Raw genomic sequence first — 55,432 nt, forward strand, 5'->3', positions numbered from 1 at the left:
ATGTCCCGACTCAATCCCCGGCAGCAAGAAGCCGTGAACTACGTCGGCGGCCCTCTATTGGTGCTCGCCGGTGCTGGCTCCGGCAAGACCAGCGTGATCACGCGCAAGATCGCGCACCTGATCCAGAACTGCGGCATCCGCGCCCAGTACATCGTCGCCATGACCTTTACCAACAAGGCCGCGCGCGAGATGAAAGAGCGGGTCGGCACCCTGTTGCGTGCCGGCGAAGGGCGTGGCCTGACCGTCTGCACCTTCCACAACCTGGGCCTGAACATCATCCGCAAGGAGCATGCGCGGCTGGGCTACAAACCCGGGTTCTCGATCTTCGACGAGACCGACGTCAAAGCCCTGATGACCGACATCATGCAGAAGGAATACGCAGGCGACGACGGCGTCGACGAGATCAAGAACATGATCGGCGCCTGGAAAAACGACCTGATCCTGCCCGCCCAGGCCTTGGAAAACGCGCGCAACCCGAAGGAGCAGACCGCCGCCATCGTCTACACCCACTATCAGCGCACGCTCAAGGCGTTCAACGCGGTGGACTTCGATGACCTGATCCTGCTGCCGGTAAAGCTCTTCGAAGAACACGGCGACATTCTCGAAAAGTGGCAGAACAAGGTGCGGTACCTGCTCGTCGACGAATACCAGGACACCAACGCCAGCCAGTACCTGTTGGTGAAGATGCTCATCGGCAAGCGCAACCAGTTCACCGTGGTCGGCGACGATGACCAGTCGATCTACGCTTGGCGTGGCGCACGTCCGGAAAACCTGATGCTGCTCAAGGACGACTATCCGTCCTTGAAAGTGGTGATGCTGGAGCAGAACTACCGCTCCACCAGCCGCATCCTGCGCTGCGCCAACGTGCTGATCTCGAACAACCCGCACGAATTCGAAAAACAGCTGTGGAGCGAGATGGGCCACGGCGACGAGATCCGCGTGATCCGCTGCCGCAACGAGGACGCCGAAGCCGAGCGCGTGGCCATGGAAATCCTCAGCCTGCACTTGCGCACCGACCGCCCGTACAGCGATTTTGCGATTCTTTATCGCGGCAACTATCAGGCCAAGCTGATCGAATTGAAGCTGCAACACCACCAAGTGCCGTATCGCCTGAGCGGCGGCAACAGCTTCTTCGGTCGCCAGGAAGTGAAGGACCTGATGGCCTACTTCCGCCTGATCGTCAACCCGGATGACGACAACGCCTTCCTGCGCGTGATCAACGTGCCGCGCCGCGAGATCGGCTCGACCACCCTGGAAAAGCTCGGCAACTACGCCACCGAGCGCAAGATCTCGATGTACGCCGCCACCGACGAAATCGGTCTCGGCGAGCATCTGGACAGCCGCTTCACTGATCGCCTGGCGCGCTTCAAGCGCTTCATGGACAAGGTCCGCGAGCAGTGCGCCGGCGAAGATCCGATCTCGGCGCTGCGCAGCATGGTCATGGACATCGACTACGAGAACTGGCTGCGTACCAACAGCTCCAGCGACAAGGCGGCGGACTACCGCATGGGCAACGTCTGGTTCCTGATCGAGGCGTTGAAAAACACCCTCGAGAAAGACGAAGACGGCGAAATGACCGTCGAAGACGCCATCGGCAAACTGGTGCTGCGTGACATGCTCGAGCGCCAGCAGGAAGAAGAGGACGGTGCCGAAGGTGTGCAGATGATGACGCTGCACGCCTCCAAAGGGCTGGAATTTCCCTACGTGTTCATCATGGGCATGGAAGAGGAAATCCTCCCGCACCGTTCCAGCATCGAAGCCGACACCATCGAAGAAGAACGCCGCCTGGCCTATGTGGGCATCACCCGCGCCCGTCAGACCCTGGCCTTCACCTTCGCAGCCAAGCGCAAGCAGTACGGTGAAATCATCGACTGCGCGCCGAGTCGCTTTCTGGATGAGCTGCCGCCGGACGATCTGGCCTGGGAAGGCAACGACGACACCCCGACTGAAGTCAAAGCCGTGCGTGGCAATAGCGCATTGGCCGACATACGCGCGATGTTAAAGCGCTAGAATCGACTACTTTTTAATCTACCTTCGGCGCCCATCGCGCCAACAGAGGAAGCTGTTGTGGAAGCACTGCACAAAAAAATCCGCGAAGAAGGCATCGTGCTTTCCGATCAGGTCCTGAAAGTCGACGCTTTCCTGAACCACCAGATCGACCCGGCCCTGATGAAGCTGATCGGTGACGAATTCGCCGCGCTCTTCAAGGACTCGGGGATCACCAAGATCGTCACCATCGAAGCTTCGGGCATCGCCCCGGCGATCATGACCGGTCTGAACCTCGGCGTGCCGGTGATCTTCGCCCGCAAGCAACAGTCGCTGACCCTGACTGAAAACCTGCTCTCGGCGACCGTCTACTCGTTCACCAAGAAGACCGAAAGCACCGTGGCCATCTCCCCGCGCCACCTGACCAGCAGCGACCGCGTGCTGATCATTGACGACTTCCTGGCCAACGGTAAGGCCTCGCAAGCGCTGATCTCGATCATCAAACAGGCCGGCGCCACCGTTGCCGGTCTGGGCATCGTCATCGAAAAGTCGTTCCAGGGCGGCCGCGCCGAACTGGACTCGCAGGGCTACCGCGTCGAGTCGCTGGCTCGCGTGCAATCGCTGAAGGATGGCGTCGTTACCTTCATCGAGTAACCAGCGGCACCGAGTTACCCCTGTGGGAGCGAGCCTGCTCGCGAATGCATTGTGTCAGTCACCCTGTTGAGTGAATGACACACCGCTTTCGCGAGCAGGCTCGCTCCCACAGTGGGTTCTGGGGGTGGGCAGTTACTGTGCGGTAGCTTTCAGGCCTGTGAGCAGCAGGCGTTGGAAAAGGTCCTCCTTCAAGCCTTCCGGATTCGTCAGCTGCATCCGTTCAAGATGTTCTGGGAAAGCTGAGGCCTCCGGCGCATCCAGCGCTGCCTTGCCCAGTTCCAAAATCTCGGTCAGCTTGAACTTGCTCTTCAGCCAGTTCAGCGCCCGCAGCAGATCCCGTTCGATGGCGGTGAAATCACAGCCCAGCGGATACTCCGGAAACAGGTTCGGATGCCGTGCGGCAATCGCCCGCAAGCGTTGCGGTGTGTTGTCGGCAAACCGTGGATCGAGACGGAAGTCCTTCGGCAGCTTACCGACTGTCTGCGCCTGCTCGATCAACCCCGGCTGGAACCGCGAGTCGCTGATATTGAGCAACGCTTCGATCACCGCCGCGTCGGATTTTCCGCGCAGGTCGGCGATGCCGTACTCGGTGACGACGATGTCGCGCAGGTGCCGCGGGATCGTGCAGTGGCCGTAGTCCCAGACGATATTGGAGCTGACCTCGCCGCCGGACTCGCGCCAGCTGCGCAGGATCAACATCGATCGCGCGCCCTCCAGCGCGTGGCCCTGAGCAACAAAGTTGTACTGCCCACCGACACCGCTGAGCACGCGTCCGTCTGCCAATTGATCAGCCACGCCGGCGCCGAGCAGAGTCATGGTGAACACGGTGTTGATGAAGCGCGCATCGATGCGCTGCAAGCGCTTGAGCTCTTCCTGGCCGTACAGTTCGTTGATGTAGCTGATGCGGGTCATGTTGAATTCAAGCAGCCTGCTTTGCGGCAACTCGCGCAGACGTTCATAAAAGCTGCGCGGGCCAAGGAAGAAGCCGCCGTGCACCGAGATACCGTCGGGCTGCGCGGCTTCGTCGAGGGTACCGGCGTTGGCCTGCTGCTGAGTCGGCACATCCGGATAGACCTTGCGCCGAATGATCCCGGCATCCGCCAATACCAACAGCCCGTTGACGAACATCTCGCTGCAACCGTAAAGGCCTTTGGCAAATGGCGCGGTGCCGCCCTCGCGCTGGATCAACTGCGCCCATTGGCTGAGGTTGATGTCACCGAGCAACGCCTGATAACCGGCGTTATCGGCCTGACGGGCAAGTAGCGCAGCAGTCAACGCATCCCCCATCGAGCCGATACCAATTTGCAATGTGCCGCCATCGCGCACCAGCGTACTGGCGTGCAAGCCAATGAAATGATCCTGAAAGCCCACCGGCATGTTCGGCGTGGAAAACAGCGTGCTGCTGTCCTTTTCGTCGATCAGCAAATCAAACGTGTCGATATCGACTTCCGCATCGCCGGGCATGTACGGCAGATCCGTATGCACCTGGCCGACCAGCACAATGGTCTCCCCCGCTTCGCGACGCTTGGCGATCATCGGCAACAGGTCGAGGGTGATGTCCGGGTTGCAGCTCAGGCTTAAGCGATCAGGGTGTTCGCTGCTGCTGGCGAGCAATTGCGCCACCAGATTGAGACCCGCTGCGTTGATGTCGCGAGCGGCATGGCTGTAATTGCTGCTGACGTAATCCTGCTGCGCCGGCGCGCTGTTGAGCAGACTGCCAGGCTGCATGAAAAACTGCTGGATACGAATGTTGGCGGGCAGGCTGTCGCGCTGCAGATCGGCGAGGAAATCGAACTCCGGATAATCACCAAACACCCGCTCTACAAAGGGCTCGATAAAGCGCTTCTGCAAGCCATCGCCCAGATTCGGCCGACCAAGGCACAGCGCGGTATAGATCGTCAGCTGCCGCTCGGGCAGGTCCTTGATGCGCCGGTACAGCGCGTTGACGAAGTGATTCGGCTTGCCCAACCCCAGCGGCAGGCCCATGTGGATGTGCGCAGGCAAACGCGCCAATACGTCGTCCACCGCCTGTTCGATCGAACACAACTGCACCATCTGAAGCCTCCCGCCCGTTCCGTTGATAGGGGTAGACCGAGATTGCCGGGGAATTACTTCAGAGGGAAGGTGATTGGTGCGAAAAAAAAGGGCCAAAGTTTCGACAGATGGCGAATCACCGACTGTTAAGTCGGCAAGACGAACTGCCTCACAAACGCACAACTCTTTTCCTACATCACCTGTAATTCAATCACGCGTAACTACCAGACACGTCTCAATTGTACTTATTGCCTACACAGGTAGCCTTGGAAGCAGGATTCAAACGCTTTGCAAATAAAACCTCTCTTCGGAAGCACTGACCTCTAATGAAAAGCAACCTGATACTCTGCTGCTTTGGTGTAGGCATTGCGATTCTTACAAGCACATCACCCTATTTAATAGGCAATTCAATCAACCTATACTTGGCAAGTGAAAGTTTATATTTATACGCGCTCGCGGGCGCTTCGTTCCTCCTCATCGCCTCGCCCCCATTAAAGCTGGCAGCCAACATCTATCTACAAAAAACCGCGTCCAAAACAAGATTTATTCTGAAGAAGGCAATCCTGAATCGCCTACTAGACAGAAGCTTCGAGCATACGCAAAAACCAGGCGAGCGGATCGATCTCATCGATGGAGACGTTGATGGCTCGATATACTTATATCACTCAATTTATCTGGATGTATCATTGAACTGCGGCATCATTATCGGTGCGCTCCTGATGACGGCCCACTATCATCCACTTCTGGCACTCGCACCACTTACCGGCCTCGTTTATGCTATTGCGGCATACCTTATAACTCGAAAAAATAGCAACTCACTGTTTGCTGAGTACGTTCAAGAAAACACCGTAACAATAGGCGCCATCTGTGAGCTTTTGCTTAATGCAAAGCCATACACCAACAGGATCAAGATCGATATAAAAAATATCGAGCGCCTCGCTTTTCGCTCAAGTCTCAAAGCCACAACATTCGAATCAATGTCAGGCACATGTTATCCGGTAGCGATAGTGGTTTTATTATTGGTATCGGCCCATCTGCTAAGCGTTGGCGAAACGAATATAGGCTCAATTTTTGCCTCAGCCATCTATCTTGAACGCGTTCTGAGCCCCACGATGTCACTGATATCTATCTACTACTCGAGCAGAGAGGCATCTTATAGACGTAGTCGAATTCGTAGCTACGAACTGCAGCACGAGGGGCATTGAACTATGTTTATATGCTTGCGAAATAACCTGACCGTTTTTCTGCTTTCGGTTATTTGCCTTACCGTAGCAAGTATATGTCAATTGTTAATACCATCAGTCATCGCAAAGAGCCTGTCGGCTCTTACTACTGGCTCCATCAACGCTGAATTTTATTTCACTCTTATCGCTGTTTTTCTAACCAAGCTATCAAGCCAAGCTCTGGGCAATTCCTTGGCAACGCTCATAGAAGCAAGATCCCGCTTTCTACTTATCAACTTCATTGTGCATGATAAACGCCCCTCTCCATTATGTTCTCGGGTGACATTGATAAAAGAAGACGCGGAAAAAATTGCTTCCGTCATTCATGACACAATCCACCTCATGGGCTCTTGCATTTTGACGGTTTCCGCAGCCTATATTCTGCTCCGGGAAAACATCTATTTCTTCCTGCCCATCGCTTTAATTATTGTGTTGACGTGTGTGCAATTAAGATTTGCCAAGCCTGTAATCCAGCGGTTATATGCAGCAGAAATGTCGAAGGAAGATTTGTACAAAGAGTCGCTTATCAGCGCCTTCAACGTTTCCAGCGATGGCAAGCAAAGTAAAATGCAACTCATCAGAAGCTATGGATATTTGAAGGACACGGTAAGAGCACGCTACAAGTATCTGAAAGCAAGCGCCATACAATCCTTCTGGCCGGAAATGGCTATATCGGCGGGGACGGTATCGGTTATTTTCTTCAGCGCCGCTGCCACGCCGGAATTATTTGGCGAGCGTCTTATTGCCTGTCTCGGTAATATCGGAATTTTTACCATGGCCAGCACTGGTTCGATAAGACTCGGCATAACGATGATTGGCGTGAAGGTATCCGTTGATAGGATCTTTAGAGGGCATCGATATGAATGATCTGTTTATCCAGCAAATACGCCTGAAGCCAGACGTGACGGTGGGTGACCGGCTGCAAAACCTCTTCCCCCTTGAACTGCGCAACTCGATAACGGTTTTTATTGGCGAAAATGGTGCTGGGAAATCCACATTACTTGAAGCTATTGCCATCAAGTCAGGCTGCAATCCAGAAGGCGGTGGGAAGAATTTCAATTTCTCGACTGAGAATACTCATTCAAAACTGTACGAAAGCCTGACGCTCTCAAAAGGCTACCGAAGGGAGAAGGACGTTTTTTTCTACAGGGCAGAAACCTTCTACAACTTGAATACTGCAATTCGCAAGCTTGATGCAGAGGCGAGCTTTGATCCCGAAATAAAGAGCTACTACGGCGGCGTGGATATGCATTGCCTGTCGCACGGTGAAGCCATGGAGGCGTTGTTTCAACATCGATTCAAAGCCCAAGGTCTGTATGTGCTCGACGAGCCGGAAGCATCGTTATCCCCGTTGAGGCAATTGGTTTTTATCAACCGGATAATGGAGCTGTCGCGCGGCGGCGCGCAGTTCATCATCGCTACTCACTCTCCCCTCATCATGTCGATCCCGGGATGTGATCTTAGGCAGATATCAGGAGGGCGCTGCGAGCAAATAGCGCCTGAAGATACCGATGCTTACGCCGTGTACAAAGCGGTGCTCAATTCCGCCGGCGCTTATATCACGAAGAACATGCAGTGATATTGCAGGCACAAAAAAACCGTCCGAAGACGGTTTTTTTCAAAGGCGCCGCTGATTACAGACCGGACATCTCTTTGATCGCGCCCTTGAGCTCTTCATCGGTGCAATCGGCGCAGGTGCCTTTTGGCGGCATGGCGTTGATGCCGGTGATGGCCTTGGCGAGGATGCCGTCCAGACCACCCTGATGATCGGCGCGCTCCTTCCAGGCTGCCTTGTCGCCGATCTTCGGCGCGCCAAGCAGGCCGGTACCGTGGCAAGCGTTGCAGTGCTTGGCGATCACGTCTTTAGGGGCTTTTGCTCCGCCACCGCCGCCAGCCGTTGCAACCACTTCCATGCCTTTGCATTCCTGCCCCTGAACACACACCTGGCCAACGGGCTCGATGCGTTTGGCGATGTCGTCATTTGTCGCAGCTTGAGCGCTGACAGCCCAGAGGGCCAGTACGGTTGCTGGTGCAGCCAGCATTTTCATAATTAGGTTCACGCGTTCACCCTCAATGGTGGCTATTCACGCCTGCGGCCACGGTTCGCAGGCGGGCGCAAGTATAGCGGGTAGGCCGCTGTACTGAAACAACCCCATGGTTAGAGGGGTCTTGTTGCCCATCGGTAAAACGGTTCGGGGGCCTTTGCCATATTGGCCTGGCGCCTTCTGCTTAAAAATTCGCCGGCGTGGCTGCGCTGATTAGTCGCGCCGGCACGTCGAACGGGTTACGGAAACGATGCGGCTTGGTACTTTCAAAATAGTAGCTGTCGCCCGCTTCGAGGATAAAAGTTTCCAGACCCACCACCAGTTCGAGGCGGCCTTCCACCAGAATTCCGGTTTCCTCGCCTTCGTGGGTGAGCATTTCTTCGCCGGTGTCGGCGCCCGGCGGGTAGATTTCATTGAGGAAGGCGATGGCGCGGCTCGGGTGGGCGCGGCCGACCAGTTTCATGGTCACGGCGCCGTCGGAAATGTCGATCAGCTCGTTGGCCTTGTAGACGATCTGGGTCGGAACTTCCTGCAGGATCTCTTCGGAAAAGAACTCGACCATGGACATGGGAATGCCGCCGAGCACCTTTCTCAGCGAGCTGATTGAAGGACTGACGCTGTTCTTTTCGATCATCGAAATGGTGCTGTTGGTGACGCCCGCGCGCTTGGCGAGTTCACGCTGGGAAAGCCCTTTGAGCTTGCGGATCGATTGCAGTCGTTCACCGACGTCCAAGGCGGGAGCCTCCTGATGTTGTAAGAATATTGAGCGTTATCATGGCGACAGCGTTCAGTATTTACAACACTTGGCCCCCGCAGCGGCGTCAACCCTCGGAATAGAGCCTTGGCACCCGTTTCAGGTTGCAGAAGATCTGATACGGGATGGTATCGGCCCACTTTGCCACGTCGCTGGCGAGGATGTTCTTACCCCACAACTCGACGGTCGAGCCAAGCCCCGCTTCCGCTACGTCGGTCAGATCGATGCAGAGCATGTCCATCGAAACGCGCCCCAGCAGGCGGCTGGTTTTGCCCGCCACCAGCACCGGAGTGCCGGTCGGCGCCTGGCGCGGGTAGCCGTCGGCGTAACCCATGGCGACCACGCCGATGCGCATTGGCTTGTCGGTGATGAACCTGGCGCCATAACCGATCGGTTCGCCGGCCGGCAATTCACGCACGCTGATGACTTTCGATTCGAGGGTCATTACCGGTTGCAGGCGTTCAGCGACGGCGTTGGCTTCTTCGAACGGGGTCGCGCCGTAGAGCATGATGCCCGGACGTACCCAGTCGCTTTGGATTTCTGGCCATCCAAGCACGGCGGGCGAGTTGCGCAAGCTGACTTCCGCCGCCAGACCCTGACGCGCCGCTTCGAACACCGCGACCTGCTCGGCACTGCTTTGCGCATGCAGTTCATCGGCGCGGGCGAAGTGGCTCATCAACACGATTTTTGCCACCTTGCCGCTGGCCAGCAGACGCTGATAGGCCGCTGGGTAGTCTTTCGGATGCAGGCCGACGCGGTGCATGCCGGAATCGAGCTTGAGCCATACCGTGATCGGTTTGCTCAGGACTGCCTGCTCGATCGCTTCGAGCTGCCACAGCGAATGCACCACACACCAGAAGTCATGCTCGACGATCAACGCCAGCTCGTCAGCTTCGAAGAAGCCTTCCAGCAGCAGTACCGGCGCGCGAATTCCGGCAGCGCGCAGCTCCAATGCTTCTTCGATGCAGGCCACGGCAAAACCATCCGCCTCGGCTTCCAGCGCCTGGGCGCAACGTACCGCGCCATGGCCGTAGGCGTCCGCCTTGATCACGGCGAGCGCCTTGGCGCCGGTGACTTCGCGGGCAATTCGGTAGTTGTGGCGCAGGGCTTGAAGGTCGATCAGGGCACGGGCAGGACGCATGGCGGCAGACTTCTGGGCGGTCATGGGAAGAAAAACCGGCGCTGACTGACGACGTGAACCGCCAACAGCACCGGGAGAGGGATCTTGGGAACGTTATGGCAGCGCGGCGACGATGGAGATCTCCACCAGAATGCTCGGCTTGGCCATCTTCGCTTCGACGGTGGCGCGGGCCGGCGCGGCGCCTTTTGGCAGCCACTGGTCCCACACCGCATTCATCCCGGCGAAGTGCGCTTCGATGTCGTTCAAATAGATCGTTGCCGACAACAGATGCTGTTTGTCCGTCCCGGCCAGATCGAGCAGACGTTCGATATTGGCGAGCACGTCGCGGGTCTGCTGTTCAATTCCGGCGTCGAAGTCGTCGCCGACCTGCCCGGCCAGATACACGGTGCCGTTGTGGCTGACGATCTGACTCATGCGCTCATTGGTGAGCTGGCGCTGGATTGACATGTTTTGCGGACTCCTGGGTCTGGTTGCCGTAACGGGAAATATCGAGGCCTTCAGCGCTGATCTGCGGCTTTTTCTTCGCCATCAGGTCGGCTAGCAAACGACCGGAACCACAGGCCATGGTCCAGCCGAGCGTACCGTGACCGGTGTTGAGGAACAGGTTCTTGAACGGCGTGGCGCCAACGATCGGCGTACCGTCCGGCGTGGTCGGACGCAGGCCGGTCCAGAAACTCGCTTCGGCCAGATTGCCGCCCTGAGGATAAAGGTCGTTGACGATCATCTCCAGGGTTTCGCGCCGACGCGGGTTCAGCGACAGGTCAAAACCGGCGATCTCGGCCATGCCACCAACGCGGATGCGGTTGTCGAAACGGGTGATCGCGACCTTGTAGGTCTCGTCGAGAATGGTCGACGTCGGCGCCATGGCAGGATCGGTGATCGGCACGGTCAGCGAATAGCCCTTGAGCGGATACACCGGAGCCTTGATGCCCAACGGCTTGAGCAACTGCGGCGAGTAGCTGCCGAGGGCCAGCACGTAGCGGTCAGCGGTTTCCAGCTTGCCGTCAATCCACACGCCGTTGATTCGATCACCGGCGTAGTCGAGTTTCTGGATGTCCTGGCCGAAACGGAATTCCACGCCGAGCTTGCGCGCCATTTCGGCGAGACGGGTGGTGAAGATCTGGCAGTCGCCGGTCTGGTCATTGGGCAGACGCAGCGCGCCAGCGAGAATGTCAGTCACGCCTGCCAGCGCCGGTTCGACGCGGGCGATGCCGGCGCGGTCAAGGACTTCAAACGGCACGCCGGATTCCTTCAGCACGGCGATGTCTTTGGCGGCGTTATCCAGTTGCGCCTGAGTACGGAACAACTGCGTGGTGCCGAGGCTGCGGCCTTCGTAGGCGATACCGGTTTCGGCGCGCAATTCATCGAGGCAGTCACGGCTGTACTCGGACAGACGCACCATGCGCTCCTTGTTCACCGCGTAACGGCTGGCGGTGCAGTTGCGCAGCATTTGCGCCATCCACAGGTATTGGTCGATATCGGCGGTGGCCTTGATCGCCAGCGGCGCGTGGCGCTGCAGCAGCCACTTGATGGCCTTGAGCGGCACGCCCGGCGCGGCCCACGGCGAGGCGTAACCCGGCGAGACCTGGCCGGCGTTGGCGAAACTGGTCTCCATGGCCGCAGCAGGCTGCCGGTCGACCACCACCACTTCAAACCCGGCACGGGCCAGATAGTAAGCACTGGCGGTACCGATGACGCCGCTACCCAAGACCATGACGCGCATTTTCAATCCCTCATCGCGGCTGTTCGCCGAACTGTTTGTTAGAGCAATGATGGGCGCAGTGTAAAAAAGAAATGCCAGTGCTTTTCACTATATAAGCGCCTATATTTGGCGACAATTCTCGGCAAAAACCCTTTTCACGGAGGCGCATCCCCTATGCGTACCAACACTCAGACCAAACGTGAGCTGGACAAGATCGACCGCAACATCTTGCGCATCCTGCAGGCGGACGGGCGGATTTCCTTCACCGAACTGGGGGAAAAGGTCGGCCTCTCGACCACGCCGTGCACCGAGCGCGTGCGGCGTCTGGAGCGCGAAGGGATCATCATGGGCTACAACGCCCGGCTCAATCCGCAGCATTTGAAGGGTAGCTTGCTGGTGTTCGTCGAGATCAGCCTCGACTACAAATCCGGTGACACATTCGAAGAGTTCCGGCGCGCGGTGCTGAAGCTGCCGCATGTGCTGGAGTGCCATTTGGTGTCAGGGGATTTCGACTATCTGGTGAAGGCGCGGATTTCCGAGATGGCCTCGTATCGCAAACTGCTCGGCGACATTCTGTTGAAGCTGCCGCATGTGCGTGAATCGAAGAGCTATATCGTCATGGAAGAGGTGAAAGAGAGCCTGTGCCTGCCGATTCCGGATTGATCACCGCACTGATCGTTCCCACGCTCTGCGTGGGAATGCAGCCCGGGACGCTCTGCGTCCCAAAGGCCGAACGCGGAGCGTCCGAAGAGGCATTCCCACGCAGAGCGTGGGAACGATCGCTTACACCAACACCTGCCGATTCGCCGCCATGTACTCGAATATCTGCTTCTCTACCCGCGGATGAATCAGCTCCACCGGCCGCCGCTCGTTCGGGCATGGCAGCGTCTTGGTCGTACCAAACAAGCGGCAGATCAGCGGTCGCTCTTCATACACCGTGCAGCCATTCGGCCCCAGGTGCACACAGTTGAGTTCTTCCAGCGCGGCATCCTGTTCGGCGCGGGTCTTGCGCGGCAGCCGGGCCATTTCCTCGGGCGAAGTGGTCACCGGCCCGCAGCAGTCGTGGCAGCCCGGCACGCATTCAAACGTGGGAATCTGCTGACGCAGGGTGCGAATTTTCTGACTGTTGCAGCTCATCGAAACGGTGACCAAAGTGGCGGGATAACGATTGTGCCGCAAAAGCCCGGATCCAGACACCGCCGGCCGACCGATGTTGCCCACGTTCGGGCGTGCGGCTTATGCTCCGTCAAATTTTCTCGACACTCAGCCGTTGGATGATGCCCATGACAGCCCGCGCCCAGACCACCGCGAGCCAACCCCACGTTGCCTCTTATTACGCCGCCAGCAGCCTGCCGCAGCCCGACCATCCCCTGCTGCAAGGCGAAGTGGTGGCGGATGTCTGCGTGGTCGGCGGTGGCTTTTCCGGGCTGAATACCGCGCTGGAACTCGCCGAACGCGGTTTCAGCGTGGTGTTGCTGGAAGCGCACAGGATCGGCTGGGGCGCCAGCGGTCGCAACGGCGGGCAGTTGATACGCGGTGTCGGTCACGGCCTTGATCAGTTCGCCAATGTCATCGGTGCCGAGGGCGTGCGCGAGATGAAACTCATGGGCCTGGAAGCGGTGGACATTGTCCGCCGGCGCGTCGAGCGTTTCGGCATTGCCTGCGACCTGACCTGGGGTTACTGCGACCTCGCCAACAAGCCTTCCGATCTCGACGATTTTGCCGAAGATGCCGAAGAGTTGCGCGGCCTCGGTTACCGCTACGAAACCCGTCTGTTGCAGGCCAGTGATATGCACACCGTGGTCGGTTCCAAGCGCTATGTCGGCGGCTTGATCGACATGGGCTCCGGGCATCTGCATCCGCTGAATCTGGCGCTGGGCGAAGCGGCAGCGGCGCAGCAACTGGGCGTGCAGTTGTTCGAGCGTTCGGCCGTGACGCGCATCGATTACGGCCCCGAAGTGAAGGTGCACACCGCGCAAGGCTCGGTGCGGGCGAAGACCCTGGTGCTGGGCTGCAATGCCTATCTCAATGACCTCAACCCGCAACTGAGCGGCAAGGTCCTGCCCGCCGGCAGTTACATCATCGCCACCGAACCGCTCAGCGAAGAGCAGGCGCACAACCTGCTGCCGCAGAACATGGCGGTCTGTGATCAGCGGGTAGCGCTGGATTACTACCGGCTCTCGGCGGATCGACGTTTGTTGTTTGGTGGCGCCTGCCATTATTCAGGGCGCGATCCGAAAGACATCGGCGCCTATATGCAACCGAAGATGCTTGAAGTGTTCCCGCAACTGGCCGGGGTGAAAATCGATTATCAGTGGGGCGGGATGATCGGCATCGGTGCCAACCGCTTGCCGCAGATTGGCCGGCTCGCCGACCAGCCGAACGTGTATTACGCCCAGGCGTATTCCGGACATGGCGTGAATGCCACCCACCTGGCCGGCAAGCTGCTGGCCGAGGCGATCAGCGGGCAGCATGGCGGCGGCTTTGATCTGTTCGCCAAGGTGCCGCACATCACCTTCCCCGGCGGCAAGCATTTGCGCTCGCCGTTGTTGGCGTTGGGGATGTTGTGGCATCGGCTGAAAGAGTTGGTCTGAGGTTTTTGCAGCGCCGCTGATGCCGCCTTCGCTGGCAAGCCAGCTCCCACAGAGATTATGGGTGTTCACAACATTCGTGTGCACTCGAAAACCTGTGGGAGCTGGCTTGCCAGCGATGAGGCCCGCAAGAACAATACAGATCTCAGATCCGCCAAAACGGCTTCAACCCCTCCTCCCTTGCCTGCTCTCGCGTCAGCCCGACATCCCTGAGTTGCTCCGCTGTCAGTCCGAGCAACGCCTTGCGCGTGTGCAGACGATGCCAGAACAGACCCCAGCGACTGAGGCCGGACGGCGCGTTACGCAGCAGATTGCGCGCGCTGTCCTTCTGCCCTGCCGCCAGTTCCTGACTGTGTAACGTCAGCCGCACATCGCTCAAGCCGTTCATTTTCGTTGCTCCTGTTTACTTGGGTAGCCAGAGATTCCATGATGCGCGGGCGAGCAAAACCATTACAGACTCAAAGAACCTGTATTAACTCCATACAGATTTGCCGATTCGTCGACTGAATGACTGATTTTTGTCGCATCTGTACTGGTTTCCACCAAGACGCACCGAGGCTTCCATGACTCTGTATGTAAATCTCGCCGAATTGCTCGGCACCCGCATCGAACAAGGCTTCTATCGTCCTGGCGATCGCTTGCCGTCGGTGCGCGCCTTGAGCGTCGAGCACGGAGTCAGCCTGAGCACGGTGCAGCAAGCCTATCGCGTGCTCGAAGACAGCGGCCTCGCCACGCCGAAACCCAAGTCTGGCTACTTTGTCCCAGTCGGCCGCGAGTTGCCGGAGCTGCCCGCAGTAGGCCGCCCCGCGCAACGGCCGGTAGAGATTTCGCAATGGGATCAGGTGCTGGAACTCATTCGCGCGGTACCGCGCAAGGACGTCGTGCAATTGGGCCGTGGCATGCCCGATGTCGGCTCGCCAACCATGAAGCCGCTGCTGCGCGGGCTGGCGCGTATCAGTCGCCGGCAGGACATGCCTGGTCTGTATTACGACAACATCCACGGCAACCTCGAACTGCGCGAACAGATCGCACGGCTGATGCTCGATTCCGGCTGCCAGTTGAGCGCCAGCGATCTGGTGATCACCACTGGCTGCCACGAAGCGCTGTCCGCCAGCATCCACGCGATCTGCGAGCCGGGCGACATCGTCGCGGTGGACTCGCCAAGTTTCCACGGCGCCATGCAGACCCTCAAAGGCCTGGGCATGAAAGCCCTGGAGATTCCCACCGACCCGCTCACCGGGATCAGCCTCGACGCCCTTGAACTGGCGCTGGAACAGTGGCCGATCAAGGCCATTCAGCTCACCCCAAACTGCAATAACCCGCTCGGCTACGTCATGCCCGAGTCGCGCAAACGCGCGTTGCTGACCCTGGCCCAGCGTTTCGACGTGGCGATCATCGAAGACGATGTGTACGGCGAACTGGCCTATACCTACCCGCGCCCGCGCACGATCAAGTCCTTCGATGAAGACGGCCGCGTGTTGCTCTGCAGCTCGTTCTCCAAGACCCTGGCGCCGGGGCTGCGCATCGGCTGGGTGGCACCAGGCCGATATCTCGAGCGGGTGTTGCACATGAAATACATCAGCACGGGATCCACCGCGCCGCAACCGCAAATCGCCATCGCCGAATTCATCAAGGCCGGCCATTTCGAGCCGCACTTGCGGCGTATGCGCATGCAGTACCAACGCAATCGTGACGCGATGATCGACTGGGTGACGCGCTATTTCCCGGCCGGCACCCGCGCCAGTCGCCCGCAGGGCAGCTTCATGCTCTGGGTGGAACTGCCGGAAGGTTTCGACACGCTGAAACTGAATCGCGCGCTACACGATCAGGGCGTACAGATTGCTGTCGGCAGCATCTTTTCCGCCTCGGGCAAGTACCGCAATTGTCTGCGGATGAACTACGCTGCCAAACCAACAGCGCAGATCGAAGAAGCGGTGCGCAAGGTCGGCGCTGCGGCAATCAAATTACTCGCCGAAACCGACTGACCTTTTTTGCGCGCCCGGCGTCCAAATTGCCGACCTCAGCCGCCAACCGGAACGACCCTACGTGAGCTTCAGACAGCCCTTACTCGCTTTACTGATACTCGCCTCGTTCCTCAGCGGCTGCGCCAGCCTCGATGTGCCGCGCGAACCAAGCCAGGCCTTGCCGGCGTCGGAATCCAGCTTCGGCCGTTCGATTCAGGCTCAGGCCGCGCCCTACAAAGGGCAATCGGGGTTTCGTCTGCTCTCCGACAGTGGCGAGGCGTTTACCGCCCGCGCCGAGCTGATTCGTCATGCCCAAGTCAGCCTCGATTTGCAGTACTACATCGTCCATGACGGCATCAGCACGCGAATGCTGGTGGAGGAAGTGCTCAAGGCGGCCGACCGTGGCGTGCGCGTGCGCATCCTGCTCGACGACACCACCAGCGACGGCCTCGACCAGATCATCGCGACGCTGGCGGCGCATCCGCAGATCCAGATTCGTTTGTTCAATCCGTTGCACCTGGGTCGCAGCAACGGCGTAACGCGCGCGGCCGGGCGACTGTTCAACCTGTCCGTGCAGCACCGGCGCATGCACAACAAACTGTGGCTGGCGGACAACAGCGCAGCCATCGTCGGCGGGCGCAATCTGGGCGATGAATATTTCGACGCCGAACCCAACCTGAATTTCACCGACATCGACATGCTCAGCATCGGCCCGGTGGCCGAACAGCTCGGACACAGTTTCGACCAGTACTGGAACAGCGCGCTGAGCAAGCCGATCGACGAATTTCTCTCCAGCCAACCGACCGCCGCCGACCTGCAAAACACGCGCACGCGCCTGGAAGAATCGCTGGAAGAAACCCGCAAGCAGAACCATGCGCTGTATCAACAGTTGATGAAGTTCACCACCGACCCGCGCATGGACATCTGGCGCAAGGAGCTGATCTGGGCCTGGAACCAGGCGTTGTGGGATGCGCCGAGCAAGGTCCTGTCCAAGGGCGAACCTGATCCGCATCTGCTGCTGACCACGCAACTGGCACCGGAGCTGACCGGCGTCAGCAAAGAGCTGATCATGATTTCCGCCTACTTTGTGCCCGGCCAGCCGGGGCTGGTCTACCTGACCGGGCGCGCCGATGCCGGAGTCTCCGTGAGCCTGCTGACCAATTCACTGGAGGCCACTGACGTGCCGGCGGTGCATGGCGGTTACGCGCCCTATCGCAAGGCGTTGCTTGAACACGGGGTGAAACTCTATGAACTGCGCCGCCAGCCTGGGGATAACTACGGCAGCGGGCCGCGGGTGTTCTACAGCAAGTCGTTTCGCGGCTCGGATTCCAGCCTGCACAGCAAGGCGATGATCTTTGATCGACGCAAATCGTTTATCGGCTCGTTCAATTTCGACCCGCGCTCGGTGCTGTGGAACACCGAAGTCGGCGTGCTCGTCGACAGCCCGGAACTGGCCGAGCACGTCCGCGCACTAGCGTTGCAAGGCATGGCGCCGACCTTGAGTTATCAGGCGAAACTCGAGGACGGCAAGGTTGTCTGGGTCACCGAAGACAACGGCCAGATGCATACCCTGACCAAGGAACCGGGGAGCTGGTGGCGGCGCTTCAACTCATGGTTCAGCACCAGCGTTGGCCTGGAGCGGATGTTGTAAGTCCGTCTGTTGATGATCCCTTGTGGGATGCGCTCAGGCTGCTTCTGCTGTTGTGCCAAAGGCGCCTTGGCGCAACAACAAAAGCACCAGGCCAAACGCCCCCGCCGCCATCAGCAGTGGCAACGCATGCCCATTGATCCACTGACTGCCCGCACCCGCCGCCAACGGCCCGACCAGACAACCGACACCCCACAACTGGGCAATATGCGCATTGGCGCGCACCAGCGCATCGTCACGGTAGCGCTCGCCAATCAGGATCAGTGACAAGGTAAACAAGCCGCCGGCACTGGCGCCGAACAGCACCCACAACGGCCAGATCAGCAGCGTGTCGAGCAACATTGGAATGGCCAGACTCGACAGCATCAACGCCACCGCGCACCCGGCGAACAGCGTGCGCCGCGACAGGTAATCGGCCAACGCGCCGATCGGTAATTGCAGCAGCGCATCGCCGACCACCACGGTGCTGACCATGGCCAGCGCGATTTCGGCGGTGAACCCCTGTTGCAGGCAGTACACCGGCAGCAGCGTCAGAATCATCGCCTCGAACGCGGCGAACAATGACACCGCCCAGGCAATCGCCGGCAACTCGCGGGCGAAGCCCCACAGATCACCAAAGGTCACGCTGTTGGCTTCACTGCTCGGCGCACCGCTGCGCCCCAGCAGCAGAAAGGGCGAGAGCGTGAGCAGGCCGACCCCGACCCAGAAACCGTAATCATGCTCGGTACCGAGCGCCCCCAGCAGCAACGGACCAGACAGTTGGCTCAGCGCATAGCTGCTGCCATACAGCGCCACCAAGCGCCCGCGCCACTGCTCGACCACCAATTGATTGATCCAGCTCTCGCCGAGGATGAACACGATGGTCAGGATCACCCCGATCAGCAGGCGCAGCAGCAACCAGATCGGATAACTCGGCAGCAGCGCCAGCAGGCCGATCGACAATGCCCCGGCCCACAGGCACAGACGCATCAGGTTCGCCGTGCCGAAATACGCGGCGAGATGGCTGGAAATCTTCGCCCCCAGCAGCACGCCGATTGCCGGCATGGCTGCCATCACACCGATGGCGAACGAGCCGTACCCCCAGCCCTCCAGGCGCAACGACACCAGCGGCATGCTGACCCCCAGGGCCAGGCCGACACTCAAGACAGACGCCAACACGGCGAAATACGTCGCCCACCGCATGTTCCACGCTCCTGTGGATATTTTTATATGCACCACAAAATCACTGTGGGAGCGAGCCCCCTGTGGCGAGGGGATTTATCCCCGTTGGGTCGCGCAGCGGCCCCAAAACCTGCAACCACGATGTACCAGGTACACCGCGTGCAATGGTTTAGCGACTGCTTCGCAGCCGAACGGGGATAAATCCCCTCTCCACAGAGGCTCGCTCCCACAGGGGATCTCTGTTTGGTCAGGAAGCCCGGAGTAGCGGGCTCCCGTCAGCGGCTTACAGCTTGATCCACGTCGCCTTCAGCTCGGTGTACTTGTCGAAGGCATGCAGCGATTTGTCGCGACCGTTGCCCGACTGTTTGAAGCCACCGAACGGCGCGGTCATGTCGCCGCCATCGTACTGGTTGACCCACACGCTACCGGCGCGCAAGGCCTTGGCGGTCAGGTGCGCCTTGGAGATGTCCTGGGTCCACACCGCTGCGGCCAGACCATATGGCGTGTCGTTGGCGATCTGGATGGCTTCTTCGGCACTGTCGAAAGCGATCACCGACAACACCGGGCCGAAAATCTCTTCCTGGGCAATCTTCATCGCATTGCTCACACCATCGAAAATGGTTGGCTCAACGTAAGTGCCGCCGGTCTCCTGGAGGATGCGCTTGCCGCCGGCGACCAGTTTGGCGCCATCGCTATGGCCGGATTCGATGTACGACAGCACGGTGTTCATCTGCTGGGTATCGACCAGCGCACCGACGTTGGTCGCCGGGTCCAGCGGATTGCCCGGCTTCCAGGCTTTCAGCGCCTCGATCACCATTGGCAGGAATTTGTCCTTGATCGAACGCTCGACCAGCAGACGCGAACCGGCGGTGCACACTTCGCCCTGGTTGAAGGCGATGGCGCTGGCGGCGGATTCAGCGGCGGCCTGCAGATCCGGCGCATCGGCGAAGACGATGTTCGGGCTCTTGCCGCCGGCTTCCAGCCAGACGCGTTTCATGTTCGATTCGCCGGCATAGACCATCAGTTGCTTGGCAATCTTGGTCGAACCGGTGAACACCAGCGTGTCGACGTCATTGTGCAGACCCAGCGCCTTGCCGACGGTGTGGCCATAGCCCGGCAGCACGTTGAGCACGCCTTTCGGAATCCCGGCTTCAATGGCCAGCGCAGCGATACGGATGGCGGTCAGCGGCGACTTTTCCGACGGCTTGAGGATCACCGAGTTACCGGTCGACAGCGCCGGGCCGAGTTTCCAGCAGGCCATCATCAGCGGGAAGTTCCACGGCACGATAGCGCCGACCACGCCCACCGGCTCGCGAGTCACCAGCCCCAGTTGATCATGTGGAGTCGCCGCGACTTCGTCGTAGATCTTGTCGATCGCTTCGCCGCTCCAGCTCAACGCCTGCGCCGCACCCGGTACGTCGATGTACAGCGAATCGCTGATCGGCTTGCCCATGTCGAGGGTTTCCAGCAGCGCCAGTTCTTCGGCGTGCTGTTTCAACAGGCTCGCGAAGCGGATCATGGTGGCTTTGCGCTTGGTCGGCGCCAGGCGCGACCAGACGCCGGAATTGAAAGTGGCGCGGGCGTTTTCCACGGCACGGTCGGCGTCGGCGGCGTCACAGCTGGCGATCTTGCCGAGCAGACGGCCATCGACCGGGCTGATGCATTCGAAGGTTTCGCCGGAGACGGCGTCGGTGTATTCGCCATTCAGGAAGGCGCGGCCTTCGATTTTCAGATCGCGGGCGCGTTGTTCCCAGTCGGCACGAGTCAGGGTGGTCATTCGGGTGTCCTCCTCTTATTGAATACGAGCACCGCAAGCGCTGCGGCGCTGTTCAAGAATTCTGCCCGGCCAGCCTGCACTTTCGGCCCGAGGCACCCGCCACCCTAAACCAGCGACCGGGTTTGTTTCAATATATTTGACATAAGCTGGCCATACGGCCTTGCGGTGTTCATTTTAATAAACATAGACTTTGGCCCATTCCAGCCAATGCGCCGTCACTAGCGGAGAAAACAACAATGAACATCCAGAACGTCGTCGACATCAGCCTCGCCAGCAGCGAAGCCGAGCGCTATCGCCCGGACCCGGCGAAGGTGCTCAAGGGTGACCCTGAGCAGGCGGTGTTTCATCAATACGACAGCCCTTGTGGGCAAATGGGCGTGGGCGTGTGGGAAGGCGCGGTGGGTCAGTGGACGGTGAATTACACCGAGCATGAGTACTGCGAGATTCTGCAGGGGGTTTCGGTATTGCGTGACAGCGATGGCAATGCCAAGACTTTGCGCGTTGGCGATCGCTTCGTGATTCCGGCGGGGTTTCGCGGGACCTGGGAAGTGCTGGAGGCTTGCCGCAAGGTTTATGTGATCTTTGAACAGAAGGCTTGAGATGTTTGCTGGCTGATCGGCCCTTATCGCTGGCAAGCCAGCTCCCACAGGTTCTGTGCATGACACAGGTTCTGTGAAGACCGGAAATCAATGTGGGAGCTGGCTTGCCAGCGATAAGGCCCAACCGGTCACCGCAGAATCCAAGGCAAACAAAAAAGGCCCGTATCTCACGATACGGGCCTTTTTCGCAGTCAGGAAAATCAATTACTTGATTTTGCCTTCCTTGTACATCACGTGCTTGCGAACAACCGGATCATATTTCTTGATCTCGATTTTGTCCGGGGTAGTACGCTTGTTCTTGTCGGTAGTGTAGAAGTGACCAGTACCGGCGCTCGAAATCAAACGAATCAATTCACGCATGATTAGCTCCCTTAAATCTTGCCATCGCGGCGAAGTTCGGCGAGCACGACAGTGATGCCACGCTTGTCGATGATACGCATGCCTTTGGCAGATACGCGCAGACGCACAAAACGTTTCTCTTCTTCAACCCAGAAGCGGTGATGCTGCAGGTTCGGCAGGAAACGACGACGGGTTTTGTTGTTTGCGTGGGAAATGTTATTCCCAGTCACCGGACCCTTACCGGTAACTTGACATACTCTCGACATGCCTCAGCCCTCTAAAACCACATGCCCAACCCGGCATGGGTTGGCCGCTTAATCTCTCAGTCATTTGGCGCCAGGCGCCGCGTTTCTTTAGAGGTCTTACCGGCTACACCTACAGTGAAGGAACCGGGCCCCTAGAAAAGAGCGCTGCTTTATACCAGAAAGACCGGGGTGCAACAACAATCGGTGTGCAATCAATCGGCAAAAGGGCGATTTTTTCCGCCGCAGACGCCTTGGACAAAGGCTGCGGCCAGTTTTGACCACTCGTCGCAGAAATCCCGCCCTACAGCCGATTCAGACTTTTCATCTGGCTGCCTACGCTCGAAACCGCGCAAGAGTGCGCCTGAAAATGCAAAAAGGGGATAGTCATTTGCAATTCAGAGCTCTAGGGTAGGACTTTTCCAGACTGCACTTGCAGATGGGCCTTCGATCTGTAAAGGAAACCGACCATGCGCCTCGCTGCCTTACCCCTGTTACTCGCTCCGCTGTTGCTGAGCCCCCTCGCCCAGGCCGCCGCGTTGAGCGTGTGTACCGAGGCCAGCCCCGAAGGGTTCGACGTGGTGCAGTACAACTCGCTGACCACCACCAATGCTTCGGCTGACGTACTGATGAACCGCTTGGTGGATTTCGACACCGCCAGTGGCAAGGTCATCCCGAGCCTCGCCGACAGCTGGGAAGTCAGCACCGACGGCCTCACCTATGTGTTCAAACTGCACCCGCAGGTGAAATTTCACACAACCGACTACTTCAAGCCGAGCCGCGAGCTGAGTGCCGAGGACGTCAAATTCAGCTTCGACCGCATGCTTGACCCGGCCAACCCGTGGCACAAAGTCGCCCAGAGCGGCTTCCCCCATGCGCAGTCGATGCAACTGCCGAGCCTGATCAAGAAGATCGACGCCCTCGACCCGCTGACCGTGCGCTTTACCCTCGACCATCCGGATTCGACCTTCCTCGCGACCCTGAGCATGGGCTTCGCCTCGATCTACTCCGCCGAATATGCCGACAAACTGATGAAGGCCGGCGCCACCGACAAACTCAACAGCCAGCCGATCGGCACCGGCCCGTTCGTGTTCAATCGCTTCCAGAAAGACGCGGCGATTCGCTACAAGGCCAATCCGGACTATTTCCGTGGCAAGCCTGCCGTCGACCCGTTGATTTTCGCCATCACGCCGGACGCCAACGTGCGCCTGCAAAAGCTGCGGCGCAATGAATGCCAGATTGTCCTGTCGCCAAAACCATTGGACGTACAGGCTGCGCTGAAGGAACCGTCGCTGAAAGTCGAAAAGACTGACGCGTTCATGACCGCTTTCGTGGGCATCAACAGCCAGCATCCGCCACTGGACAAACCGGAAGTGCGCCAGGCGATCAACCTCGCTTTCGACAAGGCCAACTACATCAAAGCCGTGTTCGAGGACACCGCCGAAGCGGCCAACGGCCCGTACCCGCCGAACACTTGGAGCTATGCCAAGAACCTGCCGGGCTATCCGCACGACGTGGCCAAGGCCAAGGCGCTGCTGGCCAAGGCCGGCTTGAAGGATGGCTTCCAGACCACAATCTGGACGCGTCCATCAGGCAGCCTGCTCAACCCGAACCCAAGTCTCGGCGCGCAGATGTTGCAGTCGGATCTGGCCGAGATCGGCATCCAGGCGGAGATCCGCGTGATCGAGTGGGGCGAACTGATTCGCCGCGCCAAGGCCGGCGAACACGACCTGCTGTTCATGGGCTGGGCCGGTGACAACGGCGACCCAGACAACTTCCTCACTCCGCAGTTTTCCTGCGCAGCAGTGAAGTCCGGGACCAACTTCGCGCGGTACTGCAACGCCGATCTGGACAAGCTGATCAGCGCCGGCAAGACCACCAGCGAGCAGGGCGTGCGCACCAAGCTGTATGAACAGGCACAGGCGCAGATCCAGCAGCAGGCGTTGTGGCTGCCATTGGCGCACCCGACGGCGTATGCGCTGACGCGCAAGGACATCAACGGCTATTCGGTGAGCCCGTTCGGTCGGCAAGACTATTCCAGGGTCAACCTCAAATAACCTGCCCTGCACAAAACCTGTGGATGGCATCAAACCTGTGGGAGCGAGCCTGCTCGCGAAGCCGGTCTGTCAGCAAACAATGATGCTGACTGATACAACGCCTTCGCGAGCAGGCTCGCTCCCACAAGGTCCGGAATTGGCACCGAGAACTACATCCAGCCACACTCCGCCATCGACAGCGGTTCGCCGTCTCCGACGATGAAGTGATCAAGCACTCGCACGTCAATCAGCTCCAGCGCTTTCTGCAGGCGCTTGGTCAGCAGCCGATCGGCCTGACTCGGATCGGTGTTGCCGGACGGGTGGTTGTGACAGAGGATCACCGCTGCGGCGTTATTGGCCAGCGCGCGCTTCACCACCTCCCTAGGGTGCACGCTGGTATTGTCGATAGAGCCGCGAAACAGCGCCTCGAAATTCAGCACCTGATGCTTTGAATCGAGAAACAGGCAGCCGAACACCTCGTGCGGCTCGTGCCGCAGCATCGCCTTGAGGTAATCGCGGACGACCTGTGGGTTCTCCAGTGCCGGCTTCTGTCGTGAGCGCTCGGCCAGATGGCGCTTGCTCATTTCCTGCGCGGCTTGCAGCTGGGCGAATTTGGCCGGGCCGAGGCCCATTTGTTTGCTGAATGCGTCCTGATCGGCCTCGAGCAGCAAACGCAGGCCACCGAATTGCGTCAGCAGATGTCTGGCAAGGTCGACTGCGCTTTTTCCGGGCAATCCGGTGCGCAGAAAAATCGCCAACAGCTCAGCGTCCGAAAGACTCCCTGCGCCGTGTTCCAACAGCCTTTCCCGCGGCCGTTCCGCCGCCGGCCAATCGCGAATACTCATAGCACCTCCTTGTCTGTGGGCGCCGCTGTTCCGTAGCGGTCGCTGTGATATCGTAGCCCATCTTTTTGGCGGTCGATTCAACCCTGGGGAGGGGCATCGCACCGCCGTCATCAACGAAATGAAAGGCAGACCTATGCAGCGGCTGTATCGGAAACGCATCGTTCTGGGCGTCGGCGGCGGCATTGCGGCCTACAAGAGCGCCGATCTGGTTCGCCGCCTGATCGACCAGGGTGCCGAAGTGCGCGTGGTCATGACCCATGGCGGCGCCGAATTCATCACCCCGCTGACCATGCAGGCCCTGTCGGGCCACCCGGTTCACCTCGACTTGCTCGACCCTGCCGCCGAAGCCGCCATGGGCCATATCGAGCTGGCGAAATGGGCCGATCTGGTGCTGATCGCCCCGGCCACCGCCGACCTGATCGCCCGCCTGGCCCAAGGCATTGCCAACGATCTGCTGACCACGCTGGTGTTGGCCACCGACGCTGTGGTTGCTGTCGCGCCAGCAATGAATCAGGCGATGTGGCGCGACCCGGCGACCCAGGCCAACCTGCAACTGTTGGAGAGCCGTGGCCTGAAGACTTTCGGCCCGGCCTCGGGCAGCCAGGCCTGCGGCGACGTCGGCATGGGCCGCATGATGGAAGCCACCGATCTGGCACTGCTCGCCGCCGATTGCTTCCAGCGCCAGGCATTGACCGGCAAGCATGTGGTGATCACCGCCGGTCCGACTCAGGAAAACATCGACCCGGTGCGCTACATCACCAACCACAGCTCGGGAAAAATGGGCTTTGCCCTCGCCGAAGCAGCCGTGGAAGCCGGCGCCCGAGTCACTTTGATCAGCGGCCCGGTGCACCTGCCGACGCCTGATCGCGTGACGCGGATCGATGTGGTCAGCGCCCGCGACATGCTCGCCGCCTGCGAATCGACCATGCCTTGCGACGTGTTCATCTCGTCGGCAGCGGTGGCGGACTACCGCCCGGAAGTAGTAGCTCCGCATAAACTCAAGAAAGATCCTACGAGCGGTGACGGCTTCGTCCTGCAAATGGTGCGCAACCCGGACATCCTTGCCACCATCGCGACCCGTCCCGACCGTCCGTTCAGTGTCGGCTTCGCTGCCGAAACCGAACACCTGCTCGACTACGCTGCACGCAAGCTGAAGGACAAGAATCTCGATCTGATCGTCGCCAACGACGTCGCCAACCCGAGCATCGGTTTCAACAGCGAAGAAAACGCCTGCAGCGTCATCGACCGTGAGCTGCACGCCACGGTTTTCGCCCAGACCAGCAAGAGCAAGATCGCTCGCCAACTGGTCACTTTTATCGCCGAACGTCTGAACCAGGTTTAATTTACATGCACGCTTTGCAAGCCAAGATCCTCGATCCACGCATCGGCACCGAATTCCCGCTGCCGCAATATGCCACTCCGGGCTCCGCCGGCCTCGACCTGCGCGCCATGCTGGAACAGGACATCGTGATCAAACCGGGTGAAACCGTGCTGATTCCCACCGGTCTGTCGGTCTATATCGGCGACCCGAATCTCGCCGCGCTGATCCTGCCGCGCTCGGGCATGGGCCACAAACATGGCATCGTGCTGGGCAATCTGGTCGGCCTGATCGACTCCGACTACCAGGGCCCGCTGATGGTCTCCTGCTGGAACCGCGGCCAGAGCGACTTCACCATGACCGTCGGCGAACGTCTGGCGCAATTGGTGCTGGTGCCGGTGGTGCAGGCGCATTTCGAAATGGTTGAAGAGTTTGTCGAGACCGAGCGCGGTACCGGTGGCTTTGGCCATACCGGCACCAAATAACCGGATAGAAATTATTGTGGTGAGGGGGCTTATCCCCTCACCACAAAAAATGCGCTACATCGGCAACAGGTTTTAACACCGTAATTCAAGGTTTTGCCGGCCGAAAGCCACGCCAGCCGAGGCGTCATGGCCCTTTCATAGCACGAACTCTCTGTGGAAAACGCCGTCATACCCTTCAGTTTGAGCCTGCCGTCGAATCATTCGCCGGTCTGTCCCGCCCTTTTCGAGATGGAGCATGCCCACAGATGAGCACCCCCGCCAAAATCGCCCCGAAGCTGCCTGACAGTATTTTCCGCGCCTACGACATTCGTGGCACCGTGCCGGAATACCTCAATGGTGAAACCGCTTACTGGATCGGCCGTGCCATCGGCTCGCAGAGCCTGGCCCAGGGCGAACCGAATGTGTCGGTCGGTCGCGACGGCCGCCTGTCCGGCCCGGAGCTGGTCGCGGAACTCATTCGCGGCATCGCCGAGAGCGGTTGCCACGTCAGCGATGTCGGCCTGGTGCCAACGCCAGCGCTGTACTACGCGGCCAACGTGCTCGCCGGCAAGTCCGGGGTAATGCTCACCGGTAGCCACAACCCGTCGAACTACAACGGTTTCAAAATCGTCATCGCCGGCGACACCCTCGCCAACGAGCAGATTCAGGTGCTCCACGAGCGCATCAAGAACAATGACCTGAGCAGCGGCCAGGGCAGCGTCACCCAAGTCGAAATCCTCGACCGCTACAACACCGAAATCGTCCAGGACATCAAACTGGCCCGCCGCCTGAAAGTCGTGGTCGACTGCGGCAACGGCGCGGCCGGCGTGATCGCCCCGCAACTGATCGAAGCGCTGAACTGCGAAGTCATCCCGCTGTTCTGCGAAGTCGACGGCAATTTCCCTAACCATCACCCGGACCCGGGCAAACCGGAAAACCTTGTCGACCTGATCGCCAAGGTCAAGGAAACCAACGCCGATATCGGCCTGGCCTTCGACGGCGACGGCGACCGCGTCGGCGTGGTGACCAACACCGGCAGCATCGTCTACCCGGACCGTCTGCTGATGCTGTTCGCTCGCGACGTAGTGGCGCGTAACCCGGACGCGGAAATCATCTTCGACGTTAAATGCACTCGCCGTTTGGTGCCGCTGATCAAGGAATACGGCGGTCGGCCGCTAATGTGGAAGACCGGTCACTCGTTGATCAAAAAGAAAATGAAGCAATCCGGCGCGCTGTTGGCCGGCGAAATGAGCGGGCACATCTTCTTCAAGGAGCGCTGGTTCGGTTTCGACGACGGCATCTACAGCGCCGCACGTCTGCTGGAGATCCTCAGCAAGGAAAAATCCACTGCGGAAGAGCTGTTTGCGACCTTCCCGAACGATATTTCCACGCCGGAAATCAATATCCATGTGACCGAAGAGAGCAAATTCAGCATCATTGATGCACTGCACGATGCTCAGTGGGGCGAAGGCGCCGACCTGACCACCATCGACGGCGTGCGGGTCGATTACGCCAAAGGCTGGGGCCTGGTGCGCGCGTCCAACACCACACCGGTGCTGGTGCTGCGCTTCGAGGCCGATGACGAGGCTGAATTGCAGCGCATCAAGGATGTGTTCCACGCCCAACTGAAACGCGTTGCACCTGATCTCCAACTACCGTTCTGATCCACCCGGAGCCCTGAATGACCCTCGAACGCGAAGCCGCCGCCAACACTGCCAAGGTCCTGTCCGAAGCGCTGCCTTACATCCGACGCTATGTCGGCAAAACCCTGGTGATCAAATACGGCGGCAACGCGATGGAAAGCGAGGAGCTAAAAACCGGCTTCGCCCGCGACATCGTGCTGATGAAAGCCGTGGGCATCAATCCGGTGGTCGTGCACGGTGGCGGCCCGCAGATAGGTGATCTGCTCAAGCGCCTGTCGATCGAAAGCCATTTCGTCGACGGCATGCGCGTCACCGACGCGGCGACCATGGACGTGGTGGAAATGGTCCTTGGCGGTCAGGTCAACAAAAGCATCGTCAACCTGATCAACCGCCATGGCGGCAGCGCCATCGGCCTGACCGGTAAAGATGCCGGGCTGATCCGGGCGAAGAAGCTCACCGTCTCCCGTCAGACCCCGGAGATGACCCAGCCGGAAATCATCGACATCGGCCACGTTGGCGAAGTCGTCGGCATCAATACCGAGCTGCTGAACCTGCTGGTCAAAGGCAACTTCATCCCGGTCATCGCACCGATTGGCGTCGGTGAGAACGGTGAGTCGTACAACATCAACGCCGACCTGGTGGCGGGCAAGGTTGCCGAAGCACTGAAAGCTGAAAAGCTGATGCTGCTGACCAACATTGCCGGCCTGATGGACAAGTCGGGCACCGTGCTGACCGGCCTTAGCACGCAGCAGGTCGACGACCTGATTGCTGACGGCACGATCTACGGCGGCATGCTGCCGAAGATCCGCTGCGCACTGGAGGCGGTTCAGGGTGGGGTTGGCAGTTCATTGATCATCGACGGTCGTGTGCCGAATGCGATCCTGCTGGAAATCTTCACTGATACCGGTGTGGGCACGCTGATCAGCAATCGCAAGCGTCCTTGATCGCTAATAGCTGAAAGCAAAAGATCGCAGCCTTCAACAGCTCCTACAGGGATTTCGCACACGCGAGAATCCGCTTTTGTAGGAACTGACGAAGGCTGCGATCTTTTTTGTGCGCGCAGGAAAAGCCTGACTCCACACAGCGAAACGTCCGACATCCCTTCAGAATAAATCTCCATAGGATCTTCCCCTCATCCAACGGAGATTCACTCATGCAGAAAGATTACGTTCCCTACGGCAGCGATGTTTCAGCAGGCACCTACGAATGCGTGGACTGCGGCCATCGTTATTCCAATCAAGCCAAGACTTCAATGCCGCCCTGCCCGCAGTTTCGCAAATCGGCGCATGTCCTGAACGGCTGGAAAACCCTCACCGGCCAAGGTGACGCGCCACAGGATCCGTACCCGGAGAAATCCGAAACACCAGCCGCCAGCAAAAAATAATCCCGGAGCGCCTGAGCCATGCAGATCTCGTTCACGATCGACGCCGATGCTTTCGAGCAGGAACAAAAGGAACCGGTGAAAAAGACCTTGCGCATCGGCGACGCTGAAATCGCCCATGCGCTGAAGCGCATCGCCAAAGCCAGCCTGACCGAATACCTGAAAATGCTGGTCGAGGGCGGCATGCCCAGCCGGGCCGACGAAGCCAAGCAGGATCGCCTGCTGTATCTGATTCAGAGTTACTTCGGGCAAACCCTGCCGACCGAATCGCAGATCTCGACGATCTTTCAGCTGACCCAGAGCCAAAGCAAAACCCTGTTGAAAAACACCGTTTCGCGTTTTCGCAACCAGCTCGACGACATCCTGCAGCACAGCATGCGCGCCGTAATCCAGTCCGCCGAGCATGCGCAAAACGTGTTTCTGGTGGCGATCAGCTCGGACGTGATCCGCGATGAATTGAACATGCTCATCACCCAGAACGAGCCGACCTTCAAACCCATCACCAAACGCAAGGCCAGCGCCGGGCAATTCGAGATCAGCGAAGATTCCCACGCATTGCTCTGTGCAACGCTGGGTCTGAATGCCGTTCAGTGACATCGTCGCGGTCAGTGGCTTGCTGCTGACCCTGACCACGTTCATGTTCAATCTGGCGTGGCCGGCGCTCAATGCAGCGTTGGCTGAAGATGAATTTCAAAAAGGTTCGCAGGCCCGCAAGCGCAGTCGAGACAAGGTGATGGCTGCTTTCTACTGGCGAGCATTGCCATAGACGTGCGCTTTCGTGGCGCTGTTTTACGTTAACTTGCCGGCAGCAGTCGGGATCATGCGCCGCAGCACGCTGGACCTGTGGGATTTCGATGTGGATCGCACGCTGTACGTGATGGTGGTTGTAGCGCTGCTGGTTTTTGCGCTGGTGAACGCTGCATTGGCGCTGAGACTGCTGATGAAATGGCGAAGCCTGCGTTGATCGCCAACAAAAAGACCCGGCTCAGCCTGAATGAACCGGGTCTTTTTGCTGTGGGAGCGAGCCTGCTCGCGAAAGCGTAATTTGCCTCACATCGCTGACAGGTGACGGCCATTCGCGAGCAGGCTCGCTCCCACATTGGTCAAACGCCAAATTGGGCGCGGTACGCTTCCACGGCTGGCAGGTGCTGCTTGAGCTGCGGATCGTCGGCGAGGAATTCCAGCACCTGATTCAGCGAAACAATGCTGATCACCGGGATGCCGAAGTCGCGCTCGACTTCCTGGATCGCCGACAGTTCGCCGTTGCCGCGCTCCTGACGGTTCAGTGCGATCAGCACACCAGCGGCCTTGGCGCCGTCCTGGGAAGCGATGATCTGCATCACTTCACGAATGGCGGTGCCGGCGGTGATCACGTCGTCGATGATCAGCACGTCGCCGGTCAGCGGCGCGCCAACCAGGCTACCGCCCTCGCCGTGGGCCTTGGCTTCCTTGCGGTTGAAGCACCATGGCAGGTCACGGTCGTGATGTTCGGCCAGCGCAACGGCGGTCGTGGCCGCCAGCGGAATGCCCTTATAAGCCGGGCCAAACAGAACGTCGAAGGAGATGCCGCTCTCGGCGATGGCGGCGGCGTAGAAACGCCCAAGCTGCGCCAGGGCCGAACCTGAGTTGAACAGGCCGGCGTTGAAGAAGTAGGGACTGGTGCGCCCGGACTTCAGGGTGAACTCACCGAAGCGCAAAACGCCGCGATCGATGGCAAAACGAATGAAATCGCGCTGATACGCTTGCATGAAAAAAACCCCAAATACCACGGATTTAGCTAATTAGCTTGACGCCGTGTATCATACACGCACGCGATTTTTGGGGCCATTTATGCGGATCATCAGTGTGAACGTCAATGGTATTCAGGCGGCAGTCGAGCGCGGTTTGCTCAGTTGGCTGCAAGCCCAGAATGCCGACGTCATCTGCCTGCAGGACACCCGTGCCTCCGCCTTTGAACTGGATGACCCAGCCTTCCAACTGGATGGCTACTTCCTTTATGCCTGCGATGCTGAAGTCCCTGCCCAAGGCGGCGTGGCTTTGTATTCGCGGTTGCAACCGAAGGCTGTCATCAGCGGTCTCGGTTTCGAGACGGCCGACCGCTACGGGCGCTACCTGCAAGCAGATTTCGACAAAGTCAGTATTGCCACCTTGCTGTTTCCTTCGGGGATGAACGGCGATGAGGACTTGAACCAGAAGTTCAAGCTCATGGACGATTTCGGCAAGTACCTGGACAAACAGCGACGCAAACGTCGCGAGTACATTTATTGTGGCTCGCTGTACGTTGCGCAGCAGAAGCTCGACATCAAGAACTGGCGTGACAGCCAGCAATCCCCGGGCTTCCTGGCGCCGGAACGCGCCTGGATGGACGAGATTGTCGGCAACATGGGTTATGTCGATGCCCTGCGCGAAGTCAGCCGCGAAGGCGACCAGTACAGCTGGTGGCCGGATAACGAACAGGCCGAGATGCTCAATCTGGGCTGGCGTTTCGATTATCAGATCCTGACCCCGGGCCTGCGTCGCTCGGTGCGCAGTGCACGCCTGCCGCGTCAGCCACGGTTCTCGCAGCACGCGCCGTTGATCGTCGACTACGACTGGACGCTGACCATCTAAGCGTCCTATCGCAGCCAAAGAAAATGCCCGCATCGTGAGATGCGGGCATTTTTTATGCGCCGTGCTTTCTAGACGGCAGCGAAGAATGGCAAGGCCAGGTACAGCTTGATCACGATGACGTTGACGATATCGATGAAGAACGCTCCTACCATCGGCACGACCAGAAACGCGATTTGCGAAGGGCCATAGCGCTGCGTCACCGCTTGCATGTTGGCAATGGCCGTAGGCGTGGCACCCAGCCCAAAGCCGCAGTGTCCCGCAGCGAGCACGGCGGCATCATAGTTGCTGCCCATCACCCGGAACGTTACGAAAATCGCGAACAGCGCCATGACCAGCGCCTGCACGGCCAGAATGATGAAGATCGGCAATGCCAACGCCGCCAGATCCCATAATTTCAGCGACATCAGCGCGATCGCGAGAAACAACGAGAGGCTGACATTTCCGAGCACGGAAACTTCACGCTCGAACACCTGATACAAGCCAAGTGCTGACAGACTGTTGCGCAACACCACACCCACAAACAGCACGCAAACAAACGTCGGCAGTTCGAATGCAGTGCCGTGCAGCAAACCATTCAAAAGATTGCCCACGAGCAGGCTGACGGCAATCAGCGCCAGCGTCTCGACGAACGAAAACGGCGTGATCGAGCGTTCCTTGTTCGGCTGTTCAAAACCTCTTGGCAGTCGCGGCGCTTGCTGGGGACTGCAGCCCGGCACTTGCACGCGCTTGATCAGCAACCGGGCGACGGGCCCACCGATCAACCCGCCCAGCACCAGACCGAACGTCGCTGAGGCCAGCGCCAGCTCCGAAGCCGAAGCCAGGCCATATTTCTCGCTGAACACCGCGCCCCATGCAGCGCCAGTGCCGTGACCGCCAGCGAGCGTGATCGAGCCTGTCAGCAAGCCCATCAAAGGGTCGAGCCCGAGCAGGGTTGCCAATCCGATGCCCATGGCGTTCTGCACCACCAGCAAGCCAATGACCGCCAGCAGGAAGATGCCGACGATGCGCCCGCCCTTTTTCAGACTGGCAAGGTCGGCACTCAAGCCAATCGTGGCAAAGAACGCCAACATCAACGGTGTTTGCAATGATGTATCGAAGCGGACTTCAGTATCGAAAGTGCGCAAAATCAACAGGAGCACGGCAACCACCAGGCCACCCGCTACCGGTTCAGGGATATTGTAACTTCGCAGAAAGCCGACACGCGTAACAAGCCCGCGTCCGAGCAGTAGTACTAAAGAAGCGGCCACGAGCGTGCCGTAGAAATCGAGCTCAATCATGTGGATTATTCTTGGCTGAGTATTCACGAGGCGAGCTTTTACCTGGGCTCGACGGGTGAACCGGCTGATTTTATCAACACTGATTACTGGGGAATTCAAGTGCCATCGATGGCTTGAACATATCGAAATGTTTCAATCGAAACATTGCATCGGGCAACTTTAACAACCTGCTCGCGTCAATAACAAGAACGGGAATAAGCACTTGCTCGATCAGTTGTGACCAAAGATGTAATGGAGAAATATCAATAAATAAATGCCAAACCGCACATCGACAACAGACTAGTCCTACAACAAAAACCAATTATTGAGTTGCACAAATAAAAATGCCCCGATAAGTCGGGGCATTTCCATATAGCGATACAACAGACTGTTACTTGATCAGTCGCCAAGTGAACGGATATCTGTACGGGAAACCTTCGTTGGCTTTGACCCCTGCAATGATCGTCAGGACCAGTGCGGCGATCGCCAGCAAGCCAAACAGGAAGAAACCAATGATCAGCAGCATGAGCAGAAAGCAGATCATCGAGGCAATGGCGACAGTGATCTGAAAATTCAGCGCTTCTTTGCCCTGTGCATCGATAAAAGGGTCCTTCTCGCGCTTCATCTGCCAAAGGATCAGCGGCCCGATCAGATTGCCGAACGGAATCCAGATCCCCAGCAAGGCGGACAAGTGACAGAACATCGCCCACTGGCGAACCTCCTGGCTCGGTTTGGGCAGCAACTCTTGCTCATCACTCATCACGTCCTCCTTGTGGTCAAAAACCTCAGTCGGCCAGCGCAGCCTTCTGCAATTCGAAGATTTCGTTCATGCCCTGCTTGGCCAGTTCCAGCATGGCATTGAGCTCGTCAGGCTGGAACGGCGCGCCTTCAGCGGTGCCCTGCACTTCGATGAAGCCGCCGGTGCTGGTCATCACCACGTTCAGGTCGGTTTCAGCAGCGGAATCTTCAAGATAGTCCAGATCCAGCACCGGCTCGCCCTGGTACATGCCGACCGAGACCGCACCGATCATCTGCTTGAGCGGGTCACCGCCTTTCAGGCCGCCGCGCTTCTTGATCACTTTCAAGGCATCGACCAGCGCAACCATGGCGCCGGTGATGGAAGCGGTGCGAGTGCCACCATCGGCCTGGATCACGTCGCAATCGACGTACAGGGTCACGTCGCCGAGCTTGGACATGTCCAGCGCTGCGCGCAGGGAACGACCGATCAGGCGCTGGATTTCCAGAGTACGCCCGCCCTGCTTGCCACGGCTGGCTTCACGCTGGTTACGCTCGCCGGTGGCGCGCGGCAGCATGCCGTACTCGGCAGTCAACCAGCCCTGGCCCTGGCCTTTGAGGAAGCGCGGCACGCCGTTCTCGACGCTGACAGTGCAGATGACTTTGGTGTCACCGAATTCGACCAGTACGGATCCCTCGGCGTGTTTGGTGTAGTTGCGGGTGATGCGGATCGAGCGGAGCTGATCGGCAGCGCGACCACTTGGACGTTTCATAGGGATACCTGTACTGAGGACGGAAAACTGCGGAGCATTATAGAGCGCCGCACCGCGAGTGGGCACTGGTTAAAACCGCCGGCCGACGACCGAAGCCCCCCCAAGCGCGCATAACCGACGGGCTGCAGCGCTTTGTCACACCGTGTGTTTGGGCGCATTCGCCGCACTGCGCTACAATCCTGCGCCTTTGCTGCCAGTCGGCTTAAATTCATTGAAATCGCGCCTGCGAAACAGCGTTTCGCGCCGATCTGCATTGCGAGGTCACCGCCATGGTGCACAGCATGACCGCCTTCGCCCGCGTCGAGAAAGCCGGCGTTCAGGGCACCCTGAGCTGGGAACTGCGCTCGGTCAACAGCCGCTATCTGGAACCGCACCTGCGCTTGCCCGAATCGTTCCGCGACCTCGAAGGCGCCGTGCGTGAAGCGCTGCGTCAGGGCCTGTCGCGGGGCAAACTCGAATGCACGCTGCGCTTCACCGAAGAAAGCACCGGCAAACCGCTGCAAGTGGACCGCGAGCGCGCCGCGCAACTGGTGGCCGCTGCGGAAACCGTTGCCGGGCTGATCAAGAATCCGGCTGCGCTGAATCCTCTGGAAGTGCTGGCCTGGCCCGGCGTGCTGGTGGCCGATGCGACCGACCCGCAAGCGCTGAATGCCGAAGCGCTGGCGCTGTTCAATCAGGGCTTGAAGGATCTGAAGGCTGGCCGCGAGCGCGAAGGCGCGGAGCTGGCTCGCTTGATCAACGACCGCCTGACTTCCATCGAAGAAGACGTGGTAACCCTGCGTGAACTGGTGCCGCAGATGCTCGCCACCCAGCGCCAGAAGGTCCTCGATCGCTTTGCCGATATGAAGGCCGAGCTCGACCCGCAGCGCCTGGAACAGGAAATGGTCATCCTCGCGCAAAAAAGCGACGTGGCCGAAGAACTGGATCGCCTGAGCACTCACATCATCGAAGTTCGCCGGGTGCTCAAGTCCGGTGGGGCCGCCGGGCGGCGTCTGGACTTCCTGATGCAGGAGCTCAACCGCGAAGCCAACACACTGGGCTCCAAAGCCTTCGACCCGCGCAGCACCCAGGCCGCCGTCAACCTCAAGGTGTTGATCGAGCAGATGCGCGAACAAGTGCAAAATATTGAGTAAGGCTACCCTGACATGACCCAACACACCGGCACCCTGTACATCATTTCCGCGCCATCGGGCGCGGGCAAGAGCAGTCTGGTCAAGGCCTTGACCGACGCCGATGCGGAGATACGCGTTTCCGTTTCGCACACCACCCGCGCCATGCGCCCGGGCGAAGTGGACGGCGTGAACTACCACTTCGTAACCCGCGAAGAGTTCGTGAAGATGGGCGAGCACGGAGACTTTCTGGAGCGCGCCGAAGTCTTCGGCAACTTCTACGGCACCTCGCAAAGCCGCCTGCAGCAAACCCTGGACGAAGGTCACGACCTGATTCTGGAAATCGACTGGCAAGGCGCCGAGCAAGTGCGCAAGCTGATGCCGCAGGCGCGCTCGATCTTCATCCTGCCGCCGTCGCTGCAAGCCCTGCACCAGCGCCTGACCAACCGTGGCCAGGACAGCGACGAGATCATCGACGGCCGCATGCGCGAGGCGGTCAGCGAGATGAGCCATTACGTCGACTACGATTACCTGATCATCAACGACGATTTCGCCCACGCGCTGGACGATCTGAAAGCGATTTTCCGCGCCAATCAGCTGCAACAGAAACGCCAGCAAGTGCGTTTCGGCAAATTGCTGGCTGAATTGCTCGGCTGAAACAGCACTTCCCAAAATGCCTGCAAGCGCTTTACATTGGTGCTTGCAGCGCGTTGAAGGGTCTGGTCAAAAAATCAGCGCTTCCCTAATCGCTGGTGATTTTTTAAACTGCTCAGTCCGCTCGCCCAACCGGGCAGCGCGCATATTGCATTCGCTCCGAGGAATACCATGGCCCGCGTAACCGTTGAAGACTGCCTAGAACACGTGGAAAACCGCTTTGAGCTGGTCATGCTCTCTACCAAGCGTGCCCGTCAACTGGCCACCGGCGGCAAAGAGCCATTGGTGCAGTGGGAAAACGACAAGCCGACTGTTGTCGCGCTGCGTGAAATTGCTGAAGGCCTGATGAGCTACGAGTTCATCGCCGAGCAGGAAATCGTCCAGGATGAACCGCTGTTCGCAGCGTTCGAGGACGAGTCGAACGAGGCCGTCTAAGCCTATGCCTGGTCGACGTAGCACGGCGCGGGGTCACAGCTTTCGGCAGGAATCATCATGCCGAGCATAGACGCCCTCGCCGATCGCTTATCGACCTACCTCGGCAACGACCAGGTCAACCTGGTCCGCCGAGCGTATTTCTACGCCGAACAAGCCCATGACGGTCAGCGCCGTCGCAGCGGTGAGGCGTACGTCACGCATCCTCTTGCCGTGGCCAATATTCTTGCCGACATGCACATGGACCATCAGAGCCTGATGGCCGCGATGCTGCATGACGTGATCGAAGACACCGGTATCGCCAAGGAAGCGCTGCAAGCGCAGTTCGGTGAAACCGTGGCCGAACTGGTCGACGGGGTCAGCAAACTGACCCAGATGAATTTCGAGACCAAGGCCGAAGCCCAGGCGGAAAACTTCCAGAAAATGGCCATGGCCATGGCGCGCGACATCCGGGTGATCCTGGTCAAGCTCGCCGACCGTCTGCACAACATGCGCACGCTGGAAGTGCTGTCCGGCGAAAAGCGCCGGCGCATCGCCAAGGAAACCCTCGAGATCTACGCACCCATCGCCAACCGGCTGGGCATGCACGCGATCCGCATCGAATTCGAAGACCTCGGCTTCAAGGCCATGCACCCGATGCGTTCCGCGCGGATCTACCAGGCGGTCAAGCGCGCCCGGGGCAACCGCAAGGAAATCGTCAACAAGATCGAAGAATCCCTTGGTCACTGCCTCGCCATCGACGGCATCCAGGGCGAAGTCAGCGGTCGGCAGAAACACCTCTACGGCATCTACAAGAAAATGCGCGGCAAGCGTCGGGCCTTCAACGAAATCATGGACGTCTACGCGTTCCGGATCATCGTCGACAAGGTCGATACCTGCTACCGCGTACTGGGTGCTGTGCATAATTTGTACAAACCGTTGCCGGGGCGCTTCAAGGATTACATCGCGATCCCCAAGGCCAACGGCTACCAGTCGCTGCATACCACGCTGTTCGGCATGCACGGTGTACCGATCGAGATCCAGATCCGCACCCGCGAAATGGAAGAGATGGCCAACAACGGCATCGCCGCCCATTGGCTGTACAAATCCAGCGGTGACGAGCAGCCCAAAGGCACGCACGCACGCGCTCGCCAATGGGTCAAAGGCGTGCTGGAAATGCAGCAACGCGCCGGCAACTCGCTGGAATTCATCGAAAGCGTGAAGATCGACCTGTTCCCGGACGAGGTCTACGTGTTCACGCCCAAAGGCCGGATCATGGAGCTGCCCAAAGGCTCTACGGCCGTCGACTTTGCCTACGCGGTACACACCGACGTCGGCAACAGCTGCATCGCCTGCCGCATCAACCGTCGTCTCGCGCCGCTGTCCGAACCGCTGCAAAGCGGCTCCACGGTCGAGATCGTCAGCGCTCCCGGCGCCCGGCCGAACCCGGCGTGGCTCAACTTCGTCGTTACCGGCAAGGCCCGCACACATATCCGCCACGCGCTGAAGCTACAGCGCCGCTCCGAGTCCATCAGCCTCGGCGAACGCCTGCTGAACAAAGTGCTCAACGGTTTCGACAGCTCGCTGGAAAAGATTCCGGCCGAGCGCGTCAAAGCCATGCTTACCGAGTATCGCCTCGAACTGATCGAAGACCTGCTCGAAGACATCGGCCTGGGCAATCGCATGGCCTATGTCGTTGCCCGTCGCCTGCTCGGCGAAGGTGAGCAACTGCCGAGCCCGGAAGGTCCGCTGGCGATTCGCGGCACCGAAGGCCTGGTGCTCAGCTACGCCAAGTGCTGCACGCCGATCCCCGGCGACCCGATTGTCGGGCACCTGTCGGCGGGCAAAGGCATGGTCGTGCACCTGGACAACTGCCGCAACATCAGCGAAATCAGGCACAACCCGGAAAAATGCATCCAGCTCTCGTGGGCCAAGGATGTCACCGGCGAATTCAACGTCGAGCTGCGCGTCGAACTGGAACATCAGCGCGGCCTGATCGCGCTGCTGGCCAGCAGCGTCAACGCAGCCGACGGCAATATCGAGAAAATCAGCATGGACGAACGCGATGGTCGCATCAGCGTCGTGCAGTTGGTGGTCAGCGTCCACGACCGTGTGCACCTGGCCCGCGTGATCAAGAAGCTGCGCGCTTTGACCGGGGTGATCCGCATCACCCGCATGCGTGCATAACCTGCCTATTACAAGGAGTCCTACATGACCAAAACCGTCATCACCAGCGACAAGGCCCCGGCCGCCATTGGCACTTACTCCCAGGCGATCAAGGCAGGCAACACCGTTTACATGTCGGGCCAGATTCCCCTGGACCCGAAAACCATGGAACTGGTCGAAGGCTTCGAAGCCCAGACCGTCCAGGTCTTCGAGAACCTCAAAGCCGTGGCCGAAGCCGCCGGCGGTTCGTTCAAGGACATCGTCAAACTGAACATCTTCCTCACCGACCTGAGCCACTTCGCCAAGGTCAACGAGATCATGGGCAAGTATTTCGACCAGCCTTACCCTGCCCGCGCCGCCATTGGCGTGGCCGCCCTGCCGAAGGGTGCGCAGGTTGAAATGGATGCCATTCTGGTCATCGAGTGATGCGCACGGCGCGGCCTACACGCCGCGCCGACTGCCGCAAGAAAAGGTTTTGAAAGGATTCCACCATGCGCAAAGCGCTAGCTCTCTCGCTGCTCGCCCTGTTTCTCGGCGGCTGCGCCAGCGACCCTGCCGACCGTGACATCAGCGGCACCTGGATCAACCAGGTGGCGATCGATGCCGCCGCCAAGGGCGGCCCCCTGCGTGAAGCGCTGCAGGCTTACGGCCCGAATCTGGAATGGGACGTCAACACCAAGGCCGGTCAGGCCCGCTATACCAACGGTTTTGAGAATGTCGAAGGACGGCTGCTGGGCGAAGAGTCCGGCGCCTGGAAAGTAGACTTCTATGGCAGCTCGGCCAGCGAACTGAAACGCGATGGCGGGCGCCTGCAACAAGCTGCCAGCGACAACGAACCCGAGCAGCTTTTCGATCGCGCACAGATCCCGGTGCCCGAGGGCGCACCAATCGGTGCGAGCTTCGAACGTGCTCTGTATTCGGCGTATCTGGGCGGCAACTGGACCATCGCCAGCGGTCAGGGTGAAGGCGGTACGGTGCAGTTTCAGGCAGACGGCCAGGTAACCGGCCTGCCGGGCGTTGATCGTTATGCCTTGTGCCTCGCCGGAGATTGCGCGTCGATGAGCAATGGTAACGACAGCATGTGGCTGCAACTCAATGGCCAGGGCAACAACTGGATCTTTGTGCGCAAGGGCAAGGAGCTGGAGATTCTGCAGGCAGTGAACGCTGCGCTAGCGGATGAGCAACCGCAGTTCGCCGCAGGTGAGCGCAAGTGGTTGCTGGAGAAGCAGTAACCTGCCTCCGAAATCTCAGAAGATCAAATGTGGGAGCGAGCCTGCTCGCGAACGCGGTGGGTCAGTCAAACTGATAATGACTGACATACCGCATTCGCGAGCAGGCTCGCTCCCACAGTGTTTTTTGTGTTGCCGGTAATTCAGCACTTACCTTCAAGAATCGCTGCGTAGCCTTCACGGTAGCTGGGATATTTCGGCACCCACCCCAACGCTTTCGCCCGCGCATTGCTGCAACGCTTGCTGCCGGTGCGGCGCACGCTGGCGTCTTCGGCCCATTCAGTCACACCCAGGTACTCGCGCAACCAGCCCACCACTTCGGCCAATGGCGCTGGCGCGTCGTCGACGCCGATGTAAAAATCCTCCAGCTGCACGCCCTCGCGGTCTTTTTCCAGCAGGAACGCCAGCAGCCCCGCTGCATCATCGGCATGAATCCGATTGCCATACAGCGGCGGCTCAACCGCCACGCGATAGCCGCCACGCACCTGAGTCAGCAGCCACTCGCGACCCGGGCCGTAAATGCCGGTCAGGCGCAGCACACTTGCCGGGATGCCGCTATTGAGCGCGACCTGCTCGGCTTCGAGCATCAAGCGACCTGAATATCCGGCCGCGACAGTCTCGGAGGTCTCATCCACCCATGCTCCATCCTGCTGGCCGTACACGCTGCTGCTCGACACGAAGATCAGCCGCTCAGGCACTTGCCCATAGTCGTCCAGCCAGCTCAGCACGTTCTGCAAGCCTTGCACGTAGGCCTTGCGGTAGCCCTCTTCATCGTGGTCGGTGGCCGCAGCGCAATACACCAGATAATCCACGGCACCCACCGGCCAGGTCGCCGGGCATTCTTCGTTGAACAGATCGCCGGCGACGCCGATGACACCCTCCGGCAGCTTGGAAACGTCGCGGCGCAGGCCATGGACTTGCCAGCCAGCCGCCAGCAATTGCGTGGCCAGACGACTGCCGACATCACCACAACCGGCAATCAAAACAGAAGGCGCGGACATCAGAAAACTCCCATCGGAAAGGCACAGACTAGCTCTGGCACAGGACGAACGGCTAGCAATGAAGGAAAAAAAGTTACTCTATTACTTTTGTTAACAAGAATTACTTGCAATAATGCACGCCACTTTTGTTCTCGGCCTCACGAGGCCTGGAAGAGCAACAACGTTTTTCTATCTCAGGTCCGGCCAGCATGACACGTAATCAAACTCCCGCTTCGCCAACCACTCGACCTCGCGCCTGGAGCGCTGTCGCGGCTCTGTTGCTCAGCCTGATGCTGGCACCGACCGCCGCCTTCGCCGACGCCCAAGCGCCCGCCACCCCAGCCGCCACCGAGCAGAGCGCACCCGCTGCCGCTCCGGCTGCACCGGCCGCCACCGATCCGGTGCAGGCTGTCGACGCGGCCGACGCACCTGAAGTCCTCGAAGCCGACAACACCTTGGGCATGGCCCACGACCTGTCGCCGTGGGGCATGTACCAGAACGCCGACATCATCGTGAAAATCGTGATGATCGGTCTGGCCATCGCTTCGATCATCACCTGGACCATCTGGATCGCCAAAGGCTTCGAGCTGATGGGCGCCAAGCGTCGTCTGCGTGGCGAAATCGCTGCACTGAAAAAAGCCACCACCCTCAAGGAAGCCAGCGCCACCGCTGGTAAAGAAGGCACCCTCGCCAACCTGCTGGTGCATGACGCGCTCGAAGAGATGCGCCTGTCGGTCAACAGCCGCGAGAAAGAAGGCATCAAGGAGCGTGTCAGCTTCCGCCTCGAGCGCCTTGTTGCTGCCTGCGGTCGCAACATGAGCAGCGGCACCGGCGTCCTCGCCACCATCGGTTCGACCGCACCGTTCGTAGGTCTGTTCGGTACCGTGTGGGGCATCATGAACTCGTTCATCGGCATCGCCAAAACCCAGACCACCAATCTCGCCGTTGTCGCACCGGGTATCGCTGAAGCCCTGCTGGCCACTGCACTGGGTCTGGTTGCGGCGATCCCTGCGGTGGTGATCTACAACGTCTTCGCCCGCTCCATCGCCGGTTACAAGGCGCAGGTCTCCGATGCCTCGGCAGAAGTCCTGCTGCTGGTCAGCCGCGACCTCGACCACCAGCCTGAGCGCAGCTCGCAGCCGCACATGGTTAAAGTGGGGTAATCGGCCATGGGCCTGCATTTGAAAGAAGGCGCAGACGACGATCTGGCCGAGAACCACGAAATCAACGTCACGCCGTTCATCGACGTGATGCTGGTGCTGTTGATCATCTTCATGGTGGCCGCGCCGTTGGCCACTGTGGACATCAAAGTCGACCTGCCCGCCTCGACCGCCAAACCGGCGCCGAGGCCAGAGAAACCGGTGTTCCTCAGTGTGAAAGCTGACCAGCGCCTGTTCCTCGGTGACGACGAAGTGAAAGCCGAAACCCTCGGCGCCACCCTCGACGCCAAGACCCAGGGCAAGAAAGACACCACCATCTTCTTCCAGGCCGACAAAGGCGTGGATTACGGCGACCTGATGAGCGTGATGGACAGCCTGCGCGCCGCCGGTTACCTGAAGGTCGGTCTGGTCGGTCTTGAGACGGCAGCCAAGAAATGATCACGACGCGCCATAAGCTGACGCGTTACAGCGGTAGCCTGGCCGTGGTGCTGGGCGTGCATGCGCTGGCCATCGCGCTGGCGCTGAACTGGACTGCCCGCCCGCCCATCGAATTGCCGCCGCAGGCAATGATGGTCGAGCTGGCCCCGTTGCCTGCCCCGCCACCGCCGGCTCCGCCGAAAGTCGTCACACCGCCGCAGCCACCGGCTCCGGTGGAAGAATTGCCGATTCCGAAACTGGCTGAAGCACCGAAAGCGGAAATCGCGGTACCCAAACCCAAGCCGAAGCCCAAGCCAAAACCGCCGAAGCCGGTCGAGAAAAAGCTGCCCGAGCCGCCGAAGGAAAAACCTTCCGAGGAAAAACCGGCCGACACTCAGCCGACCCAGGCGCCGACGGAGAAATCCGCCCAGCCTGCACCAGGTCCGTCGCCGGCTCAGTTGGCGGCCAAGGCCAGTTGGCAAGGCACCCTGCTCGCGCATCTGCAGAAGTACAAGAAGTACCCGCAGAGTGCGCAATCGCGTGGCAAGGAAGGCTTGAATCGTCTGCGCTTCGTGGTTGATGGCGAAGGTAATGTGCTGTCGTTCGAACTGGTGGGCCGCTCTGGCAACGCTGATCTGGACCGGGCCACCCTGGACATGATCCGCCGCGCCCAACCGCTGCCAAAGCCGCCGGCCGACATGCTCAACAACGGCTCGATCGAAATTGTTGCGCCGTTTGTTTATTCGCTCGAACGCCGTCGCTAAGCAACACCGCAATACCTGTGGGAGCGAGCTTGCTCGCGAAGGCGCCAGGTCAGTCAGAGCAGTTTCGTCTGACATACCGCATTCGCGAGCAAGCTCGCTCCCACAAAGTGATGTGCTAACCAGTAGATCCAGCCAAGAGGCACCGAAAGGTGCCTTTTGCGTATCTGCCAGCGGCAAACCGACCTCGACCGGTGTCGCACTCAGCCCGCAGTCTGATAACGTGCGTCTATCGATCGCAGCCGGTATGCTTGGCGCGCATCTTCATGGACGCTTGCTATGACTCTCACAGAATTACGCTACATCGTTACCCTCGCCCAAGAGCAGCATTTCGGCCATGCCGCCGAGCGTTGCCACGTCAGTCAGCCGACGCTGTCGGTGGGCGTGAAGAAACTTGAAGACGAACTCGGTGTGCTGATTTTCGAGCGCAGCAAAAGCGCCGTGCGCCTGACCCCGGTCGGCGAAGGCATCGTCGCCCAGGCGCAGAAGGTCCTGGAACAGGCCCAAGGCATTCGCGAACTGGCCCAGGCCGGCAAGAATCAGCTGACCGCGCCGCTGAAAGTCGGCGCCATCTACACCGTCGGCCCGTACCTGTTCCCGCACCTGATCCCACAACTGCACCGGGTTGCCCCGCAGATGCCGTTGTACATCGAAGAAAACTTTACCCACGTGCTGCGCGACAAACTGCGCAACGGCGAGCTCGACGCGATCATCATCGCCCTGCCGTTCAACGAAGCCGACGTGCTGACCCTGCCGCTGTACGACGAGCCGTTCTACGTCCTGATGCCGGCCCAGCACCCGTGGACCAAGAAAGAGTCCATCGACGCCGGCCTGCTCAACGACAAGAGCCTGCTGCTGCTCGGTGAAGGCCACTGTTTCCGCGATCAGGTGCTCGAGGCCTGCCCGACCCTGACCAAAGGCAACGACGGCGCCAAGCACACCACGGTCGAGTCCAGCTCGCTGGAAACCATTCGCCACATGGTCGCCTCCGGCTTGGGCATCTCGATCCTGCCGCTGTCGGCAGTGGACAGCCATCACTACGCCCCCGGCGTGATCGAAGTGCGCCCACTGACCGCGCCGGTGCCGTTCCGCACCGTGGCGATCGCCTGGCGCGCGAGCTTCCCACGGCCGAAAGCCATCGAGATCCTCGCCGACTCCATTCGCCTGTGTTCGGTGGCCAAGCCTGCCGCGCCGGTTACGGCCGGTTAAGCGAGCGTCATGACGGAGCTGTCGCAAGTGTCGGTGACGGCACTCAAGGGTGTCGGCGAAGCCATGGCCGAGAAGCTGGCCAAGGTTGGCCTGGAGAATCTGCAGGACGTGCTGTTCCACCTGCCACTGCGTTATCAGGATCGCACCCGCGTGGTGCCGATCGGCGCATTGCGGCCGGGGCAGGACGCCGTGGTCGAAGGCACCGTCAGCGGCGCCGATGTAGTCATGGGTCGCCGCCGCAGCCTGGTCGTGCGCTTGCAGGACGGCACCGGCGGGCTGAGCCTGCGCTTCTACCATTTCAGCAATGCGCAGAAAGAAGGCCTCAAGCGTGGCACGCGGGTTCGCTGCTACGGTGAAGCCCGGCCCGGCGCCTCAGGCCTGGAAATCTACCACCCGGAATACCGCGCCATCACCGGCGACGAACCGCCGCCAGTGGATGAAACCCTGACCCCGGTCTATCCGCTCACCGAAGGCCTGACCCAACAGCGCCTGCGCCAGTTGTGCATGCAGACCCTGACGCTGCTCAAGCCGAGCACCCTGCCCGACTGGCTGCCGACCGAACTGGCCCGCGACTACCAACTGGCGCCGCTGGCCGACGCGATCCGTTACCTGCACAACCCGCCCGCCGATGCCGATGTCGATGAACTCGCCCTTGGCCATCACTGGGCGCAGCATCGCCTGGCTTTCGAAGAACTGCTCACCCATCAACTGTCGCAGCAGCGTCTGCGTGAAAGCATGCGTTCCCTGCGCGCGCCAGCGATGCCGAAAGCCACCAGGCTGCCGCCGAAATACCTGAAGAACCTCGGCTTCAGCCCAACCGGTGCTCAGCAACGCGTCGGCAATGAAATTGCCTACGACCTCAGCCAGCACGAACCGATGTTGCGCCTGATTCAGGGTGACGTCGGCGCGGGTAAAACCGTGGTTGCCGCCCTCGCCGCGTTGCAGGCGCTGGAGGCCGGTTATCAGGTCGCGCTGATGGCACCGACCGAGATCCTCGCCGAACAGCACTTCATCACCTTCAAGCGCTGGCTCGAACCGCTGGGCATTGAAGTCGCATGGCTGGCCGGCAAGCTCAAGGGCAAGAATCGCGTCGCCGCGCTGGAACAGATCGCCAGCGGCACGCCAATGGTGGTCGGCACCCACGCGCTGTTTCAGGACGAAGTGCAGTTCAAGAACCTTGCGCTGGTGATCATCGACGAACAGCACCGCTTCGGCGTGCAACAGCGTCTGGCATTGCGGCAGAAAGGCGTCGGCGGGCGCATGTGCCCACATCAACTGATCATGACCGCCACGCCGATTCCACGCACATTGGCGATGAGTGCCTACGCCGACCTCGACACCTCGATCCTCGATGAATTGCCGCCCGGGCGAACGCCGGTCAACACCGTGCTGGTCACCGACACCCGCCGCGTCGAAGTCATCGAGCGAGTACGCAGCGCCTGCGCCGAAGGGCGACAGGCCTATTGGGTGTGCACGCTGATTGAAGAATCCGAAGAGCTGACTTGCCAGGCCGCCGAAACCACGTTCGAGGACCTCACCGCCGCCCTCGGCGAATTGAAAGTCGGGCTGATTCACGGGCGCATGAAGCCGGTCGAGAAAGCCGCAGTGATGGCCGAGTTCAAGGCCGGTAACCTGCAACTGCTGGTCGCCACCACCGTGATCGAAGTCGGCGTCGACGTGCCCAACGCCAGCCTGATGATCATCGAAAACCCCGAGCGCCTCGGCCTCGCGCAACTGCACCAGTTGCGCGGTCGGGTTGGTCGGGGCAGCGCGGCCAGCCATTGTGTGCTGCTCTACCACCCGCCGCTGTCGCAGATCGGCCGTCAGCGTTTGGGCATCATGCGCGAGACCAACGACGGTTTCGTCATCGCCGAAAAAGACCTCGAACTGCGTGGCCCTGGGGAAATGCTCGGCACCCGTCAGACCGGCCTGCTGCAATTCAAGGTCGCCGACCTGATGCGCGATGCCGACCTGCTGCCCGCCGTGCGCGACGCCGCCCAGGCTTTGCTGGAGCGCTGGCCGACCCACGTCAGCCCATTGCTTGACCGTTGGCTGCGCCATGGGCAGCAATACGGCCAAGTGTGAGCACCGTCGCAGTTTGTGCAGGATCGTTCCTACAGAGCTGGTTATACTCCTGCCATTGTTTCAAAAACGGATACAGACCATGACCGAAGCTGCTCTCGTCCCCGAATCTCCGCAAGCTCCGTCTGTTATTCGGCTGCTGCTCAACAAGCTGGGCGTTGCCTACGAAGAAGTGCTCGACCACCACGGCCTCAATGCCTCGCGCAAAGTGCAGGCGGTGTTGCTGGATGACGCCGTGGGCGCGTTGATGGTGCTGTTTCCACAGAGCCAGTTGCTGGATCTCAATCGCCTCGCCGAACTCACTGGTCGCCGCCTCACAGCCGTGTCCACCGAGCGCCTGGAAAAGATGCTCGGCAAACACAATCTGAGCCTGCTGCCGGGCCTGCCGGCGCTGACCAGTTCGCCGTGCCTCTACGAAGAAAGCCTGCTGCGCGAGCCGAAGCTGCTGATCAACTCCGGCGAGCCGGGCCTGCTGCTGGAAATCAGCAGCGAAGACTTCAAATCGATGCTGACCAAGGCCAGCGCCGCCAACTTCGGCGAAGCCCTGAGCAGCATTCGCCCGAACCTCGACCGCCCGGACGATGACCGCGAGGAAATCACCCAGGCCGTGCAGGCGTTCACCGCGCGGCGCATTCAGCAACGTCTGGAAGCGACCATCGAAATTCCGCCGCTGGCCGAAACTGCACAAAAAATCATCAAGCTGCGCGTCGACCCCAACGCCACCATCGACGACATCACCGGCGTCGTTGAAACCGATCCGGCGCTGGCAGCGCAAGTGGTGAGCTGGGCAGCGTCGCCGTACTACGCCTCGCCGGGCAAGATTCGTTCGGTGGAAGACGCGATCGTCCGCGTGCTGGGTTTTGATCTCGTAATCAACCTGGCGCTGGGCCTTGCCCTCGGCAAGACCCTGAGCCTGCCAAAAGACCACCCGCAACACACCACGCCGTACTGGCAGCAGTCGATCTACACCGCCGCCGTCATCGAAGGCCTGACCCGCGCCATGCCGCGCGCCCAGCGCCCGGAAGCCGGCCTGACCTACCTCGCTGGTCTGCTGCACAACTTCGGTTACCTGCTGCTGGCCCACGTGTTCCCGCCGCACTTCTCGCTGATCTGCCGTCACCTGGAGGTCAACCCGCACCTGTGCCACAGCTACATCGAGCAACACCTGCTGGGTATCAGCCGCGAACAGATCGGCTCGTGGCTGATGCGCTACTGGGACATGCCGGACGAACTGGCCACCGCCCTGCGCTTCCAGCACGACCCAAGCTACGACGGCGCCTACGCCGAATACCCGAACCTCGTCTGCCTGGCCGTACGCCTGCTGCGCAGCCGTGGCATCGGTTCGGGGCCGGACGAAGACATCCCCGACGCCCTGCTCGAACGTGTTGGTTTGACGCGCGACAAGGCTAACGACGTGGTCAGCAAAGTCCTCGAAGCCGAAGTCCTGCTGCGCGAACTGGCCTCGCAGTTCAGTCAGGGCTAAAACAGAACAGGCCCGCTCCCCAGGATTTACACAAATCCCTGTGGGAGTGAGCCTGCTCGCGAAGAATCCAACTCGGTCTACCAGACAGCCACTGATCGTTCCCACGCTCCGCGTGGGGATGCCTCCCGTGACGCTCCGCGTCACCAAAGGCTCAAGCCTTAGGCTTAGCCTTCCTCGGCACCAAATACTTCATCAACCCTTGAAACCACATCACCAGCGCCGGATTGCCCTTCAGCTGGATCGACTTGTCCTGAATCCCCTCCATAAACGCCAACTGCTTGTTCTTCGCCTGCATCGTCGCAAAGCCATAACCGGCATCTTTAAACGCAATCGCAAACGCCGGCTCTGCCACCACGCCAGACTTGCTGGTGATGCGCTGATCCTTGACCACGAAATGCCGCGCCACTTTCGCATCCAGCGTCTGCAGCTGAAACACCAGATCCTTGTCACCCAACTGCTGCTGGAACGCAGGATTGGTCCGGCTGGCCTTACCCATCAACAAACCCATCATCCACAGGAGAAAACGAAATTTCATGCGCACAGCCTCAAAAGGAAAATGAACGGCCGGGGCAGTGTAAGGGATTCGGACGATAACGCCAGTATCTGACTCTGATGGAAGAGGATGCGGACTTTTTCCCGCACGATGACTGCCAAGTCACGATTCCGCAAGCAACGTCCTACACCTGTTGAAACACATCTCTGTAATTGGATGGACTCGCCCAAGCCGAGGCGTCTGTGCGCCACGGTGGCATTCTTATAGAAGCCAACGACAGCGAGGGCGAGGCCATGAAAAAGCATACGACGATTGATCAATCCTTGTCAGCCGACGTGTCGGCATGCTCCACAGTTGCGATAGATCTTGCCAAGAGGGTTTTTCAGGTGGCTGGGGAGGATGCCCTCGGTCAGGTGATTTTCGAAGATCGAATCAAGTCGCGAGAAGCCTTTCAGGTATTTCTGCGTGGGCTTCCCGCGAGCGTTACGGTGTTAGTTGAAACCGGGCCCGGCGCTCAAGCATGGGCGCGATTGCTCCAGATGCAGGGTAATTCCGTCCGCATCCTGCCGGCCCAGCTGGTTGCCAGTCATCGTAGCGGCCCAAAAAATGATCGCAACGATGTATTGGCGATCTTGCGTGCAGGCCGCGACTGCAAAATTTCGGCAGTACCGATCAAGAGTGCTGCGGCGCTGGCGATGCAGGCCCTGCACAGGGCTCGTCAGGGCTATGTGCGGCGCCGCACTGCGGTGGGTAATCAGATACGCGCCTTGCTGTTGGAACATGGGGTAGCCATGGCTCAGGGTGAGATAGCGATCAGGCAGCTCGTGCCTCGAGTTCTGGAAGATGCCACTCAGCCGCTACCTGATTTGCTGCGTGAACTGATCGCCGAACTTTTGGGTGAGTGGGGCCAACTGGGTGAGCGCGTCAACGTGCTGACCGGTCGGCTGGAAACGGCAGCGAATGAGGATGAAACGGCGAAGCGGCTGATGACGGTGCGCGGTGTTGGTCCGATCATTGCCACGGCGCTGCTGGCCAAGCAGACCGAACCCGAACGCTTCGCCAACGCCCGTTTGTTCGCCGCCTACTTCGGATTGGTGCCCAGCCAGCACAGCTCTGGCGAGAAAAACCGATTGGGCGGAATGAGCAAGAACGGTGACGCTTATCTGCGAAGTTTAACGATTCAGGGCGCTCATGCCGTTTTAAGACAGATACGTCCGGATTCAGAGCAGCCGGACGACAGGCGTCTTTGGCGCTGGATTTCCCGCCTGGGCCGCAAGCAGGCAGCAGTGCGATTAGCCAATCGAAATCTGCGCATCCTCTGGGTGCTGCTGCAAAACGACCAGACTTATCGGCGCCGGCCGGGCGATGGCCAGGAGGCTGCGATGAGTCACTGACAACAAAGTTCTGCCACCGGGGCGTAAACCGCTCCAACCCATGCTGAAGAACATTGACCCCAGGTCAGACCGTCGCGGATTGATGCCTGAGCTCCTACTGGCCCTTGAGGCCTTACTGTAATCGGCATACCGCGAGCTAACCCAATGTTGGCCAGAAGCCGCTCAACGCTTCCTCGAACAGGCCTTATACATAGATGCAACCGGGTAGCAGTGTTCAAAAGCGGGTTGAATGGTGGGGCGAGTCCATACATAGGAGCTGGCGAAGCCTGCGATCTTTTGATCTTCCGGCCCGCAAATCTATGGGAAATTTCCTGCAAAGTGCGGTGCTGTTCATGAACTAGGCGAGCTTGAAGATCACCGATAGGCTTTCTGCGTCATCGGGTATTCGGTGACCGGATGTGCAAGTCCGAATTCGGGAGCAATTTCTTCTTACTCCAAGGGATTTACACTGATGACCAATTCAACGACCAACACCGAGGACACCTCCCCCTACGAATCCTTCGATTCAAGAAAACTACATGAAGCCGCCGAACGCGCCCTCGATCACCACTTCGGCAAATCCGACCTCCCTCAGGCCTCGCGTCGCGAAGGCTTGTTCAGCCTGAACCCGGACATCGACGCCGAAGCCCTCCTGGCCAACGCCTCGGAAGACCTGCTATCCATCAGCATCATCGCTGCGGACCTTGCGGACGATATAGATGGCTCACGCCGCTCGGTTGCACTGGCATTGAGCAGAATGGCGGACGGGGTGAGATTGATGGTGGAAGGGACGCTCGACCAGATTGAAGTGCGAAGCGTGGCGGCCAAGCCGTAGCGAAGTCTGTGGATGAAAAAAGGGGACGTTAAGTCCCCTTTCTGAATATTCCCTGCTTCACCACTGGCAACCTGTTTCAGGTTTCGAATCCACGTTGTAATCGTTTTCAAACGAATACTTCTTTGCGGATTTGTAATTCGTATACGACATCGCATCAACCCGGCCACCCTGAGTGACCATCTGATACTCACCTGTCAGTGCGCCATCAACTACTTCAACCCAAGTTGTCGTGTACTGGTAGGGCCGGCCATACACGAGTTCTTCTTGTTCAGTACTGCGATGAACCAGCCCAATAGCCTTTTTTGACTTGCTGTATTTGACGCCAGCACCGCTCCACTTGGCGACAGAGTCGTAATAGGTTCGGAATTCAAAATTTATGGGTTTGCCTTCGTAGGAGCGGAAGCAAAAAACCTCGGTCGTGACCTCGCTATGAGCCGCCAGAGGAACGAAAACGAGCAACGCGGAAAACAATGCAGACGAAAATTTCAAACCGAATATTCCTTTAGCGGTTCATGGGTACAGAACACACAGTTACAGCAACTCAACGAGCTCTTGTCACGCCTCGGGCGCCACAGCGCTGCGCTCACCCACCCTCGCCGGGATTTTCGAAGCTTTTCCCGCTTCAGACATTCGCGATGCGTATTGCTTGTACGCCGCCACCGCCCGCTCTTTATCGTTCACGGCCCAATAACTGTCAGCGAGATTCAGGTAAGCAACCGTCCTATTTGGGTGGCTGGCAACCACTGCATCGAGCAACTCAATCGACTCAGCGTAGAAACCCGCCTCGCCCAGTAAAAACCCAAGGTCGTTGGACCAGCCGGGACGCTGCGGGTAGTAGTACTTTGCGACGATATAGCTATCCGGGGGACAAGTGTCATGCGAACCACCGCCCATCAACGCGTAGCTCATCGTATCCTTGAAGGAAGAGTCATCACCCTTTCGGTAGGCTGCCAGCGCCATATCCAGCAAATCAGCCGAATCGACGGTCATCAACTTCTTTCTAACGCCCTCAATACTGTCAGTACGAGCAACCTGCAGCTTCTGCAGCACTTCACGCCCATCGAAAGAAGCGAGAGCGATGGGCCCCAGTGTCTGCACCGGCAACTCCACTACGCTAACAAGCGACCGGTCACAGGAGTCGTTGTTCGCCACTTCCAGCAGAGCTTTCAGCTCAAACTGCTTTGAACCTTTGTTGAAGGCGAACAACAGGTTGAAGTTGTAAACCGCGTTATCTTCCTCGCTGGTTACCAGCGCGATGTAATCCCCAGCCTCAACGAACGGTTGCTTGACCACAGCTTCCTCAGCCTGTGGATCAATGACGGTCATGACGCCAGGGCGACCTTTGAGTACATGGACGCTGAAGACACCCTGAAGAGAGGACGAGTACTGACTCTTGATCAGAGGCAGCGCCTTCGACGTATCGAGCAAAATTTCCTCATTACGTGCCTGCACCGGCGCGATCAACAACCGATTGGAGGCATCGTCCGCATCCCCCGTCAGAACAAATACCTTTTGCCGTGATGCATCACCCAGCAAGCTAGCCGGAATTTCCTTCAGGACTTGTGGGGCAGCGAGTGCGTATGAAGTGGTTAGCAGCCCAAGGCTCAACACGATAAAGCGGAAGAACATATTTACTGTCTCAGTCCCTGAATTTCAGATCGCTCAACGACGCGTTGCGGAATCTTCTGCGCTTTACCGGCGGCACTCATCGCGTCGCGGTATCGCGGTAATAACGCTGCGCTTCTTCTTGCCGAGACATTGGTAGCGCTGAACAAACTGCTGATCATCAACACCCATTTAAGGCTGGCCATAGACGATCCTCTTCACCGCCGGGCTTTCTGACATTAGCTGTCTCTTCGTAACGCCATAGGCCTTGATCAACTCTTCCCGAGATCCCTTCGAGCCAAACAAGCGTTGGTTATTATCGAAGCTGTATTGCTCCAATCGCCCTGCTGTCGAGTAATACCCATGCCACTCCGCGCAGGCACCGCAACCGCCATATCCGCCTATCGAAACAAGACTGCCATTGGTGCCTTCCACGCAATCCATCGCCACAACGACGTTGCTCAACATCTTCGTCTTCGCACCGTCGGAAGTGAGTTGTGAAACTTTGCTGATATCGCGACGAAGCACTTTGCTACCGATGTTGATGGTCTGGTCGGAGCAGACCGGGATGACGTGGGTTTGCGCACCATCCACCGTCACCGATCGGCAAGACGACACCAACACCACTTCAACACCGCCGCACTGCATGACATCGCGTTGGGTAAAGGCGTCCGAAGGCGCGGCGATAGCTGGCAGAGAGAGCAGCAGCGAAAGGCTGCCCGCGAGAAGACGGTTCATCCACTCACTCCTCATCCATCGGCGACGATTCCACGTCGGTCATGCTCAGCAGCCGGAATTCGTTGTTCACAAATTCGTAGTAACGGTCCCGGTTACCACTTTCCAAAGCACTCCCCTGCGCATCTTCTTCACCGTCGAGGGTGACGCCGGAGACGATGATCAAGCGGCTGTCGGGCTGGTAAACCATACCGAAGGTGCTGCCGTCGTAAGCATTCGGTAGACCGCCAACCACTTCACCGGTCTGGGCGTCCAGCACTTCGCCACAAATGGCGCTACCGCCACAGCCGAGCCTGTGCAGGATGTAATGGCCGGCGAAGTTGACCTTGCCTTTCAGGGCTTGCACCCGTGCCTGATCCATCATTGGGCTGCTGTTTTCTTGCGGCACCAGCTTATGGTTGGGGCCGGTGAAAACTGGCGTGACGGTGTAATCCTTGAAGGCTGGATCGGCAGCGAATGCCATGGACGCGGCAGCCAATATCAAGCTGCCGAGAACAATCGAAAATCCTTTCACGTAGTAACTCCGTAAATGCCGTGGGGACCGTCGGCTTACTCAGCCTGCCCTTCGTAACGCTGTGTCTGCGGGTCGAATTGCCACAGATGTGGCCGGGTCATGGCCTTTTCACCCTTGTAGCGAATCCGCCCGCGCTTGTCCCTGATGTAGGAGTAGATCTCGATGTCTTTTACATCGCCGCCGTTCTTGGGCGGTCCGTCCAGTACCTTGACCTCGGCGAAGTAATCGCCGCCGACATGCTTCAAGTAACCGTGGCACTGGATAAGGAAGGCGAAGGTCGAGTCACCCGCTGAACCACGGCTTGAGTAGGAGGTGAAAATGAAGTCCTCCTGACCGTCGCCGTTGAGATCGCCGCGATACACCACCTTGCCCTCCTCCAGACTGAATCCATCAGTTTGAAAACTTGAATGTATGTCCAGGACGTAATCGGGTTTTTCCACCCATTGCGAGAGAAAATTCTTCGTATCGGTCTCCGAATTGCACAGATTCGTTGCCATGCTCACCATCGGCACCCAGGCCAAACACATCAACAACAGTCGTCTCACTTCGCATCCTTCGAATTGATCAATTCCAAATCCCCATCCCGATACACCACCTCACACCCCACCCACGCCGGATCCACCTGCGGCATCACCGCCGACGGCTTTCGCAATTCGCGCAGCAACGTCGAGCCATGCGACAACCGCCCCCCCATCCGCGCAATCACCGCCCGCGCGGCTTGATAGTGCGCGTGCTGCCCCGGATCGAGGGTGTCTTCGAGCAAGATGTCCTCGCCGAGGATGCCCCGCACTTGCCCCGGATAAATCATGAACCCGGTCGCCTGCTCCGCACCTTCGCGACCGTCCTGCCAGAAGCTGCCGTCTCGGGTGCGAACGTCGGGATGCGGTGCAAACCAGTGCTCGCGATCCGCCAGCGGCATGGCGTGGTGCAGACGGAAGAAGATGCGCATGAGGTTGTCGCGATACCACTCGCGCACTTGCAGGTAGTAGCCACGCAAGCCCGGCAGGCCGCTCGAGTGGACGAGGCGGATCAGCCCTGACCATTGTGGAAATACCTGTAACGGCAGCTCAGTCGCCGCCGGCCGAGGCGTGGCCGGATCGGTCTCCCACGGCAATCGATGTGGACTGTTTTCTAGATTGTCGTAAGCCGTCGGCGGGCGGCCCAGCCAATCACCGCCGCTGCTCGCCAGCGCTGTGGCGATGCACAGATTGCCTTGCACGACGAACACGTAAAACCGGGTGAACCAGTCCGCTAGTTGTTGGCCATCGGCAGCTTGGGCGACGAGTTCGGCCAGT

The 55,432-nt window shown here is 59.4% G+C and carries 59 protein-coding genes and 1 pseudogene (1 of these 60 cut by a window edge); 34 read left to right on the forward strand and 26 right to left on the reverse strand.

Annotated elements, in window-relative coordinates; translation table 11 throughout:
- Together rep and HU724_RS00010 are read left to right on the forward strand one after the other, a co-directional pair.
- Complete coding sequence (gene rep / locus HU724_RS00005) at nucleotides 1–2,010, forward strand: DNA helicase Rep (RefSeq protein WP_130926278.1); 2,010 nt, start codon at nucleotides 1–3, stop codon at nucleotides 2,008–2,010.
- Between the two features lie 57 nt (nucleotides 2,011–2,067).
- Nucleotides 2,068–2,640, forward strand: a complete 573-nt coding sequence (locus HU724_RS00010; RefSeq protein ID WP_016772573.1) for a xanthine phosphoribosyltransferase — start codon at nucleotides 2,068–2,070, stop codon at nucleotides 2,638–2,640.
- A gap of 132 nt (nucleotides 2,641–2,772) precedes the next feature.
- Here HU724_RS00010 and HU724_RS00015 read toward each other — a convergent pair whose 3' ends face one another.
- Nucleotides 2,773–4,695 carry an acetyl-CoA hydrolase/transferase C-terminal domain-containing protein gene (locus HU724_RS00015; RefSeq protein WP_186569462.1) on the reverse strand — a complete coding sequence of 641 codons (1,923 nt, stop codon included), beginning with the start codon at nucleotides 4,693–4,695 and terminating at the stop codon, nucleotides 2,773–2,775.
- Nucleotides 4,696–5,000: 305 nt separating this feature from the next.
- Here HU724_RS00015 and HU724_RS00020 point away from each other — a divergent pair, with 305 nt between their 5' ends.
- From HU724_RS00020 to HU724_RS00030, 3 genes are read left to right on the forward strand one after another with little or no spacing between them, the layout of a single operon-like run.
- On the forward strand, nucleotides 5,001–5,879 hold the full coding sequence (locus tag HU724_RS00020) for an ABC transporter ATP-binding protein (RefSeq protein ID WP_186569463.1): 879 nt from the start codon (nucleotides 5,001–5,003) through the stop codon (nucleotides 5,877–5,879).
- Nucleotides 5,880–5,882: 3 nt separating this feature from the next.
- Nucleotides 5,883–6,764, forward strand: a complete 882-nt coding sequence (locus tag HU724_RS00025) for an ABC transporter ATP-binding protein (protein WP_186569464.1) — start codon at nucleotides 5,883–5,885, stop codon at nucleotides 6,762–6,764.
- Complete coding sequence (locus tag HU724_RS00030; protein WP_122612745.1) at nucleotides 6,757–7,476, forward strand: AAA family ATPase; 720 nt, start codon at nucleotides 6,757–6,759, stop codon at nucleotides 7,474–7,476. The genes HU724_RS00025 and HU724_RS00030 overlap by 8 nt, the downstream gene beginning before the upstream one ends.
- A 55-nt stretch (nucleotides 7,477–7,531) precedes the next feature.
- Here HU724_RS00030 and HU724_RS00035 read toward each other — a convergent pair whose 3' ends face one another.
- The 5 genes from HU724_RS00035 to dadA form a co-directional block, all read right to left on the reverse strand.
- Nucleotides 7,532–7,945, reverse strand: a complete 414-nt coding sequence (locus tag HU724_RS00035; protein ID WP_186569478.1) for a c-type cytochrome — start codon at nucleotides 7,943–7,945, stop codon at nucleotides 7,532–7,534.
- A gap of 181 nt (nucleotides 7,946–8,126) precedes the next feature.
- Entirely contained in the window at nucleotides 8,127–8,675 is a 549-nt protein-coding gene (locus HU724_RS00040) for a cupin domain-containing protein (RefSeq protein WP_186569465.1), read from the reverse strand.
- 88 nt (nucleotides 8,676–8,763) lie between these two features.
- Nucleotides 8,764–9,837: an alanine racemase gene (alr, locus tag HU724_RS00045; protein WP_186569479.1), complete on the reverse strand. Its 1,074-nt coding sequence runs from the start codon at nucleotides 9,835–9,837 to the stop codon at nucleotides 8,764–8,766.
- 93 nt (nucleotides 9,838–9,930) lie between these two features.
- Nucleotides 9,931–10,284, reverse strand: coding sequence for a RidA family protein (locus HU724_RS00050; protein WP_016772564.1), 354 nt, complete (start codon nucleotides 10,282–10,284; stop codon nucleotides 9,931–9,933).
- A complete protein-coding gene (dadA, locus tag HU724_RS00055) occupies nucleotides 10,256–11,560 on the reverse strand; it encodes a D-amino acid dehydrogenase (RefSeq protein WP_039757381.1) in 1,305 nt (434 codons plus the stop codon). The genes HU724_RS00050 and dadA overlap by 29 nt, the downstream gene beginning before the upstream one ends.
- Nucleotides 11,561–11,713: 153 nt before the next feature.
- Between dadA and HU724_RS00060 the strand changes: the two genes are divergently transcribed.
- Nucleotides 11,714–12,202, forward strand: coding sequence for an Lrp/AsnC ligand binding domain-containing protein (locus HU724_RS00060; protein ID WP_010465173.1), 489 nt, complete (start codon nucleotides 11,714–11,716; stop codon nucleotides 12,200–12,202).
- Nucleotides 12,203–12,322: 120 nt separating this feature from the next.
- Here the strand turns inward: HU724_RS00060 and HU724_RS00065 are convergent, their stop codons facing one another.
- Complete coding sequence (locus HU724_RS00065; RefSeq protein WP_065616970.1) at nucleotides 12,323–12,676, reverse strand: YkgJ family cysteine cluster protein; 354 nt, start codon at nucleotides 12,674–12,676, stop codon at nucleotides 12,323–12,325.
- A 146-nt stretch (nucleotides 12,677–12,822) separates the two neighbouring features.
- Here HU724_RS00065 and HU724_RS00070 point away from each other — a divergent pair, with 146 nt between their 5' ends.
- Nucleotides 12,823–14,133 (forward strand): NAD(P)/FAD-dependent oxidoreductase, encoded by a 1,311-nt coding sequence (locus HU724_RS00070; RefSeq protein WP_186569466.1) that lies wholly within the window; start codon nucleotides 12,823–12,825, stop codon nucleotides 14,131–14,133.
- 142 nt (nucleotides 14,134–14,275) lie between these two features.
- Here HU724_RS00070 and HU724_RS00075 read toward each other — a convergent pair whose 3' ends face one another.
- On the reverse strand, nucleotides 14,276–14,518 hold the full coding sequence (locus tag HU724_RS00075; RefSeq protein ID WP_186569467.1) for a DUF1127 domain-containing protein: 243 nt from the start codon (nucleotides 14,516–14,518) through the stop codon (nucleotides 14,276–14,278).
- Nucleotides 14,519–14,693: 175 nt separating this feature from the next.
- Between HU724_RS00075 and HU724_RS00080 the strand changes: the two genes are divergently transcribed.
- Both HU724_RS00080 and HU724_RS00085 read left to right on the forward strand, forming a co-directional pair.
- A complete protein-coding gene (locus tag HU724_RS00080; RefSeq protein WP_186569468.1) occupies nucleotides 14,694–16,115 on the forward strand; it encodes an aminotransferase-like domain-containing protein in 1,422 nt (473 codons plus the stop codon).
- Between the two features lie 61 nt (nucleotides 16,116–16,176).
- Entirely contained in the window at nucleotides 16,177–17,745 is a 1,569-nt protein-coding gene (locus HU724_RS00085) for a phospholipase D family protein (RefSeq protein ID WP_186569469.1), read from the forward strand.
- 33 nt (nucleotides 17,746–17,778) lie between these two features.
- Here the strand turns inward: HU724_RS00085 and HU724_RS00090 are convergent, their stop codons facing one another.
- Complete coding sequence (locus HU724_RS00090) at nucleotides 17,779–18,924, reverse strand: MFS transporter (protein WP_186569470.1); 1,146 nt, start codon at nucleotides 18,922–18,924, stop codon at nucleotides 17,779–17,781.
- A gap of 262 nt (nucleotides 18,925–19,186) precedes the next feature.
- Nucleotides 19,187–20,680 (reverse strand): aldehyde dehydrogenase, encoded by a 1,494-nt coding sequence (locus HU724_RS00095; protein ID WP_016772556.1) that lies wholly within the window; start codon nucleotides 20,678–20,680, stop codon nucleotides 19,187–19,189.
- Between the two features lie 236 nt (nucleotides 20,681–20,916).
- Here HU724_RS00095 and HU724_RS00100 point away from each other — a divergent pair, with 236 nt between their 5' ends.
- Nucleotides 20,917–21,279 carry a cupin domain-containing protein gene (locus HU724_RS00100; protein WP_016772555.1) on the forward strand — a complete coding sequence of 121 codons (363 nt, stop codon included), beginning with the start codon at nucleotides 20,917–20,919 and terminating at the stop codon, nucleotides 21,277–21,279.
- Between the two features lie 204 nt (nucleotides 21,280–21,483).
- Here HU724_RS00100 and rpmG read toward each other — a convergent pair whose 3' ends face one another.
- Both rpmG and rpmB read right to left on the reverse strand, forming a co-directional pair.
- Nucleotides 21,484–21,639: a 50S ribosomal protein L33 gene (gene rpmG, locus HU724_RS00105; protein WP_016772554.1), complete on the reverse strand. Its 156-nt coding sequence runs from the start codon at nucleotides 21,637–21,639 to the stop codon at nucleotides 21,484–21,486.
- An 11-nt stretch (nucleotides 21,640–21,650) separates the two neighbouring features.
- The gene (gene rpmB / locus HU724_RS00110; protein ID WP_007920377.1) at nucleotides 21,651–21,884 is read right to left on the reverse strand and encodes a 50S ribosomal protein L28; all 234 of its coding nucleotides are present in this window, start codon (nucleotides 21,882–21,884) and stop codon (nucleotides 21,651–21,653) included.
- A gap of 446 nt (nucleotides 21,885–22,330) precedes the next feature.
- Between rpmB and HU724_RS00115 the strand changes: the two genes are divergently transcribed.
- Complete coding sequence (locus HU724_RS00115) at nucleotides 22,331–23,917, forward strand: ABC transporter substrate-binding protein (protein ID WP_186569471.1); 1,587 nt, start codon at nucleotides 22,331–22,333, stop codon at nucleotides 23,915–23,917.
- A gap of 149 nt (nucleotides 23,918–24,066) precedes the next feature.
- On the opposite strand, the gene radC is transcribed toward HU724_RS00115, so the two are convergent.
- Nucleotides 24,067–24,741: a RadC family protein gene (gene radC, locus HU724_RS00120; protein ID WP_016772552.1), complete on the reverse strand. Its 675-nt coding sequence runs from the start codon at nucleotides 24,739–24,741 to the stop codon at nucleotides 24,067–24,069.
- 133 nt (nucleotides 24,742–24,874) lie between these two features.
- On the opposite strand from radC, the gene coaBC reads away from it, so the two are divergent.
- From coaBC to HU724_RS27800, 8 genes and pseudogenes are all read left to right on the forward strand, one after another.
- Nucleotides 24,875–26,083, forward strand: a complete 1,209-nt coding sequence (gene coaBC, locus HU724_RS00125; RefSeq protein ID WP_186569472.1) for a bifunctional phosphopantothenoylcysteine decarboxylase/phosphopantothenate--cysteine ligase CoaBC — start codon at nucleotides 24,875–24,877, stop codon at nucleotides 26,081–26,083.
- 5 nt (nucleotides 26,084–26,088) lie between these two features.
- The gene (gene dut, locus HU724_RS00130) at nucleotides 26,089–26,544 is read left to right on the forward strand and encodes a dUTP diphosphatase (protein ID WP_016772550.1); all 456 of its coding nucleotides are present in this window, start codon (nucleotides 26,089–26,091) and stop codon (nucleotides 26,542–26,544) included.
- 239 nt (nucleotides 26,545–26,783) lie between these two features.
- Nucleotides 26,784–28,187: pseudogene (locus tag HU724_RS00135) on the forward strand (phosphomannomutase/phosphoglucomutase); the annotation flags it as partial.
- A gap of 17 nt (nucleotides 28,188–28,204) precedes the next feature.
- Complete coding sequence (gene argB / locus HU724_RS00140) at nucleotides 28,205–29,110, forward strand: acetylglutamate kinase (RefSeq protein WP_016772548.1); 906 nt, start codon at nucleotides 28,205–28,207, stop codon at nucleotides 29,108–29,110.
- Between the two features lie 209 nt (nucleotides 29,111–29,319).
- Entirely contained in the window at nucleotides 29,320–29,550 is a 231-nt protein-coding gene (locus HU724_RS00145) for a hypothetical protein (protein ID WP_039757370.1), read from the forward strand.
- 18 nt (nucleotides 29,551–29,568) lie between these two features.
- The gene (locus tag HU724_RS00150) at nucleotides 29,569–30,141 is read left to right on the forward strand and encodes a hypothetical protein (protein ID WP_186569473.1); all 573 of its coding nucleotides are present in this window, start codon (nucleotides 29,569–29,571) and stop codon (nucleotides 30,139–30,141) included.
- Complete coding sequence (locus tag HU724_RS27795) at nucleotides 30,128–30,313, forward strand: hypothetical protein (protein ID WP_367617194.1); 186 nt, start codon at nucleotides 30,128–30,130, stop codon at nucleotides 30,311–30,313. Before HU724_RS00150 ends, HU724_RS27795 begins: the two co-directional genes overlap by 14 nt.
- A 54-nt stretch (nucleotides 30,314–30,367) precedes the next feature.
- Nucleotides 30,368–30,511 (forward strand): hypothetical protein, encoded by a 144-nt coding sequence (locus tag HU724_RS27800; RefSeq protein ID WP_367617195.1) that lies wholly within the window; start codon nucleotides 30,368–30,370, stop codon nucleotides 30,509–30,511.
- Between the two features lie 139 nt (nucleotides 30,512–30,650).
- Here HU724_RS27800 and pyrE read toward each other — a convergent pair whose 3' ends face one another.
- Complete coding sequence (pyrE, locus tag HU724_RS00160) at nucleotides 30,651–31,295, reverse strand: orotate phosphoribosyltransferase (protein ID WP_076564544.1); 645 nt, start codon at nucleotides 31,293–31,295, stop codon at nucleotides 30,651–30,653.
- A gap of 82 nt (nucleotides 31,296–31,377) precedes the next feature.
- Between pyrE and crc the strand changes: the two genes are divergently transcribed.
- Complete coding sequence (gene crc / locus HU724_RS00165) at nucleotides 31,378–32,157, forward strand: catabolite repression control protein Crc (RefSeq protein ID WP_016772543.1); 780 nt, start codon at nucleotides 31,378–31,380, stop codon at nucleotides 32,155–32,157.
- A 68-nt stretch (nucleotides 32,158–32,225) separates the two neighbouring features.
- Here crc and gltS read toward each other — a convergent pair whose 3' ends face one another.
- From gltS to rph, 3 genes are all read right to left on the reverse strand, one after another.
- On the reverse strand, nucleotides 32,226–33,434 hold the full coding sequence (gene gltS, locus HU724_RS00170) for a sodium/glutamate symporter (protein WP_186569474.1): 1,209 nt from the start codon (nucleotides 33,432–33,434) through the stop codon (nucleotides 32,226–32,228).
- A 370-nt stretch (nucleotides 33,435–33,804) separates the two neighbouring features.
- A complete protein-coding gene (locus HU724_RS00175; protein ID WP_016772541.1) occupies nucleotides 33,805–34,173 on the reverse strand; it encodes a DUF4870 domain-containing protein in 369 nt (122 codons plus the stop codon).
- Nucleotides 34,174–34,198: 25 nt separating this feature from the next.
- Nucleotides 34,199–34,921: a ribonuclease PH gene (rph, locus tag HU724_RS00180; RefSeq protein WP_024014799.1), complete on the reverse strand. Its 723-nt coding sequence runs from the start codon at nucleotides 34,919–34,921 to the stop codon at nucleotides 34,199–34,201.
- Nucleotides 34,922–35,190: 269 nt separating this feature from the next.
- Here rph and HU724_RS00185 point away from each other — a divergent pair, with 269 nt between their 5' ends.
- The 6 genes from HU724_RS00185 (at nucleotide 35,191) to HU724_RS00210 (ending at nucleotide 40,493) form a co-directional block, all read left to right on the forward strand.
- Nucleotides 35,191–36,054 carry a YicC/YloC family endoribonuclease gene (locus HU724_RS00185; RefSeq protein WP_016770639.1) on the forward strand — a complete coding sequence of 288 codons (864 nt, stop codon included), beginning with the start codon at nucleotides 35,191–35,193 and terminating at the stop codon, nucleotides 36,052–36,054.
- Nucleotides 36,055–36,066: 12 nt separating this feature from the next.
- Nucleotides 36,067–36,687, forward strand: a complete 621-nt coding sequence (gene gmk, locus HU724_RS00190; protein WP_133335669.1) for a guanylate kinase — start codon at nucleotides 36,067–36,069, stop codon at nucleotides 36,685–36,687.
- A gap of 168 nt (nucleotides 36,688–36,855) precedes the next feature.
- Nucleotides 36,856–37,119, forward strand: a complete 264-nt coding sequence (gene rpoZ / locus HU724_RS00195; protein WP_008030604.1) for a DNA-directed RNA polymerase subunit omega — start codon at nucleotides 36,856–36,858, stop codon at nucleotides 37,117–37,119.
- 57 nt (nucleotides 37,120–37,176) lie between these two features.
- Nucleotides 37,177–39,282: a bifunctional GTP diphosphokinase/guanosine-3',5'-bis pyrophosphate 3'-pyrophosphohydrolase gene (spoT, locus tag HU724_RS00200; RefSeq protein ID WP_007920338.1), complete on the forward strand. Its 2,106-nt coding sequence runs from the start codon at nucleotides 37,177–37,179 to the stop codon at nucleotides 39,280–39,282.
- Between the two features lie 24 nt (nucleotides 39,283–39,306).
- A complete protein-coding gene (locus HU724_RS00205; RefSeq protein WP_014340863.1) occupies nucleotides 39,307–39,687 on the forward strand; it encodes a RidA family protein in 381 nt (126 codons plus the stop codon).
- 65 nt (nucleotides 39,688–39,752) lie between these two features.
- Entirely contained in the window at nucleotides 39,753–40,493 is a 741-nt protein-coding gene (locus HU724_RS00210; protein WP_125927416.1) for a hypothetical protein, read from the forward strand.
- A gap of 140 nt (nucleotides 40,494–40,633) precedes the next feature.
- On the opposite strand, the gene HU724_RS00215 is transcribed toward HU724_RS00210, so the two are convergent.
- Nucleotides 40,634–41,491: an SDR family oxidoreductase gene (locus tag HU724_RS00215; protein ID WP_186569475.1), complete on the reverse strand. Its 858-nt coding sequence runs from the start codon at nucleotides 41,489–41,491 to the stop codon at nucleotides 40,634–40,636.
- Nucleotides 41,492–41,679: 188 nt separating this feature from the next.
- Here HU724_RS00215 and exbB point away from each other — a divergent pair, with 188 nt between their 5' ends.
- From exbB to HU724_RS00245, 6 genes are all read left to right on the forward strand, one after another.
- Nucleotides 41,680–42,633 (forward strand): tonB-system energizer ExbB, encoded by a 954-nt coding sequence (gene exbB / locus HU724_RS00220; RefSeq protein WP_024014803.1) that lies wholly within the window; start codon nucleotides 41,680–41,682, stop codon nucleotides 42,631–42,633.
- Nucleotides 42,634–42,639: 6 nt separating this feature from the next.
- Entirely contained in the window at nucleotides 42,640–43,068 is a 429-nt protein-coding gene (exbD, locus tag HU724_RS00225) for a TonB system transport protein ExbD (RefSeq protein ID WP_016772535.1), read from the forward strand.
- Complete coding sequence (locus HU724_RS00230) at nucleotides 43,065–43,811, forward strand: TonB family protein (protein WP_042608108.1); 747 nt, start codon at nucleotides 43,065–43,067, stop codon at nucleotides 43,809–43,811. Before exbD ends, HU724_RS00230 begins: the two co-directional genes overlap by 4 nt.
- A 276-nt stretch (nucleotides 43,812–44,087) precedes the next feature.
- Complete coding sequence (locus HU724_RS00235; protein WP_024014805.1) at nucleotides 44,088–45,017, forward strand: hydrogen peroxide-inducible genes activator; 930 nt, start codon at nucleotides 44,088–44,090, stop codon at nucleotides 45,015–45,017.
- A 9-nt stretch (nucleotides 45,018–45,026) separates the two neighbouring features.
- Nucleotides 45,027–47,102, forward strand: a complete 2,076-nt coding sequence (gene recG / locus HU724_RS00240; RefSeq protein ID WP_024014806.1) for an ATP-dependent DNA helicase RecG — start codon at nucleotides 45,027–45,029, stop codon at nucleotides 47,100–47,102.
- 79 nt (nucleotides 47,103–47,181) lie between these two features.
- Nucleotides 47,182–48,582 carry an aminoacyl-tRNA deacylase and HDOD domain-containing protein gene (locus HU724_RS00245; protein WP_186569476.1) on the forward strand — a complete coding sequence of 467 codons (1,401 nt, stop codon included), beginning with the start codon at nucleotides 47,182–47,184 and terminating at the stop codon, nucleotides 48,580–48,582.
- A gap of 151 nt (nucleotides 48,583–48,733) precedes the next feature.
- Here the strand turns inward: HU724_RS00245 and HU724_RS00250 are convergent, their stop codons facing one another.
- Nucleotides 48,734–49,117, reverse strand: coding sequence for a helicase (locus HU724_RS00250; protein WP_186569477.1), 384 nt, complete (start codon nucleotides 49,115–49,117; stop codon nucleotides 48,734–48,736).
- 251 nt (nucleotides 49,118–49,368) lie between these two features.
- On the opposite strand from HU724_RS00250, the gene HU724_RS00255 reads away from it, so the two are divergent.
- Nucleotides 49,369–50,469 carry an IS110 family RNA-guided transposase gene (locus HU724_RS00255; RefSeq protein ID WP_189691555.1) on the forward strand — a complete coding sequence of 367 codons (1,101 nt, stop codon included), beginning with the start codon at nucleotides 49,369–49,371 and terminating at the stop codon, nucleotides 50,467–50,469.
- A gap of 451 nt (nucleotides 50,470–50,920) precedes the next feature.
- The gene (locus HU724_RS00260) at nucleotides 50,921–51,283 is read left to right on the forward strand and encodes a DUF6124 family protein (protein ID WP_186568800.1); all 363 of its coding nucleotides are present in this window, start codon (nucleotides 50,921–50,923) and stop codon (nucleotides 51,281–51,283) included.
- 57 nt (nucleotides 51,284–51,340) lie between these two features.
- Here the strand turns inward: HU724_RS00260 and HU724_RS00265 are convergent, their stop codons facing one another.
- The 7 genes from HU724_RS00265 to HU724_RS00295 all read right to left on the reverse strand — a co-directional run.
- Nucleotides 51,341–51,772: a hypothetical protein gene (locus tag HU724_RS00265; protein ID WP_095119799.1), complete on the reverse strand. Its 432-nt coding sequence runs from the start codon at nucleotides 51,770–51,772 to the stop codon at nucleotides 51,341–51,343.
- Nucleotides 51,773–51,838: 66 nt separating this feature from the next.
- Entirely contained in the window at nucleotides 51,839–52,912 is a 1,074-nt protein-coding gene (locus HU724_RS00270; RefSeq protein WP_186568799.1) for a tetratricopeptide repeat protein, read from the reverse strand.
- A gap of 2 nt (nucleotides 52,913–52,914) precedes the next feature.
- A complete protein-coding gene (locus HU724_RS00275) occupies nucleotides 52,915–53,094 on the reverse strand; it encodes a hypothetical protein (protein WP_186568798.1) in 180 nt (59 codons plus the stop codon).
- Nucleotides 53,081–53,626 (reverse strand): hypothetical protein, encoded by a 546-nt coding sequence (locus tag HU724_RS00280; protein ID WP_186568797.1) that lies wholly within the window; start codon nucleotides 53,624–53,626, stop codon nucleotides 53,081–53,083. The genes HU724_RS00275 and HU724_RS00280 overlap by 14 nt, the downstream gene beginning before the upstream one ends.
- A gap of 4 nt (nucleotides 53,627–53,630) precedes the next feature.
- Nucleotides 53,631–54,086: a hypothetical protein gene (locus HU724_RS00285; protein WP_186568804.1), complete on the reverse strand. Its 456-nt coding sequence runs from the start codon at nucleotides 54,084–54,086 to the stop codon at nucleotides 53,631–53,633.
- Between the two features lie 86 nt (nucleotides 54,087–54,172).
- Nucleotides 54,173–54,682: a hypothetical protein gene (locus tag HU724_RS00290; protein WP_225927649.1), complete on the reverse strand. Its 510-nt coding sequence runs from the start codon at nucleotides 54,680–54,682 to the stop codon at nucleotides 54,173–54,175.
- Nucleotides 54,679–55,432: the 3' end of a PEP-utilizing enzyme gene (locus HU724_RS00295; protein WP_186568796.1), read on the reverse strand. The gene runs 1,697 nt beyond the window's last position; 754 of the gene's 2,451 nt are visible here — the last part of the coding sequence; its start codon lies off the right edge, out of view — the gene reads right to left on this strand; it ends in the stop codon at nucleotides 54,679–54,681. Before HU724_RS00295 ends, HU724_RS00290 begins: the two co-directional genes overlap by 4 nt.

Origin of the sequence: Pseudomonas iranensis (genome assembly GCF_014268585.2) — a bacterium.
Classification (GTDB): Bacteria; Pseudomonadota; Gammaproteobacteria; order Pseudomonadales; family Pseudomonadaceae; genus Aquipseudomonas; species Aquipseudomonas iranensis.

Bases quoted from the DNA above. Each gene is read 5' to 3' on its own strand.
- rep (WP_130926278.1), top strand. From the start codon at position 1: ATGTCCCGACTCAATCCCCGGCAGCAAGAAGCCGTGAACTACGTCGGC.
- HU724_RS00015 (WP_186569462.1), bottom strand. From the start codon at position 4,695: ATGGTGCAGTTGTGTTCGATCGAACAGGCGGTGGACGACGTATTGGCG.
- HU724_RS00020 (WP_186569463.1), top strand. From the start codon at position 5,001: ATGAAAAGCAACCTGATACTCTGCTGCTTTGGTGTAGGCATTGCGATT.
- HU724_RS00025 (WP_186569464.1), top strand. From the start codon at position 5,883: ATGTTTATATGCTTGCGAAATAACCTGACCGTTTTTCTGCTTTCGGTT.
- HU724_RS00030 (WP_122612745.1), top strand. From the start codon at position 6,757: ATGAATGATCTGTTTATCCAGCAAATACGCCTGAAGCCAGACGTGACG.
- HU724_RS00035 (WP_186569478.1), bottom strand. From the start codon at position 7,945: ATGAAAATGCTGGCTGCACCAGCAACCGTACTGGCCCTCTGGGCTGTC.
- alr (WP_186569479.1), bottom strand. From the start codon at position 9,837: ATGCGTCCTGCCCGTGCCCTGATCGACCTTCAAGCCCTGCGCCACAAC.
- HU724_RS00050 (WP_016772564.1), bottom strand. From the start codon at position 10,284: ATGTCAATCCAGCGCCAGCTCACCAATGAGCGCATGAGTCAGATCGTC.
- dadA (WP_039757381.1), bottom strand. From the start codon at position 11,560: ATGCGCGTCATGGTCTTGGGTAGCGGCGTCATCGGTACCGCCAGTGCT.
- HU724_RS00060 (WP_010465173.1), top strand. From the start codon at position 11,714: ATGCGTACCAACACTCAGACCAAACGTGAGCTGGACAAGATCGACCGC.
- HU724_RS00065 (WP_065616970.1), bottom strand. From the start codon at position 12,676: ATGAGCTGCAACAGTCAGAAAATTCGCACCCTGCGTCAGCAGATTCCC.
- HU724_RS00070 (WP_186569466.1), top strand. From the start codon at position 12,823: ATGACAGCCCGCGCCCAGACCACCGCGAGCCAACCCCACGTTGCCTCT.
- HU724_RS00075 (WP_186569467.1), bottom strand. From the start codon at position 14,518: ATGAACGGCTTGAGCGATGTGCGGCTGACGTTACACAGTCAGGAACTG.
- HU724_RS00080 (WP_186569468.1), top strand. From the start codon at position 14,694: ATGACTCTGTATGTAAATCTCGCCGAATTGCTCGGCACCCGCATCGAA.
- HU724_RS00090 (WP_186569470.1), bottom strand. From the start codon at position 18,924: ATGCGGTGGGCGACGTATTTCGCCGTGTTGGCGTCTGTCTTGAGTGTC.
- HU724_RS00095 (WP_016772556.1), bottom strand. From the start codon at position 20,680: ATGACCACCCTGACTCGTGCCGACTGGGAACAACGCGCCCGCGATCTG.
- HU724_RS00100 (WP_016772555.1), top strand. From the start codon at position 20,917: ATGAACATCCAGAACGTCGTCGACATCAGCCTCGCCAGCAGCGAAGCC.
- rpmG (WP_016772554.1), bottom strand. From the start codon at position 21,639: ATGCGTGAATTGATTCGTTTGATTTCGAGCGCCGGTACTGGTCACTTC.
- rpmB (WP_007920377.1), bottom strand. From the start codon at position 21,884: ATGTCGAGAGTATGTCAAGTTACCGGTAAGGGTCCGGTGACTGGGAAT.
- HU724_RS00115 (WP_186569471.1), top strand. From the start codon at position 22,331: ATGCGCCTCGCTGCCTTACCCCTGTTACTCGCTCCGCTGTTGCTGAGC.
- radC (WP_016772552.1), bottom strand. From the start codon at position 24,741: ATGAGTATTCGCGATTGGCCGGCGGCGGAACGGCCGCGGGAAAGGCTG.
- coaBC (WP_186569472.1), top strand. From the start codon at position 24,875: ATGCAGCGGCTGTATCGGAAACGCATCGTTCTGGGCGTCGGCGGCGGC.
- dut (WP_016772550.1), top strand. From the start codon at position 26,089: ATGCACGCTTTGCAAGCCAAGATCCTCGATCCACGCATCGGCACCGAA.
- argB (WP_016772548.1), top strand. From the start codon at position 28,205: ATGACCCTCGAACGCGAAGCCGCCGCCAACACTGCCAAGGTCCTGTCC.
- HU724_RS00145 (WP_039757370.1), top strand. From the start codon at position 29,320: ATGCAGAAAGATTACGTTCCCTACGGCAGCGATGTTTCAGCAGGCACC.
- HU724_RS00150 (WP_186569473.1), top strand. From the start codon at position 29,569: ATGCAGATCTCGTTCACGATCGACGCCGATGCTTTCGAGCAGGAACAA.
- HU724_RS27795 (WP_367617194.1), top strand. From the start codon at position 30,128: ATGCCGTTCAGTGACATCGTCGCGGTCAGTGGCTTGCTGCTGACCCTG.
- HU724_RS27800 (WP_367617195.1), top strand. From the start codon at position 30,368: ATGCGCCGCAGCACGCTGGACCTGTGGGATTTCGATGTGGATCGCACG.
- pyrE (WP_076564544.1), bottom strand. From the start codon at position 31,295: ATGCAAGCGTATCAGCGCGATTTCATTCGTTTTGCCATCGATCGCGGC.
- crc (WP_016772543.1), top strand. From the start codon at position 31,378: ATGCGGATCATCAGTGTGAACGTCAATGGTATTCAGGCGGCAGTCGAG.
- gltS (WP_186569474.1), bottom strand. From the start codon at position 33,434: ATGATTGAGCTCGATTTCTACGGCACGCTCGTGGCCGCTTCTTTAGTA.
- HU724_RS00175 (WP_016772541.1), bottom strand. From the start codon at position 34,173: ATGAGTGATGAGCAAGAGTTGCTGCCCAAACCGAGCCAGGAGGTTCGC.
- rph (WP_024014799.1), bottom strand. From the start codon at position 34,921: ATGAAACGTCCAAGTGGTCGCGCTGCCGATCAGCTCCGCTCGATCCGC.
- HU724_RS00185 (WP_016770639.1), top strand. From the start codon at position 35,191: ATGGTGCACAGCATGACCGCCTTCGCCCGCGTCGAGAAAGCCGGCGTT.
- gmk (WP_133335669.1), top strand. From the start codon at position 36,067: ATGACCCAACACACCGGCACCCTGTACATCATTTCCGCGCCATCGGGC.
- rpoZ (WP_008030604.1), top strand. From the start codon at position 36,856: ATGGCCCGCGTAACCGTTGAAGACTGCCTAGAACACGTGGAAAACCGC.
- spoT (WP_007920338.1), top strand. From the start codon at position 37,177: ATGCCGAGCATAGACGCCCTCGCCGATCGCTTATCGACCTACCTCGGC.
- HU724_RS00205 (WP_014340863.1), top strand. From the start codon at position 39,307: ATGACCAAAACCGTCATCACCAGCGACAAGGCCCCGGCCGCCATTGGC.
- HU724_RS00210 (WP_125927416.1), top strand. From the start codon at position 39,753: ATGCGCAAAGCGCTAGCTCTCTCGCTGCTCGCCCTGTTTCTCGGCGGC.
- HU724_RS00215 (WP_186569475.1), bottom strand. From the start codon at position 41,491: ATGTCCGCGCCTTCTGTTTTGATTGCCGGTTGTGGTGATGTCGGCAGT.
- exbB (WP_024014803.1), top strand. From the start codon at position 41,680: ATGACACGTAATCAAACTCCCGCTTCGCCAACCACTCGACCTCGCGCC.
- exbD (WP_016772535.1), top strand. From the start codon at position 42,640: ATGGGCCTGCATTTGAAAGAAGGCGCAGACGACGATCTGGCCGAGAAC.
- HU724_RS00230 (WP_042608108.1), top strand. From the start codon at position 43,065: ATGATCACGACGCGCCATAAGCTGACGCGTTACAGCGGTAGCCTGGCC.
- HU724_RS00235 (WP_024014805.1), top strand. From the start codon at position 44,088: ATGACTCTCACAGAATTACGCTACATCGTTACCCTCGCCCAAGAGCAG.
- recG (WP_024014806.1), top strand. From the start codon at position 45,027: ATGACGGAGCTGTCGCAAGTGTCGGTGACGGCACTCAAGGGTGTCGGC.
- HU724_RS00245 (WP_186569476.1), top strand. From the start codon at position 47,182: ATGACCGAAGCTGCTCTCGTCCCCGAATCTCCGCAAGCTCCGTCTGTT.
- HU724_RS00250 (WP_186569477.1), bottom strand. From the start codon at position 49,117: ATGAAATTTCGTTTTCTCCTGTGGATGATGGGTTTGTTGATGGGTAAG.
- HU724_RS00255 (WP_189691555.1), top strand. From the start codon at position 49,369: ATGAAAAAGCATACGACGATTGATCAATCCTTGTCAGCCGACGTGTCG.
- HU724_RS00260 (WP_186568800.1), top strand. From the start codon at position 50,921: ATGACCAATTCAACGACCAACACCGAGGACACCTCCCCCTACGAATCC.
- HU724_RS00270 (WP_186568799.1), bottom strand. From the start codon at position 52,912: ATGTTCTTCCGCTTTATCGTGTTGAGCCTTGGGCTGCTAACCACTTCA.
- HU724_RS00275 (WP_186568798.1), bottom strand. From the start codon at position 53,094: ATGGCCAGCCTTAAATGGGTGTTGATGATCAGCAGTTTGTTCAGCGCT.
- HU724_RS00280 (WP_186568797.1), bottom strand. From the start codon at position 53,626: ATGAACCGTCTTCTCGCGGGCAGCCTTTCGCTGCTGCTCTCTCTGCCA.
- HU724_RS00285 (WP_186568804.1), bottom strand. From the start codon at position 54,086: ATGGCATTCGCTGCCGATCCAGCCTTCAAGGATTACACCGTCACGCCA.